This is a genomic window from Endozoicomonas gorgoniicola (assembly GCF_025562715.2).
Taxonomy (GTDB): domain Bacteria; phylum Pseudomonadota; class Gammaproteobacteria; order Pseudomonadales; family Endozoicomonadaceae; genus Endozoicomonas_A; species Endozoicomonas_A gorgoniicola.
Window position 1 is genome coordinate 1 of sequence record NZ_JAPFCC010000002.1, and the last position, 54,159, is coordinate 54,159.

General features: G+C 50.5%; 72 protein-coding genes. 26 read left to right on the forward strand and 46 right to left on the reverse strand.

The window, feature by feature from the left end; all coding sequences use genetic code 11:
- Positions 1-340: 340 nt before the first annotated feature.
- Entirely contained in the window at positions 341-580 is a 240-nt protein-coding gene (locus NX722_RS28295) for a hypothetical protein (RefSeq protein WP_262566159.1), read from the reverse strand.
- A 238-nt stretch (positions 581-818) separates the two neighbouring features.
- On the opposite strand from NX722_RS28295, the gene NX722_RS28300 reads away from it, so the two are divergent.
- From NX722_RS28300 to NX722_RS28320, 5 genes are all read left to right on the forward strand, one after another.
- On the forward strand, positions 819-1,124 hold the full coding sequence (locus NX722_RS28300; protein ID WP_262566158.1) for a helix-turn-helix domain-containing protein: 306 nt from the start codon (positions 819-821) through the stop codon (positions 1,122-1,124).
- A 64-nt stretch (positions 1,125-1,188) separates the two neighbouring features.
- Positions 1,189-1,530, forward strand: coding sequence for a DUF4258 domain-containing protein (locus NX722_RS28305; protein WP_262566157.1), 342 nt, complete (start codon positions 1,189-1,191; stop codon positions 1,528-1,530).
- Positions 1,531-1,547: 17 nt separating this feature from the next.
- A complete protein-coding gene (locus tag NX722_RS28310; RefSeq protein WP_262566156.1) occupies positions 1,548-1,991 on the forward strand; it encodes a helix-turn-helix domain-containing protein in 444 nt (147 codons plus the stop codon).
- 166 nt (positions 1,992-2,157) lie between these two features.
- Positions 2,158-2,715 (forward strand): Panacea domain-containing protein, encoded by a 558-nt coding sequence (locus NX722_RS28315; protein WP_262566155.1) that lies wholly within the window; start codon positions 2,158-2,160, stop codon positions 2,713-2,715.
- On the forward strand, positions 2,712-3,128 hold the full coding sequence (locus tag NX722_RS28320; RefSeq protein ID WP_262566154.1) for a hypothetical protein: 417 nt from the start codon (positions 2,712-2,714) through the stop codon (positions 3,126-3,128). Before NX722_RS28315 ends, NX722_RS28320 begins: the two co-directional genes overlap by 4 nt.
- Positions 3,129-3,142: 14 nt before the next feature.
- Here the strand turns inward: NX722_RS28320 and NX722_RS28325 are convergent, their stop codons facing one another.
- From NX722_RS28325 to NX722_RS28545, 45 genes are all read right to left on the reverse strand, one after another.
- Positions 3,143-11,095 carry an LPD38 domain-containing protein gene (locus NX722_RS28325; RefSeq protein ID WP_262566153.1) on the reverse strand — a complete coding sequence of 2,651 codons (7,953 nt, stop codon included), beginning with the start codon at positions 11,093-11,095 and terminating at the stop codon, positions 3,143-3,145.
- Entirely contained in the window at positions 11,095-12,132 is a 1,038-nt protein-coding gene (locus NX722_RS28330; protein WP_262566152.1) for a hypothetical protein, read from the reverse strand. The genes NX722_RS28325 and NX722_RS28330 overlap by 1 nt, the downstream gene beginning before the upstream one ends.
- A complete protein-coding gene (locus NX722_RS28335; RefSeq protein ID WP_262566151.1) occupies positions 12,122-12,943 on the reverse strand; it encodes a hypothetical protein in 822 nt (273 codons plus the stop codon). Before NX722_RS28335 ends, NX722_RS28330 begins: the two co-directional genes overlap by 11 nt.
- A 26-nt stretch (positions 12,944-12,969) precedes the next feature.
- A complete protein-coding gene (locus NX722_RS28340; protein WP_262566150.1) occupies positions 12,970-13,581 on the reverse strand; it encodes a hypothetical protein in 612 nt (203 codons plus the stop codon).
- On the reverse strand, positions 13,565-14,038 hold the full coding sequence (locus NX722_RS28345) for a hypothetical protein (protein ID WP_262566149.1): 474 nt from the start codon (positions 14,036-14,038) through the stop codon (positions 13,565-13,567). Before NX722_RS28345 ends, NX722_RS28340 begins: the two co-directional genes overlap by 17 nt.
- Before the next feature lie 43 nt (positions 14,039-14,081).
- On the reverse strand, positions 14,082-14,465 hold the full coding sequence (locus NX722_RS28350; RefSeq protein ID WP_262566148.1) for a DUF4376 domain-containing protein: 384 nt from the start codon (positions 14,463-14,465) through the stop codon (positions 14,082-14,084).
- Positions 14,449-14,835 carry a hypothetical protein gene (locus tag NX722_RS28355; RefSeq protein WP_262566147.1) on the reverse strand — a complete coding sequence of 129 codons (387 nt, stop codon included), beginning with the start codon at positions 14,833-14,835 and terminating at the stop codon, positions 14,449-14,451. The genes NX722_RS28350 and NX722_RS28355 overlap by 17 nt, the downstream gene beginning before the upstream one ends.
- A gap of 5 nt (positions 14,836-14,840) precedes the next feature.
- Positions 14,841-15,467 carry a hypothetical protein gene (locus tag NX722_RS28360; protein ID WP_262568781.1) on the reverse strand — a complete coding sequence of 209 codons (627 nt, stop codon included), beginning with the start codon at positions 15,465-15,467 and terminating at the stop codon, positions 14,841-14,843.
- Complete coding sequence (locus NX722_RS28365; protein WP_262568782.1) at positions 15,467-15,970, reverse strand: hypothetical protein; 504 nt, start codon at positions 15,968-15,970, stop codon at positions 15,467-15,469. The genes NX722_RS28360 and NX722_RS28365 overlap by 1 nt, the downstream gene beginning before the upstream one ends.
- A complete protein-coding gene (locus NX722_RS28370; protein WP_262568783.1) occupies positions 15,967-16,593 on the reverse strand; it encodes a hypothetical protein in 627 nt (208 codons plus the stop codon). The genes NX722_RS28365 and NX722_RS28370 overlap by 4 nt, the downstream gene beginning before the upstream one ends.
- Positions 16,560-17,357 (reverse strand): phage tail tip fiber protein, encoded by a 798-nt coding sequence (locus tag NX722_RS28375; RefSeq protein ID WP_262568784.1) that lies wholly within the window; start codon positions 17,355-17,357, stop codon positions 16,560-16,562. The genes NX722_RS28370 and NX722_RS28375 overlap by 34 nt, the downstream gene beginning before the upstream one ends.
- 3 nt (positions 17,358-17,360) lie before the next feature.
- Positions 17,361-18,980 (reverse strand): hypothetical protein, encoded by a 1,620-nt coding sequence (locus tag NX722_RS28380; protein WP_262568785.1) that lies wholly within the window; start codon positions 18,978-18,980, stop codon positions 17,361-17,363.
- A 36-nt stretch (positions 18,981-19,016) separates the two neighbouring features.
- Positions 19,017-19,517: a hypothetical protein gene (locus NX722_RS28385; RefSeq protein WP_262568786.1), complete on the reverse strand. Its 501-nt coding sequence runs from the start codon at positions 19,515-19,517 to the stop codon at positions 19,017-19,019.
- A 15-nt stretch (positions 19,518-19,532) separates the two neighbouring features.
- Positions 19,533-22,412 (reverse strand): hypothetical protein, encoded by a 2,880-nt coding sequence (locus NX722_RS28390; protein WP_262568787.1) that lies wholly within the window; start codon positions 22,410-22,412, stop codon positions 19,533-19,535.
- Positions 22,413-22,422: 10 nt separating this feature from the next.
- Entirely contained in the window at positions 22,423-22,785 is a 363-nt protein-coding gene (locus NX722_RS28395; RefSeq protein WP_262568788.1) for a hypothetical protein, read from the reverse strand.
- A gap of 12 nt (positions 22,786-22,797) precedes the next feature.
- Positions 22,798-23,367, reverse strand: coding sequence for a hypothetical protein (locus tag NX722_RS28400; protein ID WP_262568789.1), 570 nt, complete (start codon positions 23,365-23,367; stop codon positions 22,798-22,800).
- Positions 23,360-24,049 (reverse strand): DUF6682 family protein, encoded by a 690-nt coding sequence (locus tag NX722_RS28405; protein WP_262568790.1) that lies wholly within the window; start codon positions 24,047-24,049, stop codon positions 23,360-23,362. The genes NX722_RS28400 and NX722_RS28405 overlap by 8 nt, the downstream gene beginning before the upstream one ends.
- The gene (locus tag NX722_RS28410; RefSeq protein ID WP_262568791.1) at positions 24,049-24,441 is read right to left on the reverse strand and encodes a hypothetical protein; all 393 of its coding nucleotides are present in this window, start codon (positions 24,439-24,441) and stop codon (positions 24,049-24,051) included. Before NX722_RS28410 ends, NX722_RS28405 begins: the two co-directional genes overlap by 1 nt.
- Positions 24,442-24,539: 98 nt before the next feature.
- Positions 24,540-25,499, reverse strand: coding sequence for a N4-gp56 family major capsid protein (locus NX722_RS28415; protein WP_262568792.1), 960 nt, complete (start codon positions 25,497-25,499; stop codon positions 24,540-24,542).
- Entirely contained in the window at positions 25,499-26,497 is a 999-nt protein-coding gene (locus tag NX722_RS28420; protein WP_262568794.1) for a hypothetical protein, read from the reverse strand. The genes NX722_RS28415 and NX722_RS28420 overlap by 1 nt, the downstream gene beginning before the upstream one ends.
- A 41-nt stretch (positions 26,498-26,538) precedes the next feature.
- Positions 26,539-26,733 carry a hypothetical protein gene (locus tag NX722_RS28425; protein ID WP_262568795.1) on the reverse strand — a complete coding sequence of 65 codons (195 nt, stop codon included), beginning with the start codon at positions 26,731-26,733 and terminating at the stop codon, positions 26,539-26,541.
- Complete coding sequence (locus NX722_RS28430) at positions 26,733-28,772, reverse strand: hypothetical protein (RefSeq protein WP_262568796.1); 2,040 nt, start codon at positions 28,770-28,772, stop codon at positions 26,733-26,735. Before NX722_RS28430 ends, NX722_RS28425 begins: the two co-directional genes overlap by 1 nt.
- A complete protein-coding gene (locus NX722_RS28435) occupies positions 28,772-29,494 on the reverse strand; it encodes a phage terminase large subunit family protein (protein ID WP_262568763.1) in 723 nt (240 codons plus the stop codon). The genes NX722_RS28430 and NX722_RS28435 overlap by 1 nt, the downstream gene beginning before the upstream one ends.
- Before the next feature lie 10 nt (positions 29,495-29,504).
- Positions 29,505-30,236 carry a terminase large subunit domain-containing protein gene (locus tag NX722_RS28440; protein WP_262568764.1) on the reverse strand — a complete coding sequence of 244 codons (732 nt, stop codon included), beginning with the start codon at positions 30,234-30,236 and terminating at the stop codon, positions 29,505-29,507.
- A complete protein-coding gene (locus tag NX722_RS28445; RefSeq protein ID WP_262568765.1) occupies positions 30,202-30,669 on the reverse strand; it encodes a terminase small subunit in 468 nt (155 codons plus the stop codon). Before NX722_RS28445 ends, NX722_RS28440 begins: the two co-directional genes overlap by 35 nt.
- Positions 30,669-30,917 carry a hypothetical protein gene (locus NX722_RS28450; RefSeq protein ID WP_262568767.1) on the reverse strand — a complete coding sequence of 83 codons (249 nt, stop codon included), beginning with the start codon at positions 30,915-30,917 and terminating at the stop codon, positions 30,669-30,671. The genes NX722_RS28445 and NX722_RS28450 overlap by 1 nt, the downstream gene beginning before the upstream one ends.
- On the reverse strand, positions 30,917-31,333 hold the full coding sequence (locus tag NX722_RS28455; RefSeq protein ID WP_262568768.1) for a hypothetical protein: 417 nt from the start codon (positions 31,331-31,333) through the stop codon (positions 30,917-30,919). The genes NX722_RS28450 and NX722_RS28455 overlap by 1 nt, the downstream gene beginning before the upstream one ends.
- Positions 31,330-31,725, reverse strand: coding sequence for a DUF5675 family protein (locus NX722_RS28460; RefSeq protein WP_262568769.1), 396 nt, complete (start codon positions 31,723-31,725; stop codon positions 31,330-31,332). Before NX722_RS28460 ends, NX722_RS28455 begins: the two co-directional genes overlap by 4 nt.
- Positions 31,726-32,049: 324 nt before the next feature.
- Positions 32,050-32,187: a hypothetical protein gene (locus NX722_RS28465; protein WP_262568770.1), complete on the reverse strand. Its 138-nt coding sequence runs from the start codon at positions 32,185-32,187 to the stop codon at positions 32,050-32,052.
- Positions 32,184-32,663: a helix-turn-helix domain-containing protein gene (locus NX722_RS28470; protein WP_262568771.1), complete on the reverse strand. Its 480-nt coding sequence runs from the start codon at positions 32,661-32,663 to the stop codon at positions 32,184-32,186. Before NX722_RS28470 ends, NX722_RS28465 begins: the two co-directional genes overlap by 4 nt.
- Positions 32,633-32,971 (reverse strand): DUF4258 domain-containing protein, encoded by a 339-nt coding sequence (locus tag NX722_RS28475; RefSeq protein WP_262568772.1) that lies wholly within the window; start codon positions 32,969-32,971, stop codon positions 32,633-32,635. The genes NX722_RS28470 and NX722_RS28475 overlap by 31 nt, the downstream gene beginning before the upstream one ends.
- A 100-nt stretch (positions 32,972-33,071) precedes the next feature.
- Entirely contained in the window at positions 33,072-33,698 is a 627-nt protein-coding gene (locus NX722_RS28480) for a hypothetical protein (protein WP_262568773.1), read from the reverse strand.
- Positions 33,695-35,365, reverse strand: coding sequence for a hypothetical protein (locus tag NX722_RS28485; protein ID WP_262568774.1), 1,671 nt, complete (start codon positions 35,363-35,365; stop codon positions 33,695-33,697). Before NX722_RS28485 ends, NX722_RS28480 begins: the two co-directional genes overlap by 4 nt.
- A gap of 69 nt (positions 35,366-35,434) precedes the next feature.
- On the reverse strand, positions 35,435-36,085 hold the full coding sequence (locus NX722_RS28490) for a Gp49 family protein (RefSeq protein ID WP_265442403.1): 651 nt from the start codon (positions 36,083-36,085) through the stop codon (positions 35,435-35,437).
- Between the two features lie 31 nt (positions 36,086-36,116).
- Complete coding sequence (locus NX722_RS28495) at positions 36,117-36,341, reverse strand: hypothetical protein (protein ID WP_262568775.1); 225 nt, start codon at positions 36,339-36,341, stop codon at positions 36,117-36,119.
- A gap of 3 nt (positions 36,342-36,344) precedes the next feature.
- Positions 36,345-36,782, reverse strand: a complete 438-nt coding sequence (locus tag NX722_RS28500; RefSeq protein ID WP_262568776.1) for a putative PDDEXK endonuclease — start codon at positions 36,780-36,782, stop codon at positions 36,345-36,347.
- Positions 36,779-37,099 (reverse strand): hypothetical protein, encoded by a 321-nt coding sequence (locus NX722_RS28505; protein WP_262568777.1) that lies wholly within the window; start codon positions 37,097-37,099, stop codon positions 36,779-36,781. The genes NX722_RS28500 and NX722_RS28505 overlap by 4 nt, the downstream gene beginning before the upstream one ends.
- A complete protein-coding gene (locus tag NX722_RS28510; RefSeq protein ID WP_262568778.1) occupies positions 37,096-37,419 on the reverse strand; it encodes a Ref family protein in 324 nt (107 codons plus the stop codon). The genes NX722_RS28505 and NX722_RS28510 overlap by 4 nt, the downstream gene beginning before the upstream one ends.
- Positions 37,419-37,880, reverse strand: a complete 462-nt coding sequence (locus tag NX722_RS28515) for a DUF1367 family protein (protein WP_262568779.1) — start codon at positions 37,878-37,880, stop codon at positions 37,419-37,421. Before NX722_RS28515 ends, NX722_RS28510 begins: the two co-directional genes overlap by 1 nt.
- A 12-nt stretch (positions 37,881-37,892) precedes the next feature.
- Positions 37,893-38,096 (reverse strand): hypothetical protein, encoded by a 204-nt coding sequence (locus NX722_RS28520; RefSeq protein ID WP_262568780.1) that lies wholly within the window; start codon positions 38,094-38,096, stop codon positions 37,893-37,895.
- 129 nt (positions 38,097-38,225) lie between these two features.
- Positions 38,226-38,438, reverse strand: a complete 213-nt coding sequence (locus tag NX722_RS28525; protein WP_262566146.1) for a hypothetical protein — start codon at positions 38,436-38,438, stop codon at positions 38,226-38,228.
- Entirely contained in the window at positions 38,422-39,138 is a 717-nt protein-coding gene (locus tag NX722_RS28530) for a DUF6475 domain-containing protein (protein WP_262566145.1), read from the reverse strand. The genes NX722_RS28525 and NX722_RS28530 overlap by 17 nt, the downstream gene beginning before the upstream one ends.
- A complete protein-coding gene (locus tag NX722_RS28535; protein WP_262566144.1) occupies positions 39,128-40,069 on the reverse strand; it encodes a hypothetical protein in 942 nt (313 codons plus the stop codon). Before NX722_RS28535 ends, NX722_RS28530 begins: the two co-directional genes overlap by 11 nt.
- Entirely contained in the window at positions 40,066-40,674 is a 609-nt protein-coding gene (locus NX722_RS28540) for a helix-turn-helix domain-containing protein (protein ID WP_262566143.1), read from the reverse strand. Before NX722_RS28540 ends, NX722_RS28535 begins: the two co-directional genes overlap by 4 nt.
- A 31-nt stretch (positions 40,675-40,705) precedes the next feature.
- Positions 40,706-40,981, reverse strand: a complete 276-nt coding sequence (locus tag NX722_RS28545) for a hypothetical protein (RefSeq protein ID WP_262566142.1) — start codon at positions 40,979-40,981, stop codon at positions 40,706-40,708.
- 115 nt (positions 40,982-41,096) lie between these two features.
- Between NX722_RS28545 and NX722_RS28550 the strand changes: the two genes are divergently transcribed.
- The 21 genes from NX722_RS28550 (at position 41,097) to NX722_RS28650 (ending at position 53,932) form a co-directional block, all read left to right on the forward strand.
- Positions 41,097-41,789, forward strand: a complete 693-nt coding sequence (locus tag NX722_RS28550) for a helix-turn-helix transcriptional regulator (RefSeq protein WP_262566141.1) — start codon at positions 41,097-41,099, stop codon at positions 41,787-41,789.
- A 19-nt stretch (positions 41,790-41,808) separates the two neighbouring features.
- Positions 41,809-42,213 carry a hypothetical protein gene (locus tag NX722_RS28555; RefSeq protein ID WP_262566140.1) on the forward strand — a complete coding sequence of 135 codons (405 nt, stop codon included), beginning with the start codon at positions 41,809-41,811 and terminating at the stop codon, positions 42,211-42,213.
- Between the two features lie 257 nt (positions 42,214-42,470).
- Entirely contained in the window at positions 42,471-42,761 is a 291-nt protein-coding gene (locus NX722_RS28560) for a hypothetical protein (RefSeq protein ID WP_262566139.1), read from the forward strand.
- Entirely contained in the window at positions 42,758-42,967 is a 210-nt protein-coding gene (locus tag NX722_RS28565; protein ID WP_262566138.1) for a hypothetical protein, read from the forward strand. Before NX722_RS28560 ends, NX722_RS28565 begins: the two co-directional genes overlap by 4 nt.
- A 2-nt stretch (positions 42,968-42,969) precedes the next feature.
- Positions 42,970-43,887 (forward strand): recombinase RecT, encoded by a 918-nt coding sequence (locus NX722_RS28570; protein WP_262566137.1) that lies wholly within the window; start codon positions 42,970-42,972, stop codon positions 43,885-43,887.
- On the forward strand, positions 43,887-45,560 hold the full coding sequence (locus tag NX722_RS28575; RefSeq protein WP_262566136.1) for a YqaJ viral recombinase family protein: 1,674 nt from the start codon (positions 43,887-43,889) through the stop codon (positions 45,558-45,560). Before NX722_RS28570 ends, NX722_RS28575 begins: the two co-directional genes overlap by 1 nt.
- A 127-nt stretch (positions 45,561-45,687) precedes the next feature.
- Positions 45,688-46,191, forward strand: coding sequence for a single-stranded DNA-binding protein (ssb, locus tag NX722_RS28580; protein ID WP_322740961.1), 504 nt, complete (start codon positions 45,688-45,690; stop codon positions 46,189-46,191).
- Between the two features lie 65 nt (positions 46,192-46,256).
- Positions 46,257-46,382, forward strand: a complete 126-nt coding sequence (locus tag NX722_RS28585; RefSeq protein WP_265442401.1) for a hypothetical protein — start codon at positions 46,257-46,259, stop codon at positions 46,380-46,382.
- A gap of 5 nt (positions 46,383-46,387) precedes the next feature.
- A complete protein-coding gene (locus tag NX722_RS28590; protein ID WP_262566134.1) occupies positions 46,388-46,765 on the forward strand; it encodes a hypothetical protein in 378 nt (125 codons plus the stop codon).
- Between the two features lie 251 nt (positions 46,766-47,016).
- Positions 47,017-47,223, forward strand: a complete 207-nt coding sequence (locus NX722_RS28595) for a hypothetical protein (RefSeq protein ID WP_262566133.1) — start codon at positions 47,017-47,019, stop codon at positions 47,221-47,223.
- A gap of 85 nt (positions 47,224-47,308) precedes the next feature.
- Positions 47,309-47,584 (forward strand): hypothetical protein, encoded by a 276-nt coding sequence (locus NX722_RS28600; protein WP_262566132.1) that lies wholly within the window; start codon positions 47,309-47,311, stop codon positions 47,582-47,584.
- 77 nt (positions 47,585-47,661) lie between these two features.
- On the forward strand, positions 47,662-47,925 hold the full coding sequence (locus tag NX722_RS28605; protein WP_262566131.1) for a hypothetical protein: 264 nt from the start codon (positions 47,662-47,664) through the stop codon (positions 47,923-47,925).
- A 113-nt stretch (positions 47,926-48,038) separates the two neighbouring features.
- Complete coding sequence (locus NX722_RS28610; protein ID WP_262566130.1) at positions 48,039-48,281, forward strand: hypothetical protein; 243 nt, start codon at positions 48,039-48,041, stop codon at positions 48,279-48,281.
- 117 nt (positions 48,282-48,398) lie between these two features.
- On the forward strand, positions 48,399-48,698 hold the full coding sequence (locus NX722_RS28615) for a hypothetical protein (protein ID WP_262566129.1): 300 nt from the start codon (positions 48,399-48,401) through the stop codon (positions 48,696-48,698).
- Positions 48,699-48,877: 179 nt separating this feature from the next.
- Entirely contained in the window at positions 48,878-50,251 is a 1,374-nt protein-coding gene (locus NX722_RS28620) for a DNA cytosine methyltransferase (protein ID WP_262566128.1), read from the forward strand.
- Position 50,252: 1 nt separating this feature from the next.
- Entirely contained in the window at positions 50,253-50,570 is a 318-nt protein-coding gene (locus NX722_RS28625) for an adenine nucleotide alpha hydrolase family protein (protein ID WP_262566127.1), read from the forward strand.
- 106 nt (positions 50,571-50,676) lie between these two features.
- Positions 50,677-51,486 (forward strand): adenine nucleotide alpha hydrolase family protein, encoded by an 810-nt coding sequence (locus NX722_RS28630; RefSeq protein ID WP_262566126.1) that lies wholly within the window; start codon positions 50,677-50,679, stop codon positions 51,484-51,486.
- Positions 51,487-51,564: 78 nt separating this feature from the next.
- Positions 51,565-52,329 carry a phage antirepressor KilAC domain-containing protein gene (locus tag NX722_RS28635; protein ID WP_262566125.1) on the forward strand — a complete coding sequence of 255 codons (765 nt, stop codon included), beginning with the start codon at positions 51,565-51,567 and terminating at the stop codon, positions 52,327-52,329.
- A 57-nt stretch (positions 52,330-52,386) separates the two neighbouring features.
- On the forward strand, positions 52,387-52,689 hold the full coding sequence (locus NX722_RS28640) for a Rha family transcriptional regulator (protein ID WP_262566124.1): 303 nt from the start codon (positions 52,387-52,389) through the stop codon (positions 52,687-52,689).
- Positions 52,690-52,705: 16 nt separating this feature from the next.
- Entirely contained in the window at positions 52,706-52,912 is a 207-nt protein-coding gene (locus NX722_RS28645; RefSeq protein WP_262566123.1) for a hypothetical protein, read from the forward strand.
- A gap of 3 nt (positions 52,913-52,915) precedes the next feature.
- Positions 52,916-53,932, forward strand: coding sequence for a site-specific integrase (locus tag NX722_RS28650; protein ID WP_262566122.1), 1,017 nt, complete (start codon positions 52,916-52,918; stop codon positions 53,930-53,932).
- The last annotated feature ends 227 nt before the right edge of the window (positions 53,933-54,159 follow it).

Consider the following 54,159-nt stretch of genomic DNA (forward strand, 5'->3'; position numbering starts at 1 on the left):
TTCAATAAGTTACGATCATTTTTTGTAATTTGAGAATTTTCTAAGTGCTTGATTTTTAAGGGGTGAAGAGGCCGTTTGTAATTTGTAATTTTTGTACGACAGGCACTACTTTTATACTGTACATCGCACTATAGCACACAGCCTGAATTTCACACTTTTGACAAGCAAGCAGCTTCAGGTGCTTGCCGTGATTCACCCAAGCTGGCATCCTCTACATTCCACCTCCGGCCTGACAACCGAGCACGGTGGGAACGTCATCCCACAGGACAAACGGCACATTGGGTCGGGTGTCCTGAGAAATAGCTTTCGGGTAATACTCAGGGGGTCGCGTGTTGACTTGTCAGCGCCCGGCACCCCAATCCCACTCGCCGGTCTCTGCGCTGATAATCGGGTTCAGGCTTATTGCCAGTTCAGCAGCTTCCTGGCTGACTTTCTCCAGCGCCTCCTTCATCGTTCGCTCACGATCCGTCAGCTTCTGCTCAAGGTCGTTTTTTTCACACAGGCTGGCAACGCTATGGCTATACTCTGCCAGTTCGATAAGGCGCTCTAGCGGGTCATACTTCATTATTATTATTTCCATGTACTACTGTTCTTACATACAGTTTTTAAACTGTCTATTTATACAGTATTTATATTATTTGTTTCTAGTACTGGTAGCCCATAGTTGCAGCTGTACTGAATAAAAAGCTGATCTGGATCACCTTATTGTCCACAGTTGCACAAGACGCAAGGGTTTCAATGAAAGTAATGCGACCTGTGCAATTTTTTAGGCTCACCTTCGGCTCTGACAGGCCAACACGATACATTGGTGCAGTTGTATGAATACATTCGGCGAGAGATTGAGAGAGACAAGAAAGGCATTCCGGAAAAGCCAGGGGCAGATGGCAAGGCGGGTCAATAGGAACCCTGCCCAGTGGTCAAGATGGGAGAGGGGCAAGACCACGCCATCCATGAATGAACTGGTTGCTATTCACCAGGTTACCGGGGCTTCTGTTGACTGGCTGTTACTGGGGGTTGATATAGGGTCGCCCGCTCACCAGCGCTTGCTGTTTTTGCTTCTGAGGTTGCCAGACCGGGAGGTGGTGAAGCTGATTGAGTGGCTGGAGGTTCGGCTTTTATCGTAAATTCATTTCACATCCGCATAAAATAAACTATCATATTGTTAGCTATCAAAATGATAGGTAAGTAATGGACGCTAAAAAGCCTCTCACTATAAAAGAATTTCCGCTCAAGCCGAAATCAGCTTTGTCTATTGTGCGCGATCTGGCCGCTAACCATACCCAGCATGTGCGATTTGGTCAGCACGCCAAAGAGCGAATGCTTGAGCGGGGCGTTTCTAACAGGCAAGTTTTTGATGTACTCAGGTCTCGGCATAGCTACATCACAGAGAGCCCTTGCCAAACCCCAAGGGGATCATGGAAGTTTAATCTCATGGGGTTTTCTTCTGGCGACACTATTGAGCTTGTGATTGATGTACGCAGGCCGGAAGATCGACCTGGCATTTACCTGGTAACAGTCATCGTTAAATAAGCGATGGAGGACTGAAAATGAATTATCACTATACAGAATGCGGATTGTCCTACATCTATCTGGAAGATGGCTATGAAGTCGAGAATATTGATGGTGATACCTATGTAGGCATCGAAGACGTAGACGGCCTGCACCGGGTTATCGCTAAAAACGTTACAGAAAAGAAAAGTACGCTGGAAGGTCAGGAAATCCGATTCCTGCGTGTCGAAATGGGTATGTCTCAAAAGCATCTGGCAGAAATTCTGGGCGTTGATACCCAGACTGTTGCCCGATGGGAAAAGGACCAGACAGTTATCCCCAGAACATCCGACGCAGTTTTACGCACACTGTATCTGGAGTCTGTTGATACAAGCAGCAACGTCAGCTTCTTTTTGAGACTGCTGGCAGAAAATGAAGAGACTGCCGCTATTGAGCAGCTAATTCTGAAAGCGGAAAATCATCACTGGTCTGTTGCTATATAAAAATTAGAGGATAAATGCCCGGAACAACCCGGGCTTTTCACCCTCCATAGCTAAACTCTGAACCTCTCCGGCAGATAGCGGTCTATAATTGCATTGACAAATATAGTTGACCTCCTACAATCATTTGCCCCAAAATCAGAAACACAAAGGATCAGGTGACGTATTCATGTTCAATGATCGGTTAGCAGCACAGATGGCCGCATACTTCCTGCTCAGGAACAGGGGAAGAATGTCAGTGCTGAAGTTAATGAAGCTGCTTTACCTGGCTGATCGTGAGTCAATGGAACGGTATGGATATCCGATATCCTACGACCTGATGGTTTCTCTGGATCACGGACCGGTTCTGTCTCGTACGCTAAACCATATCAACGACTCTGCCCCTTCCAGCGTCGATGGCTGGAAAGACTGGATTGGCGACCGGGCGGGTTATGAAGTCGATCTCAGGAAAGATAAAATAACGCTTACCGATCTCGACGAGTTAAGCAAGGCTGATGTCTCAGTCCTTCAGGCGGTATGGGATAAGTTCGGTCACATGCACAAGTATGATCTCAGCGACTATACCCACGATGAATGCCCTGAGTGGCAAGACCCAAAAGGCAGTAGTTTGCCCCTTCGCTATAAAGACGTATTTCAGGCTCTGGGGAAATCCCCGGAAGAAGCCGAAGAGCTTCAGGCTGAAATTTATTCCAAGCAATCAGTGGATGATATATTTGCCTCTTTATGAAGCTGTTTTTTCCCGTACAACGCGCAACGCTCCTGATACCTACCCCAGTCGATGGACGAAAAGACTTAAAGCACCTGTTCATCCTTTTGACTGACCCGGTGACTCACGAGAAGCTGGTTCTGATTGTCAGTCTGTCTTCCGTGAAAAAAGGTATTCCTTATGACAACAGTTGCGTACTCTACCCCGGCGATCATTCTTTTATCTCCAAAAAGAGCTTTGTTGATTACAGCCGGATTCAGATCGTCCCTGCTGACAAGATAGTCAACGGCGTTAAGAAAGGCGTTTTTCAGCCATTTGAAACACTGCACACTGACTTGTTTGCCAGAGTCTGCCACGGCCTGCAAATCTCTGAACGAACAAAGCCAAGATTTCTTAACTTCTATCTGGACTGGCTGCAAGCAAAAGGCAGCTGAGAGTAGGCAAAAGCCTACTCCACCAACTCCCCATACTCCCCATTAAACCGATCCACCTCCCGGTTCATCCGTTCCCGTAACCGTTCCAGCAAGGCTTCCTTCTCCGCTTCCGGCCTGTCGCTGTTTTCTACAAAGTCCATACGATCCTGAAGCTTTCTCAGTCGCTTACGGGTACGACGGGCCATGCTGGACAGTCTCAGGTAATGGTCATACTCCGCCCGATACTCCTGCCGTTCGCTGGCGGGCAGTGACTTATGCTCATCCCGGTACTGGTTCACCTCGTCCAGTCGGTCATAGAAAGTCTGAACATCCCGGTATTCCGACACCGTACCATTGAGCTTGCGCCAGAACGGGATCTCCCGATCTTCCAGTTCGGACAGCTTTTTATCGCCGAATGCCGCATTAAACGTACGACCGACAAAAGCACCCGCGCCACCCGTGGCAAACTCAAACAGATGCTCAATACTGTCCGGGCTGATATCCGCCCAGCCGCTACGGAAGCCTGTGCCACCAGTGGCCTCATTGAGCCAGGTAGCAAGGTCACGGAACAGGGTCTTGGTAGACTTCATGGGTAAAGCACTGTCCGGCCTTGGGGTTGCCCCCGGGAAGCCTTCTTTATAAATCGGCGCACCGTAGAAGTTTTCATTGACGGCTAGTTGTACGACGGGGGATAGCACCGTAGGCGACACGCTCTTAATAACTGCCTTCTCAGTACTTTCAGAATCCTGCAAACCAATCGGGTTAAAGGCTCCCAGCAACGCCTTAACGGCTTCAGTCGCCGCTTCAGGAACAGACTTCTGCCCCCTGATCAGGTCATCCGTCAATATACCCGCCACATGAAAGACGTTATAACCATAAGGCAGCGGCACAGAGATATAAGAACCGTCGTCTTTCCACCACTTCATAATGACAAGGTTACGCTCCTTCACATAATCCGGCACCTTGTCCCACCAGTTCTCACCATCGTCGTCTTCACCGGACACCATTCGGTTCCATTCAGCCAGCAGCAGGGACGCACCCGCCAGACCTGCCGCTACAGTTTGCGCCCGTTTGGACTTCATCACCCGGACAAACTGTGCCGTACCCTGAACACCCGCATTGAAGAACATATACAGGGCGTTCATATAAACACCCAGCTCTCCCTTACGGTTAAAGTTAACAGTCAGGTTCTTGGCAAGACTGGCGGCTTTTTTACGACTGACGCCAGCCTTACGGGCATTGACGTAAGCCGACAGTCGTACAGCGTTTTCCACGGCAGCGTTGCTGTCTTCAACCAGGTCACGCAGGTTTCCCCACATTTCCAGAGCCTGGCCTTTATTGCCCCCTTCAGCCACCGTAATCAATTCCTTGATCCGCCTGGCCTGCACATCAAAGTCGTTCAGGCCAAAGAAACCGATCTTGCCGCCATCCTCCCGGAAGTCATTAAACCACCTCTGGTACTCAGTGGATTCGCCGTCTTTTTCCCGAAGGTTGCGCCAGATGCCCCGCATGGCGCTGGGTATATCCTTAACGACCTCTGTCGCCAGTTGCTGCCCCTTAATACGACCGTCGCTTAAATCCTGCTCAGCAATGACATTCAGAACTGCTGTCTGAATATCCCGGCTGAAGTTGGAGATAACAAACTCCGGGTTAATGCTGGTGTTCAGGGATGCCAGGAAACGATTCGCCCGGCCCAACATCTGGGTAACAGCACCCAGCTTTTCCGGCCCAAGGTTCTGCATGGCCGCCAGCAGCTGTTTATCAGCCAGCTTGATGTAGTGTTCCTTGCCGTTCACCTTCACCGCAAAGTAACTGTCACGGTCCAGCCTCATCAGCGGGTTCTTACGATCAACTACTTTTTCCGTGCGTGGATCAAACAGGCGCTTGGTATCCAGATGATCTTCACTGAACACTTCCCAGTAATCCTTGTTCGGGTGTGCCTGCACCATCTTCAGGAAAACTTTTGCCACTTCGTTCTTTTCTTTACGAACCAGCGTTTCCTCATAGGCTGCCAGTGAATGCAGCAGGGGGCTTTCCGCCATTGAGCGCCGCCCCATGGCACGCATGGATTCCCTGCCGCGAATATCAAACCCGCGTCCGGTATTCTGCCGGTGGACTGCGCTCTCTACCTGCTCGCCCTTGCCCTTCAGGGGAATATAGTTCTGGTAGCGGTTCCAGCTCTTCAGTACCTCTTTGGGCTCCAGTCCGGCACTGTTCAGAATGGACAGTCGTTGTTTATTGATCCGGTACACCCTGTCCGCCAGTGACTGAAGCTCCGGGGTTTTACCCTCTGCATCAAAGTGGGCAAGAATATCTGCCGCCTGGGCATTGGTCATACCCGAACCGCCATCGGGCATCTTGTCATTGATGCGGGCGATATGGGCGTTACGCTCCGGTGCGTGTCTGGCATAAAGGTACAGGTCGAGTTCTTCACGCTCTACGGACGATTCCGCAATGGCTCGTGCCAGGGGGCGAACATGCCGGTTCTCAAACCGTCGCAGGGATTCTTCAATCCTGCCGTGGGACAGTTCCTCAGCCAGATAGGTGTCCATCTCTTCCGACAGAGGCGAGGCACCATTCACGGAAAGAGCGTCCTGAGTGCGTTTCAGCGGCCTGAACTTATCCTGAATCTTGCGGATAAACAGGTCCTGCCAGGTTTCAGGGGTGACGATGAAATCCGACCGGCTACCCTGCTGGCCTGAGCCATTAGCAGAATCTGCATCAGCCGATTCCAGAGAGTAAAGACTTTCTCCACGGTCGTTCCCCGATTTACGCAAAGCCCTCTTCCCCGCCTGCACCAGCTCCACAAGATCGGCATCCGTCCATTTAATGCTTGGCAGAACATTGCGCAGCACTCGCCTCAACTTGCTGTACAGCCGCTTCATTAATGGCAGTTGCGGGTTACTTTCTGCCATCCGGGCAACATACTCTTCTGCTACCCGCATCTTGCGCTTGCCGGTAGACAAGCCTTCCAGCTGGCTAGCGTACTCCGTTTCAATCGTCTGTCGTACATCCGCCGGCATATCCCGGTAAATACCAGCCATGCTCAGGTTCAGCTTAGTGCCTAACGCCAGTCGTACACCTTTATGACCGACCAGCTCATGTAGCAGGGTCTTAACCGCATCCCTGGCACCGTCCAGCTTGTCAGCAATAATAAAGGCATTACCCGACACCGGGTCGTAAATCCCTTTTACACGACCACTAACGCTATCCCTGCGAATCTCACTTTGCAGATGGTCAGGCAGATCGCTTTCCGTGGCCACCGCCTCAACACCTACACCCAGCTCCTTCTTCATCCGGTGGGCGACCAGACGGGCATTGTTCAACTTGATGCCCTTGCCACTGCCCAGACGGTACAGCTTGACGCCCTTGTCAGTAGCTTCGGTTTTCAGGCTGGCAAACAGCTGGTCGAACGCCCTGGTAACAGACTCTTTTTCTTTGGCGGTCAGGTAAGGGTAGCTATCAGGCGTCCCTCCGAACTCCTGCTCTGAAACAATATTGGCAAGATAATCATTATGAAAACCACTGGCTTCAAGCTTCTGGATGACGTAGTTTTCAAAACTTCTGGCGGTCATCTCAATAACTGTTGACCAGTAATCTTTACTGCGTGTCGCATCTTGCTCTCTTGATCGGGCAGGCAGTCCGGTATTTTCAATAGCATTGACAACCGCATCAAATGCGTCCTCTACTTCATTGCGAACACTGTCATCCCTTTGATACTTGTTATTTTTAAATACGCCTTTTTTCGGGTTGTTAGTGATAAACTCACCCGGTTGGCCGCGCTTGCGGGAAAAATAGTTATCAAGGGCATGCCACCATTCATGAGCCAGAGAGCCCGGGCCGTTGTTCTTGGTTAGATTGATCGCTATTTTGTCAGGCTCATAATGAGCAGCTGCTGGTCTTTTGCCACCTCTGCCCCTGGCTCCGAAAGCCAGCCCCAAATCGCCATTCAGGGATAGAGCCTGTGTGGGAATGCCCAGCACATCTGCCAAATCCCGCAAAGCATCATAAGCCCGGTTCAAATCACTCTGTCGGCGTCCCTGTTCAACCCAATTACCGAACTCCACCCCACGGAAACTAAAAGCTTCAGAAAAGGTTTCCGGTAAAACATCCTGCCCATCACGATAATCAAGCCCCTGCCGATCCTGATTGATTGAACGACGATGCGCCGGCACATCCTTCTTGCGCTTCAACTCCTGTTCCAGCCAGTCCTGATTCTCCTTCAGGAACTTCGTTGCCTCACCGGCACTGTCAAAGCCGGTTTTCAATGTCACAAACTTACCCGACGCAATCTTTTTACCGACCCAGAAGGTTTTGCTGCCACGGGTACGGAACACGTCAAAGCGGGTTTGTCGTCCTTTCCTGCCGGGGCTTGCTTCCAGTTGCCCGCGAATAAAGCCCAGTACCTGCTCCTGAATTTCCGTCAGACTCTCAGAAGACAGGTCAAAATGGTTGCGCTTGCCTTTATTGTCCTGCAAGTAATAGATCGGCTTACCGGGGTTACGTTGCTGGCCATTGAAGATAGAGAAAGAGCCTGACCGAATCCTGAACCCTGCCGCTGCTTTCAGTTGTCCGGGCTCCAGCTTTGCCAGAACCGGAATGATATTGATCACACCTTCCGGGGCGTTGCCGTCCTGCTTCATCGCTTCCAGTACACGGTCAGAAGACACCTGACTGTCAACCAGCATACTGGCGATCTGTCTTGCCGCTTCCACGTTCTCAGCCCAGCTTTTCAGCTTGTAGGTACGACGGGGCTTGGCGGGAATATCTGCCCGAAGGGCGGCAATAATCGCCAGCGACTGAATATCGGCACCGGCTTCATGGAGTTTTTCATAATTCGGTTCAGGAAAGGTTTTGCTCAGGGGTTGAGCTTCCACGTCAACATCGTTTGACAGGCTTTCCCGATAGCTTGACCAGACATCCTTTCGGGCTCCGCCGATCTTTTCACCGAAGTCTTCTATTTGCTGACTGGCTGCTTTTTCAGTGCTGTCCGCTTCAGAAGCCTTGTCTTCTGCGGGTTTCTTTATTTGATCGTTATTTGATGGAGAAAGCAGGTCGGCCTGACCTCTGGCAGTTGCCTGGTCAGACACAGAATCAGAACCCGTCAGGGCGAAATCATTACGCTCCCTGTCGGCTTCGGCTTTCTGCTGTTCCTGCTTTTGGGCTTCACGCTCTGCCGCTTCAGCCGCCTGCTGTTGTTCGGCCTGCTGCTGAAGGGATGCTTCGGTCTGGGTTTCAAGGGAGAAATCAGAAGGGGTTACTTCTGGTTCTGTTTGGCTTGCTGATGCTTCTTCCTGGAGTTCATTAACGCTCTGGCGTACGCTTTCGCCTGCTTCGGTGTCAGGGTTGGCTTCTGTTCTTGCTGAGAGTTGTCCTGCTGTTCTTTCAAGGTTAGATTCCTCAATGGTGTTCTGCTGTTCGTGAAGTGCAGCCTCTTCAAGCAGAATTTGTTCTTGTGCTTCAGCGATTAATTTCCAGTCTGCATCGTTAAAGTCCTTGCTGTCCACTCCTATAGTAGCATCAGCTTCTTCAAAGTTTACGGGCTCCCACTGCTCAAACCACCCTTCCGGCAAGGCATTAGCCTGTCTTTCCTGCTCAATCCGGGCTTCCTGCTCGTTTAAAAAAGCAGGCGCCTCAAACACCGGGTCGTTCTCCGCTTCGTTAAGAAGGCGGGTGATTTCCCGCTGATACACAGGTGACAGAGGCTCACCATTCAGAGCAGCCTTAACAGCAGGCTCAGTGATCCGGTTGGTGACAGTCTTGGGCGTGTAGCGGTCGTCGGTCAGGGAGCGCCCCTGAAAGTCTGCAAACATTGGACGACCGGACAATTCATTATCAATGGCTTCACTCAGTTCATTAACGGTCATTTCCCGACCATCAATATTAAAGCCATCTTCATACAGCGCCGTTGCCATATCGTCCAGCGTCATACCGCCGTTCTTTCTCAGGTACTGGCTGGGCAATCCTTTCAGCTCTTTGCTTTTCAGTTTGAACTTCAGACTTTCAACAATGGTGTCTTCTACACTGCCCTGTACCAGACCCTTATGACGACGGATCGCCATCAATACGGTTTCATCGTCGTCCAGATTCTTACGACGACTGGCGACTGTATCCTGATGGGCTATATCAGCGACTTCGGTCAGGTACTCCCGATACTGGGGCGACTCAAGACGACTGTCCGGCAGACCGGCGACTTTCTGAAGCGGGTAGTCCTGCTGCAATGCCTGCTCTCTTTCCGGCAGGCTCTCAGCCTGTACGTCGGCAATTTCCTTATCAAACGCCTGTTGCTGTGCCAATGCCTGCTGTTCAGCAGCGAGTTGTTCAGCTTCAGCCCTTTGCTGAATATCGGTTTCAATGCCCCGGCTGAGTTCATCAGCCTTGGAGTATTCAACCGTGTTGTCAGGCTGGTAGTTTTCGGTGAATGGGGCCAAACCCAGACCATTCGCTGATTCGCTCTGGTAATTAACCCCATTCTCATAGGTGTAGGATTTAGCTTGCGGTGCTGTTTCTGACAGGTCGGGTTGTGAGGTTGCATTCGTCGCATAAGGTGGAAAGTATTCAACAACGCCCCTTGGCTTCTGTCTACGATCTTGCTCCAGTTGCCCGAACCAATTCTTGCTATCAAGATGCTGTACGCTTTCGGTTGTCTGGTTATAGCCTTGCTGTTGTCCCCAGTCATCAAAAGACAGACTCCCTGAAGGTGTCTCTGCCTTCTCTTCAATGACATTGAATTCTGTGTCAAGTTCTGCCGGGAATGATTGCTGCTTCAGAATGCTGCCTGCCGCCTCACTGGCAGCCTGTGCCTGCTGCAATGCATCGCCACCCTGTTCCCTAACTTCCTGTCGTGCCTGTTCTGCGGCTTCAGAAGGCGTTCTGGAAGACGACCGGAACTGATTAATCTTGGAACCGCCATAAGCTACACCGCCACCGACACCCGCGCCAACTACAGCGCCAGTCAGTCCATCTTCAATGGCTCCCTCAAAAATATCTCTTTCCATTCCTGCTGCATTTAAAGCATGGTTCACAGAAGCTGTCTGACCAACACCTTCGGAAAATTCCTGAAGACCTTCTGTTGCCGAACCTGCCAGTGTATTTCTAAACGCACTAAGACCGGTCCCTCCTCTGATGGTCTTCTCCATAATGGGACCCGCTACACCCATTGAAACAGCACCGACGGCTGCGGATTTGTTAAAAGCATCCCTTGCTATCTCGTTCGCCAACTCATCTCTGGCAAGACGGAATACTTCTGCTTCTGTCAAAGGCTCAGAAGTATCAGACAGCTGTCGAACCAGCGACTGGAATCTTGGGAGTGTGTGCAGTTCTTCAGGGCTGGCATTTAAAATATTCTGCCTGGCCTGCTCTGCACCGCCTCCCCCTATCATTGCGCCACCCGTTAAACCAAACCCGGTAGCACTGCTGGCCTTGTCGATACGACTTTCAAGTTTTTTTAATTTCCTGAGCTTTTCAGCGTCGCCAAGGGCTTTTGCTTTTCTTACCTTATTAGCCACGTCAAAAGCTTTCTTGCCTTTGGTAAAGGCAGAAATACCCTTGGCCGCAACGCCTCCCGGCACCATTGACGGGGCAAAGCTACCAAGGCCAGAAGCAAGGTTAAGGCCAAACCCTGACAATGAACTGCTGTCTTTCAGGCCATACCCTGTGACACTATCCTCATCAGCCTCAAAGCCAAACCCCTGCATGGCTTCACGACCGGAATCCGACATTTCCTCATACTGCTGGTCAGCCCTTTCACGTAAATAATCAGTGACAGCGTTTTCACCGTCACCACCCAGCAGCATTTCTACCCCGGACACCAGATCAGCGGTTCCGGAATAGGCTCCCTGTTGTGCCGCATCAACCAAGTCGGCTCCATAACCTTGCTGGTTACTTTTTTTCTCAGGCTCCCCCCACTCATCCGGAATATTAAATGCTGGTTTCTGCTCTTCTGTCTGACCCCAGTCGTCAGGAATTGTGAACTTGCTGTCGCTCATTATCTGGCCGTCCATGCGTTAATAGCGTCTTTACGGGTAGCTCCGGGGTTTGCCCTGAGGAATGAGGCAATATGTTGAGCTGTCATGCCTTCAGGTAGCTCATTTGGTGCGGGCTGTCTTACAGGTCTTGAAGGCTGACCAAGGATTGGCATCGGCACCAGACCGCCCCGCTCTTTGTCAATCAGGTAAACGTCCTCCCCTTCACGCTCGCCAAATTCGTTATAGCGGGCAACGTTCCGGTACTGATTGCTGCCTTTGTCCGATATCCCATTCAGCGCTGATTCAGCCCGAATCATATACTCCGCCATATCCGGGTCATTCATCACGTCACCAAAAATAGCATCACGATCCACGGTCATATAGGGGTCATCCGGACGACTGCTACGGTCACGGCTCAAGGCACTGACACTGACTTCATTACCCTCTTGGTCGTAGGTGGTGATTTCCGGCAACAGTCGTCCACCGGGTTGTTCATCCAGATCAGTCATAACTTTGGTATGACCTTCAGCAGCACCTTTCTGTAGCTCCTGCCGACGTGCGGGATTAGTGTTCCATGCGCCGATATATGCCCGCTTCAGGGCATTCATGGCGTTAACGTTTCCCTCTTTGTATGCCAGTGAATAGGCGGTGGAAATTCTCTTTATGTTGGCCTGATGATTTTTCCGCTTTCGGTCGTTTATCTGTCCTTGCAGGTTTTGTGTCTGCAATGCCCTGATGCCCTTGCTTGCATCAAAGTTCTGCTGCCAGCGACTATCCCCAATAGCATCACGCTTGTCACGGTAATCCAGCGTGTTCTGATAACGCTGATCCATAACGCCATCACGCTTGTTACGGTAGTCCAGACCTTCCTGATGACGTTCATCCGCTACTTTATCACGGCCACGCTGATACTCCCGGTCTTCCAGCCGCATATCAAACAACTGTTTCTGCATCTTGCGGTTATAGGCTTTCTCTTCCTGCCGGTCTTTATGTCCCTGAACCTGCATAAACATACCCAGACCACGGGCTGCGCCATCGGCAAAGGCATTAGGATTCATTCTGTGATCTCCCTTCCATCTTCTTCAGTCGTTTATCCAGATTGCGAATGGCACCCAGCCCAAGGCTCTGCATATCACCAATATCAATAGTCTTGCCGTCGGAAATGCTGGCGGGGGCGTCATCGGCCATGGGGCCAATATGCCCCTGTTCACGACGACCGCCGGACATGCCTTCCTTATAGTCGTACTCGTGGTTATCAATACGACGCACGTCGGCCATATCCTGCTCATCGCTGCGGGGCTTGATGTTCTTTTTCTTCTTCCGTTCGGAAAACATCGCCAAGCCTCCAATCGTGGCAATGGTTCCGGCGGTCTGGTAGTTCTGGGAAGTTTTCTGTCCTGCGGCATTATGGCTAGCCTGATTACGGCCTGACTCCATACCCGCTGCCTGATTCAGTCCACTCAGCCCCTGCGCCTGAACACCCCGGCCAATAGAAAGCATGTTGCTTTTAATATTGCCCTGAAGGGTTTCAGCGTTCTGTCGTGCAGTACTGGCTGCGCCCATGGTGGCGGTGTTGCGCCCCATCGCCCGTTTAAAGTCCAGTGCCTTTTGCTGGTCAGGGGTCAGGTTCATACCAAAGCCTGCAAGCCCTCTTGCGGTGCTGCCCTCGCCTGCGTCAAAGGCTTTACCGGCTGCCTGATAAGCGTCGCTGGCAGACTTTCCGACAAACTTGTCATCCATGGCCAGACCCACCAGTTCACGTTCCAGAGGCTGAAACACTTCCCGATAGTTCTTGTCGATCTTTTTAGCCTGTTCGGCCTGACGGTTTTGCAGGGTATGATCCGTTGCGGCTTCAACTTCCATACACATAATCAGCCTTCCTTGCTAAAGAGCAGTTAAAAGTTTTTGATAAAGGCGGGGTTGTCGTACAGGGGTTTCTTCTGTCCCTGCATGTTGACAGAAGGGGTCTGCGGTTTGGTCAGCCAGTAGCCCGCCCCAATCCCTGCCACGGTTCCGGCAGCTGAAGACCGGGCAGCGCTCTTACTGGCGTCGGCGTTAGCCTCGGCAATATTCTCGGCGTACTCATTTGCTGCCACATTACCAAAGGTCTGTGAGGCGGTTTGCGACTGCCCCCTGCCCAGTTGCGCCATACCCAGCTTGCCCACCACTTCCTGACTCTTGCTGAGCATATCGCCCTGGGAGACAGCGCCGCCGACAGCCATATCTTTACCAATGCCCTGCTCGACCAGCCCCTGCTTCAACAAAGGCGCTGACCCGGCACTGGCATTCACGGTGCCGGACTGCTGTCGTGCGGCTGCCGCTGCCACATTGCCGGTATGCTGACGGAATGCCGCAGTACCCAGCTCCTTGCTGTCGTCTACCATCTTGCGGGCAAGAGGGTCATACATCTGCTCGTAGTCCTGAAGCTGGCGCTCCGACAAGTCCACCATTGTCCGTTCCATGGGACCCGCTTCCGGTACGTCCGGTGAGTCACTGCTCATACACATGACGCTGCTCCTTCCAGTAGTCAAAGAATGATTCGTTGTCCCGGTACACCGCCTGACGCAGGGCAAGAGCGGCCTGTTGCCGCCAGTCAAAGCCACCCACCAGAAAGGCCAAATGAATGATCAGGTCAGTAATAACGGAACGTATGATGTAGCTCACCTGCAAGTCCCGACAGTTGCCCTTGGCTTCCAGCGCATTAGCATCGAGCCAGGTATAAAGACGGTCTTCCAGTACCGGGTGCAGGCTCTGGATATGGGTCTGGTAAAAGGGGTTTTTCGGAATTTCGACCAGCGCATACCGCATCATGCGGTTAATGGCGTCGTTGTCCACCGGCTTATCCCGGTCGATCAGGTCATCCCATATCTGGCTGATCGCCACAAACTGGTAGGCCAGATCAATAGCGTGAGGCTCATCCTGTAGCCAGTGCCTGAGCAGTGCGTGTTGATGTTCTGGGGTCATAATTATTCTTGAGTGGCTGTTTATTTGTACAGCACTGGATATATTACCAGCTTCCGGCAATATCCCGAAGGGTGACTGTCTGGCCTGAGTCGATCTGTTGCTTAAATTCGTTGGCTCTGGCATGAAGCCGGGAGAATCGCAGGGCGCGGGCTTTGCGGGTTTCAATCATCAGGGTTTGCAGCTCTTCCCGATTACAGGGCAGCAGGCCGTTATCTGCCAGCTTCCAGCTCACTGTGCCGTCGTCCTGTTTCAGGTCATCAAAGAACTCGATGGTTTCCCGCAGCCGGTGAAGGGATTCATCATTACACTGAATCAAAACCCCGGAAACCAAAACCGGCTCATTATCGAGCCGGTCACGGGTCTGGTTGATCAGGCTTTTATCAGCCTGCCTCTGGGAAAGAGGGTCGTGCTTACCTAACGACGGCATTTATCTCCTCCTCCATGTAAGGGAAATTTTCAAAGCGGAACAGGTAAGTGCCAGGCTCTACTGAATACCATTCGATAAACCCGTCATCAACAACTACCTCGCCCTCGGGATGGAAGACTTTTGTGCCTTTTGGGATGTTATCTACCCTGAGTACTTTGGCTATCGTTAGTTCAGTGGAAGAAACCGTTAAACCCATAACTGGGCGGAGGACTGGACTACCCTCAACAATATATTGACCGTCTTTAACATCGCCATAGTAAGCACGGAAACCTGTCCGGCCTGTCAACTGTAGATCAATATCTTCTTTCCGTGGCGCTGTAATTATCATTTCCAAGCGCCCCGAGTCAACCTCGTAAATAGCACCTTTCATACCACTCACCTCATCCTGTAGGCTAATGAAATTTTGTTTTTCGGGATAATCCCTAAATCATAAATATAATCCCCTGAACCATATTTCCGGTTTGCATCACCCCAAAACCTGACCAACACGCTTTTACCCATCAATTCTTTACCCACATAACGCATAGCCAATGGCACTACCAAATCGTCCGTATAGGTATATTTCTCCCTAAGTTCAGGGACAGATTCAACAAAATAAAAATCCTGATAAAAACGCCAAGCACCCGAAACCCACAAATAGACTGAACCTTTTGGGTAAGACACAAAAGGATAACCAGTAAAACGTGTTTCTTTACCATCTGTTTCTACTTTCCGTATCGCCTGACGTTGGAAAAAAGCAGAAAATTTTATATCTACCAAATCAGCAGGATAGGTGGGGACGTGGAATTGTATTTGTTTATATGACCCCCATACTGCATTCGGTGCTAAATGCTGACTGATAGAACCTTGTATAAAGACATATGTTGAAACAGCCCCGTCTGCAATATTGATCTGGGATAAGGCATCGACATTCCCAGCCGAAAACTCGCCGGAGAACTCACCTTCCGCTGCGTCCATGTCTCCCCGAAAAATAGCGCTACCGTCAAAAAAAGCCTCAGACATTAAGTAGCACTCCCTGTCTTGTCGATGAACTGAACGCCCAAAGAAACTTTCCCAAAACCCCCGTTAGGCCAAGGGGGGACATAATACATGTGACTACGATCCATAAAATCAGCGTAGCGAGCTATAACCTGTACTCTATGGTCACCCGCCGATAAAAAACGAGTCAACACAAGGGGGGAAAAGCAACCATTACCCATTGACCAATTAACGAAATCAGGCAATCGCACCCCATCCACCACTAAGTAAATGCAGCCTCCTACAGTAGAAGCAATAAACTCAACGTATGAATCCCGCCGTATGTTAAACCGATAATCAAGAAGCACAGAACCGTAAGTTTTTGAAACCGGAATGGCCTCTATGTATTGACTGTAACTAACCGCACCATGCTCGATATTAAATGTTTCAGCACGGAATTTATCACCAATAACTTTGAACTGCGCCTCGCCGGTTGCCGCAGCCAGCTTCCCCCGAAACATCACATTACTAAATTCGACGTAGCTCATTTGAATACTACATCCACCACAAACTCTCTGTTTGTGCAAGTAGGGTAAATATTAGGACCACTGTTAGAAACAAACATTTGGACACTTAGCGAGTTTAAGCCGACCGAACACGGTGCAACTATGTTGAACTGAAGTAGCGGGTTTGGGACATGTTTGTATTTTTGAGTAAACATAGCCACTCTGGAATCAAAAGAGTCTACAACAACCCCATTCATAACCGTCCTGAAGTGCATAATCTTTTTTATTTCAGATGCGTTCCAGCTACCGTGGTCAATATTCAAACGGAAAGTTGCGCGAGCTATCGCCGTAATCCTCGAAGTCGCAATACCCGACGGGATATTGAAAGCTATGGATGACAAAACCTGATAGCCATCTGTATGAACATTGATGGGGTTCGGGTGATACACATAAAAACTGCGAGCAACACTATTACCCGCAATCGTAACGTTCTTAACCGCATTGATAGCATCAGCCGTCAGGGTTCCCCTAAACGTACCAGTCAAAGAACTAACGTCACCACTGAACGTAGCATCATTAAACTCAGCCTGATAATCCTTCGTTACCTTAACCCCATCCGCCCGGGTATAACTCAGACGGATGGTTCCTGCTTTTTTATGATCCACCCCTGCTTTCCGGCAACGTAGTTATCACTCTTGATCTCATTGCCGATCATGGCGTTAGTAATAAAACCGTCAGTAATGTAGGTCTTCAGAAAGCTGGCGATGTCACCCTTAATCTTGGCAACATCAAGGTTTTCGATAGCCGCACTGATGATGGATGCCTCGGCATGATACGAGCTGTTGAAAAAGTACTTGCCATCTTTAACGACATAAGGAAGCCGATTGCCGTCTGCGTCAGTCAGGGTTTTCAGGATATAGTCGGACGAAAAGCGAGCCTGCCCTTTTGTTCCGCCGGTCTGGTGCCAGGGGCCATAGACAACCTGATAGCCATTATCCCGGACAAAGCGCACCCAGTAATAAAACGGGTTCATATCACTGCCGAGCGCGTCTTTTCCCATCAAGCCCTGACCGCTCCAGATCAGACGGGCTGCGCCAACATCATTCTTATCAGAGCGCCACACTTCAGCGCGGTAGCTGTACGACAGGTTAGGGTTATCCCACTCAATAAACACCAGCCCCATGCCTTCGCTGGTTCTTATATTCTTCGGTCGGGGTGGCGGCGTCAGGTCTGGCAGTATGGGGTTCAGCTCATCGCCTTCCCCTCCGGATATCTCGGAACCCGAATTTTTATCAAGACCCAGCGCTTTGTTAATGGTTGTGACACCACTTCCCACTTCTTTCAGCTGCCGCCAGACACTATCGAAAAACCGTCGTGTAGCGAAGTCATCCTTCAGGCTCTTAGGTGGCGGCGGTAAATCAAAGGCCATGGATTAAACCTCGCTCATGCTGGTTGCCAGAATCACTGCGTAGACTTTGCCGGTACCTTCCAGTTCCACCTGCCACTGGCTGCCACGCCCGGCAGGCAGACGAAACGCCCGACGGTTAACAGGTGCGTCAAACACCTTGACCCCATCCCGCCATAAGCGCATTCGCAGGGAGCCGTCGTGTTTTACCCGGCAGGTGTTCAGCTTTATGGGGTCGGTCATGGACACACGACTGCGCCAGCGTAGAGGGAGCTCGTCACCCATAGCCCAGAGCTTTACCCGGTCACCCGATACGGCAAACACTGTATCCGCCAGTCCGTCAGAGGCCATGCCATCAATAGCAAGGTCATAGAACAGAATGCCCTGGTCACGCTTTTTCGGATCAAACAGGAATACGCCCCGACTGCCATCCTTTCGAGTAAAGGCACCCAGATAAGCCCCTTCATACAAAGCGCCGATCACCGAAGCGGGGTTCAGCGCCTGCCAGCTATCCCGATCCATCAGGTCACTGGTGGCCACGTCGGCTCCTGCACCTGTGACAACGGTCAACCCATCCGGCGAAGCGTAAGCCACACCGAAAGAGCCGGACACAATCGACCGGCGTGACACACAGCCCTGACCAATAGTGAGTTCATCGGGGTTCATCAGGCTCGGATTTTCTCCGGTAATAATCACCGGGTTCTCACTGGTCAGCGCCACAATGACATTCTCAAAATGCCCGACACCGATCACCTTATGCTTGATGGGTGTACGATTGAACGCACCCCAGGCATGAACCTGATAAGGAAAGCTGTAAAAGACCGCTTCCCCGTCAGTGCCAAAGCACAGGCCATTAGGCAAGGCACCCATGGTGAACAGCCCGGCAGGCGGCATATCCGCATCCAGTACAAACTCCCTGATCACATCACCGGGAATGGCTGTGTCGTCTTTATTGTCGGTAAAGGTCTCGGTAGTCACCGGCAACTCAGCCACCAGTTGAAAGCTGCCGGAACCGGAATAGTTACTGCGCCGGTACAACCGCTTGCCAATAAAGTGATAAGCCCCCTGTGGTGGCTGGTTGATGCCCTTCACTGTGCAGGTCTGCCCGGTTTCCATTTCCACAGGAATAGAAGGGGCTGAGGGTTTGCCTTCCATCACATAGCTACCCATCTGACACAGAAAGGTCACCAGATAATCACGCCGGAACCGCCGCGCCCCGTCTGCCGGATCGCCGGACACTTCCACATAAGGCGAGCTGGAAGGCTGAGGCACACCCAGCCGGTAACTGGCGACAGGCTTACGACTGCTGCCCAGCGCCAGACTGTTATCAGTTATCTTTGGCTCACCATCCCCGGCGATCAGCACAATATCCGAATGGTTCTCAGGCAGTGGCGCTGGCACACAATCCACTACCTGACCCCATTCAAAGAGATGTCCCGATTTTATGTCTCCCGGCACTGCTCCGTAGCGGTACAGACTTTTCACCTCGGCAAGATTCAGAGCCCGGTAATCCTGCAAGCCTTTCGCTGATTGCAGGATGCCCCGGTCTACACGACAGTTCTCAGCCACCGTCGCCGCATTCACCGGCAGACGGACAGGGCTGATCGCCGGGAAGGTTCCAGAGAATCCCGTGATTTCGTAGCGCATAATGATTGATTCAGAAAAGAGGAAGGAAAGAGAGGGTTAAACCCCAAACTCAACAGAAATATTAATCACTTCATTCACCGTTTCCGCTGAGTTCAAACGGTCTTCCAGCGATTGCCGTTGACCAATCACTCGACCGGAATACGCCTGAAATGCTTCGGCCTTGGCGATAACCCGCTGTACAAGTTCAGCTTTCTCGATACCACGACCAGCAGCCAAACCGTCCAATAAGGTAGTAGTGGCGCTACTGTCAGCTTGATATGCCTTAGCCTCTAATACCTGCTCATCCCAGCTAATTACTTCGACCTGAGGATAACTGGCTATCAGCTTTTTCAGCTCCTTGTCACAGCCGTCGTTAATCTCTTGCAGCTTGGCGGCTTTCGCCCGTTCCAGTGTTGGTTTTTCCGGCTGCCAGACTTCCGGCGTGTTGCCTTCGTCGCACCATTTTTTATACCCGACATAATCACGGTTGCCGTCGTCTTTCGGAATGAAAGCATTATCTTCAAGCCGGATGATGCTGTCGTCTTTGAGTTGATACATGATACCTGTCCTTGGTTAAAGGTCTGCTGATAAATTAATGTACCCACCCGCAGCTTCTTTAAACTCAATTAAATGGCTACTTGCATCGTTTGTTGATGGGGTTAATATGCACCTAACTGAAAGTTGTGTTGTGCTAAAGGTAAGGCTCCTTATTGGTTCGTATCTGATATGTGGCTTATGGATACCATGCGACAAACTGTACGTAACTGTAGGAGATACTCGCATAAGTACAGGTAGCTCAACGTAACCGTAGTAAGTGTTATTAGCGTCAGTGACCCTATCCATCGCCAAAGAACAAATACCACTTGAACTAATAAGTGCCTGGAAATACCGCTGACACCTCGCCAGTTGATCCCTGGGGTGGACATACTCAAAATCCGTAGCCGCATCCCCACGCTCGAACTGAATAGCATCAGCCGACGCGGGAACAACCACAGAAATATTGGCGTCAGCGTCGGAGATCGTGACTGTCCCGCCATTCTCCACCGCCGCACCATTCACATAGCCGGAACCACTGCCCTGCCAGCTCAGTGTGTAGTCGCCGGTAGCGTGATAGCCGCCCTCGATGATCTGCTCGATGCCATTGGCGTGCTTCTTCCAGCGGTCATAACCATATTCACCATTGGCTAATGCTGACCAGTTGCCATCAAAACCGCGCTGATTGATTTTCTTCCGCCCGTTATCCAACAGGTTTTTACGTCCACCCGAACCAGCCAGTGAATTAGGCAAATACCCCTCATGGAAAACCCGATTACCCCCCTGAGCGTAAAACTCACCCGTCGTGGTAATCCCACCGTTCAAGTCCAAATCAACGGACAGTGCTTCAGTGTATCCAGACGGCAGACCTTTCTCGGTGAAATTCAGCAACTTCCATTTATCATGGGGAACTTCGTCTTCATACAGGTACAGGTGGACAGTAGCGGTTTTTTCCAGCAACAGTTGCAACTTGTGCGAGCCGTAAACTTCATCGCTACTATCCTTGATGATCCGCAACCGGCGCAGCAGGCCAGTAAACGACAAATAGCCGCCGACGGACAGGATATTGATACAGGGTACGTTGCCATACGACACCGCTGCATAAAACTCAACGTGTCCATGGTTGCCGCCTTCGCCTTCCGCCAGCTTGAACCGAGCTGAAGCACGACCGCCGCCGTCGACAATGGCAAGTGTTACCCACTCAGCAGAACCGCCGACTGTCACCCTTGCGGTTGAATAATCACGACGGGCGAACTGGGTAGAATCCAATCCATCCAGTTTGTTACTGTCTGCGGCCTTGGCAGTCTTACCAAGATAAGCAGAGTCATGGTTATGGCTGGAAGGTGGGAAAGAAGCAGGCTTGTTGCCAACATCACCCCACTGAGGTTTGTTGCCTGGGCTGTAAACCCGACCAGCGTCGTCAAGAATAGGGCCATTGGTTGAGAATGAGCCATCAGTGTTGAAATTGAACTCTCTACGGGCAGCCCAGCCGCCTTGCAGTGCAGTATAAACCTTGACCTGATTATCTGAGCCAAGGTGCAGGACTTCGGAAGTCTTTGATACATTATTAGCTAACTGAACCTGCGCTTCACCCGCGCCGACAATTGTAGCGTTGTCACAACCGAAGGACATTGCGCCAGTAGAATCCAGCGCCTTAACAACATCCTTGCCTTTGTACGACAACAACACGTCATTGGTCGTGTTGAAGTTCAGCGTACCAACATCACCACCTGACTTGTCCAGCTTATTGTCTTGCAGGTTTTTACCTGCTTTGGCGGAGAGGGAAACCTCTTCATCCGAACTCGTCAGGCTGCTGGTGATTGCTCTGTCGGTGTTATCAATCTTGAACCATTCGTCGGAAACGGGGTCCCAGCAAATATTATCGCCGGTGTTATACGCAACACCGTTGATAGTTCCGCCTTTAATGATCCGGTAATAATCTGGGGTATCAGCCGCTGGCGTAGCAGGAGGATTGCCGCTGGACGCATCAAACTTACCCTTAAACTTCAAACCGGAAGTGACGGCCTGGGCGTGAGTCTCGGCAACTTTTGCATAATGTTTAGCAGAGTACTCGCCGGACTCAACTACCTGCCCCTGATCTTTACTCGCCCACTCTTGAGCCTTGTCCGCTGATTTACCAGCCTCGGTTGCTTTACTGCTTGCCGTGGTCGCAGAACTATGGGCAGATGTTGCATAACTGCCCGCCGTATTCTTATGACTATTGGCAGAGTCCCTGTAACTCTTGGCATTGTTCTGGTAAGTATTGGCAGCGTTCTTGTAGTCGTTGGCTTTTTCAGCGTGATGCTTGGCAGAGTACTTGCCAGACTCTACGGCAGAGTTTTCAGGATGCTCCGCCCACTTTTCCGCTTTGGCTTCCGCCGCTTCTGCGTTGCTCTCTGCGGTTTCCGCCCCGGCCCGAGCAGTAAGCGCCTTATTACTATGATAATTAGCGTTATCCCGATAGCCTGAGGCAGTAGTTTCTGCGTTCTTGGCTAGAGTTGCTGAGTTAGAGGCTTGTGTTGCTGAGTTAGCCGCTGCCGTTTTACTGGATGCTGCTGATGTTTTTGCAGATTGGGCTGAATTATTAGCCGCCACTGCCGCATCTTTGGCAAGGATAGTGTTATTCTTGGCAACTTCCGCAGAAGCCTGAGCAGATTCTGCCGCAGTACGGGCAACGTTAGCCTGCTGCTGATAAGTGTTCGCCTGATCACGATAGGTTGCCGTGTCCTGCTGCCATTGTGCTACATTACTGTGCCACGTCTGAACAGCCGCATGTTTACCAACCACATCACTGTGTTTGGTTTTAATGTCGCCGTGTCGGGTCGTAATATCCTGACGGGCGTTCTCCGCCAGTGCCAGCCCGTCAATTTTAACATCCAGTGGGCGATAGACTTTACCCACTTCCGCTACTATAGCCATTCCTTAGCTCCTACGAGTGGGTGGTTCCCATGAGTAACTTGAGTTTTGCCTGCACCACCGTCACCACAGTTTTACCGTCCGGTGACTTGATCTGGATGTCATAGTCATACGACATAGGCTCAAGGTCATTGGTATCTGCCGGATCAATAATCAGGGTGTACTCGCCATTGCTGGCTGACGACGGCAGGACAATGTTCTTCTGGATTGATGCCTCATCGTCCGGCATGTAGCGACTGACCTTCACCGTGAACGTTAATGTGTAGCCGTTGACGGGGACGGCATTGTCATTATTGGCAGGGTCTTTGAAAGTAATAGGGACTGCGAGTGTGTCCCCCCGGATCATTTCGATGGGGGCATTAGCTGGGCTGGACATGGTTAATTCCTTTTACGCTAACGGGTCGGCGGCTCGTTGCAGCCGGTGGCGGTTGCCCTTGTGCATGACTTCACCACGCAGGGCTGAAAGTTTCTGATAGAAAAGCTGCCGGTTCTTTTCGGCATTCAGGGGGTCGCTCCACTTCTGGCCGGGAATATCCAGCAACTGCCAGCGAGCGCCATAAGGGGCAACGTGGGAGATAGCGGTCAGGCATTCATCGGGAATCTCTGTTGCCGTCATGGAAGGACGGACAATCAACACCAGTTCGGTCAACACCACTTTGGAACCCGTGTAATCCACCGGAATTACCAGGTTATTACCCTTCAGGTGCCAGAGGTTCATCAGGTCCTTACTGTCTCGCTGCCTCAGGGACTCAACCGTTACCAGCTCACTGCCTGCCGGAACCTCAATCTCGTAGTCGGTGATTCCTCCAATCAGGGCTAATGTATTGTCTACCCGCCAGACCGGCACTTCATCGCAGATCAGGCGCACGCTTTCACGAATGGCATTCAGCACCACAGGGTCAGGGCATCCACTCGCCCAGGGCTGAACCGATGGGAAAAACTGTTTCAGCTCAGCCATTGGCATCACCTTTCACTGGTTGACTGAACACCAGATCAATATTCCAGCTCACGCCCAGATCGTTGGCAGCCAGCTTGATATAGTTCTGCGCCTGAATCAGGTTGCTCTCGGTTTCAATATCCTGCATATAGGCATGGAACAGCATGTAGTTCTCAATGCTGGGCAGATGTACAAGGGGTAAGTCCAGTTCGGCTGGATTACTGCTGTGGTCCACTTCATTCATGCTCACCAGTGCCGGAATACGAGACACCTGTAGCCTGACTTCATGGTTAGCTGGCGGCTTGGGGTAGACCCAGAACGAACGGGGCGTACGTTCATCGGTAAAATACAGCTCCACTTCCGAACCGCTATCGTTGTACCAGTTGGGGATCATCGCCGTCAGGTCTTCCCGGGTCGTAGGGTTTACGACTCTGCCTGTTGCGGTATTCTCCAGTACACCCAGCAGCCGATAGGCTTCAGCCGGAACCGTCTGCTCACTTTCAGCCTTGCAGTTGAACGACACAGTAACCGCATAGGTGTCAGGACGTTGCTGAACATGCCAGAGCCTCGCCCGGTTGTAGCCGTCCAGCAGCTTGTCGTCAGACCATAATGCTGTCCAGACATCCGTTGCCGGATTGAAGTTCGGCGGTTGGTTGTCCTGCAAGGTGCCGCGAACACTGTCGAGAATCGCCCGGACCCGCATCAGATCACCACATTAAAGGGGTAAGACTGACGCTGGCTGGCGTTACCGTCTTCGTCGTAATGGGTTTCGGTAGCGTCTTTCAGAATGGCGTACACACCATAAGGTACTTCCACTTCCACGCCACGCTTGATGACATAGTTCTTGCCATTAAAGCCCACTGGCACAGGCTGCTGATTGTTTTCATCTTCCTGAAGAATGATTGTTACTTTTTCAGGTCGCTCACTGCCCGATGAGGTCTTCGGCGTTTCCTGCTGTTCATCGGAGTCATCAGCATCACTGAAGTTACCCAGGTGCTCATCAATCTTTTTCAGCAAGGTGTCTTCGCCGATGTTATTGGGGTAAGTAATGCCCAGCTCATCAGCTTTCTGTTTTGTGGCTTCGCTTGCGCTCACGATCACTATCCTTTGGATAAATTAATGCCTGTAAATAAAAAAGGCTCCCCACCATCTGGTAAGGAGCCTTGCGTTTTACTGCTTGTTACTGAAAGGGATTACTGCCCCAGCGTTACCTCTACCCGCGCCATCCACAGCTCATTCAGGCGTACAGCGGTGAAGTAAGTCTTCCAGCCCACGGTTCCGCGCTGACCCAGAGGATCACCACCCCGGGGGGTGTTAGGGTTCAGCACCTTGGGCTCGATGGACTCTTCACCCTTCAGCGGCACGCAGCCATAGGCTTCCTTAGCCAGGTAGATGATGGGGTAAACATCCTTACCGCCCTTGCCTGAACTGGCAAAAGGTGTCAGCTCAGGAGTCAGGATGTAACGGCAGTCTTCCACCTTGCCGATCTCGTAAGGCATAGCCTTCATGGAACCGTACTTCTCCACCGGCACAAAGCCGTCCATGTCACGAATATCACTTTCGCAGTCGGTATGACCCAGGGCGATAAACGCAGGAGCCACCGGCTCGGTGGAGATTTTCACGGAAGCGCCCACCATAGAGGTGATATGCTTGCCCTTGTTGGCCTTCAGCCCTTTGGTGACTTTGCGCTGCAAGCCACGATCCAGACTGGCGTCAATGTCGGCACGGGTTGCCACGCTACCGGCACGGAACACGTTGGTTCCTGCTGCCAGAACACCCCAGATGATGGCCTCCAGAGTACTGCCTGCCTGCTCACCGTTGAGCTGGGAAGCATCCCGCAGAACCGGGTCTTCCGCTTCGTCCTGAACCACGTCAGTAATGGTGACAAAATCACCGTACTGCTTCAGGGTGGCAGGCACGTCTTCGTAGGCCATCTTGTGACCGGCAGGGGTAACGCCTTCCTGCAATGGCGTAGTCGCCAGGGGAAAAGGAATAGCGCGGCGGAACTTCACGCTCTGCGCTTTGTTCTTAGGCACTGGCTTATGCAGACCGTACTTGCTCAGTACAGTAATGGAGTCCGCATGAGACAGCATTTCAGTGGCGGCGTAGGCAGCGGTACGCTGGCTGATATCGCCGTAAGTGGTCGTAGTCATTACGAGAATCCTCGATCCTTCTTATCTGCAAAATGATTGAATGCAGACCCAAAGTCGCTTAACCCATCATCCCGGTTGGTTGACTGTGTTTTTGCCGGGATAGTGGCTGCGTCTTTCAGTCGCTGGTTGCGTTTGTTCTGGATTACCTTGGCCTTCTTGCTGGCTGCTTCCGCAGTGCGGGATGCCTTAAACTGGTCCAGCATCCAGATAACATCTTCGGTGCTGCCTGTTTCATTGATCCGGCGTACAGCGTTGGGCTGGTTGTCCATCCAGCTGGCAAACTCAGGGGCATTCACTACCTCACTGACATCAGGATGAGCGGCGTTGATTGCGGCTATGTGATCGTCGGTGACTCGCTGTTGTTGCGCCTGTTCTGTGGTGTGTGACTGCTGCTTCAGAGCGTTCAGCTCTTCCTGCAACTGGTTAATGGTGGACTGTTGCTGAACCAGTGCGGAATGAGCTTCCGGCGAATAGTCCTTCACCTCTTCCAAATCCAGTCCATTAACATCCGTGACAGAAGTGTCAGCGGCATTGTGCTGCGGCTGACGTTTTCCGTCGGGTTTCTGCGTATTCGCTGCTTCCAGCTGCCGACGCAGACCGGCAATCTCTTCCTGAGCGGAGGACAGCTGTCGCTTGGAGTCCTCAGCCTGACGCTGGTAGGCATGAACCCGACCGTTGACCGACTTGTATTTCTGCTCCCAGTCGTCTGTTACTGCTTCGGTGTCGTCTGCTGCTTCTTGTCCGGCTTCAGCTTCTGACTCTGCCTCTTCCCTGTCGGCTTCCTGCTCCGATACCTGGTCATCAGTGTGATCTCCCGCTCCAGCCTGCTGTTCCTGTTCGTCTACTTCAGCGGTGTCCTGATCGCCGGTAGCTTCTTCTGAAGCGCTAGCCTCTTCTGAAACGTTGGCTTCTTCAGGTTGACGGCCTTCAGCAAACGCATCAAAGGCAGAACTGAATTCCTGATTGTCCTGATCGGTAACAGTCTGTTCCTCACTCATTCCCTTTTCCTCGGTTAGCGGCTGTTAAAGCGGCCAATTGCTCAGTACTGAACAGTGCCGGTCAGGTTGCGCCTGACGTCCGGCTCTGCCAGTTTCATCAACTCATCCAGTGCAGCAATGATTCCACGCTGCTTGTCGCTCTGGTTGTCCGCAATCAAACGGGCAACAGCCTGGTTCCTTTTTTCCTGCGCCCAGTGTTCGACGGCTTTCCAGTCAGCGGAGTGCTTGTTAATCATCAGATGCCACTGCCTGTTTCTGACTTCAAATTCATTTCGTTCTGCTTTAGGGTGCCATTCAGTGCGGCAATATCCCGTTGCGCCTGAACCCTTGTCTGCTCAATGCCCAGCTTTTGCTCCAGCTCTGCCAGCTTCATATCGTTACTGGCGGCGATGCGGTACATTTCCAGCTCTTTAGCCTGCTCCAGCTTCTGCACTTCCAGCTGCTGCCTGAACTGCTGATCCTGCTGCTTCATCTGCATATCCATCTGGGCAGCCATCAGGGCAGGGTCTTGCCCGGCGTTCTGTTCGTTCTCCTGAACCTTCTCTTCGTCGATCAGGATATCGGACGCCGTGACCTGCATAGACTTCACTACTTCAGGTACCAGCTTGCTGTAGTCGGTACGCTTTCTGAACTCAGGATCATTGCCCGCCAGTTGCAGGTAGCTCATCAATGCCTGGGACTGCACTTCCTTCAACAACAGCACACTGGAACCTCTAGCCTTTACCTGAAAGTCGCCTTTGATGTCCGGTCTGGAGTGATACTGCATGTGAAAGTCGTAGAACCGCTTGATAGTGGGAATAATCACGCAGTCGTCAAAGTTCTTAACCGGGTCCTGAAAGACTGTCATTGCTGCATTAGCCAGTAATGCCATGCCGCCGTGGGTCTTGGTCATGCTCTGGTCTTGCTCGCCCTGGGCGATTAGCGGAATATTCCCTTCTTCGTCCGCTGCCTGACTGGCCAGTTCCAGTACTGCGGCTATCTGCGACTGATTACAGTCAATATTGAACACTTCAAACGGTCTGAAGTTGCCGTCTATGGCAATATTCTTTTTCTTCTTCCAGACCTTGCGGGGAGCCAGTCGCCAGTCACCGTCTACCGGATCAATGGCATCCTCATCAATAACAATCTGGGGACCCGCCGACAGACCGGCGTTATCAAACAGCATTCGCCATGCGGCATTAACCCCGGTTTGCGGGTGACGTATCTGGTACGGCACGCCAAAGCCAAAAATACAGCTGTCATCCCTTTCCCAGTTGAAGACAGAGTAAGGGCTGTCTTCCGTGTCCTGCGGATGCAGCACAGCTTTTAATACCTTGCCGCCTGCAAACCAGACAATGCCCTGAATCTCAGTCAGTGAGTCCCGCTCATCACCCTCGTCAAAGGCACAACCGCACACTTCCAGATCGGCTTTTTTAATGGGACCGTGATACTCCCAGACTTCATACAGGCTGGAACTCTTCACAGAATCCACGCCGGTAATTTCCCGCAGTTCTGCCGTATGATCCTGAACCGAATGGGTGCTTCTGGCTTCCTGCTCCAGCAACTCTTTAACAGACGACTGGATCACGCCATTCAGCTTGGCAAACTCCCTCAGTCGTCTTTTTGTCCAGCGATGGCGTTCAAACTCGAACTCAACATCTTCCTTGCAGGTGGCGGACATGTCTGGGTAATAGTCCCAGGGGCTGACCCGCTCGATACCGGCTCTTGGTTCTGTCACCACCTGAAGAGCATGAATACCGTCTTCATTGGTCACCCATGCCTTGCGGGTACGGTTCACCACGACCGGACCTTTCAGAATTCCGGTACCCAGATCAACAGCATCACTGACCACCCTACGCCCTTTGGCATAGTATTCAGCCTCAGTCAGGTCGTCCTCAATCTGCCGGTTCATGCCTTTGGCAGCTTCCTTGGCTTCATCCATGGCCTGTTGCAAGGCTTCCTGCTGAACTGCCTGTAGGTCGCTAATGGTCTGCGGAACAGGCGTTGGCTCAATGCCGTAATTTCGGTCATCAGTCGGAAACAGCATCCGGGCTAACTGGGCTTTTGCTACACGACACTTTGGTCTTGTCTCATTGCGGAACAGCTTGGAACCGCCAGCCTGATCCAGTTTTGTTTTCAAGTCAGGCTCATAATCGCCGTGCTTCTGTCGGGAGTCTTTCAGCCAGCGTTGTTCAATGCTGCTGCGTTTGGAGGCGTTATCCTCACAGAGTTTTTGCAGCTCCTGCCCCAGATGATCCAGCTGCTCAATCTGCTTTTCCGTTAATGTCTGTTCCATCAGTAGCCCGCTGTGCTGTCGGCAATGCCTGTTCTGATTCGGTGTTGCTGAACCGGTTTGGTAATAGCCTGCTTGATACCCATGCAGAGATAACGCAGGGCATCCATCAAGTGATCGTCTTCCTTGACAATCAAACCTTTCTCGTTGCGATGGTAAAGCAGGTATTCCGCAATGGTGTATTGCAGGGTGCTGAAGAACTTCAGCCTGCCCGTTGAAAGACGCTGGTAGACTTCCAGTATTCCGGCTTCTACCGCTTTGTTGGCTTTATAAAGCTGCAATCCCTGCTGAATGTACAAGTCCCAGAGTCGCCTGCCGTCGGTCTGGCTTCTGCCTCTGGCTGCCGTGTCAATAATGCCCGGTATCCATTCGCCCCTGGCTTTTACCGCTGAAGCGTGAACCGATGGCTCGGCCTGCCCCCGGTAATGCTCGGAGTAACAATAAATGATGTCGTTATCCCGATCCCATGCGCCCCAGATACCCGCTGTTTTCTTCCAGCCCACGTCAAAGCCGTAGGCTCTGGCGAAATGTTCAGGTACTGGGAAGGGCTTACAGACCACTTCCTTTTCAGGTACCGGATAAATCGCCCCTTCACCCAGCCCGGGAATACCTTTTCTTCGGGCATCCCGTTCATGGGGAAGGTAAGACGCTTCCAGATCAGCCTTAGCCTGTTCGTTCAGGTGTGGCACATCGTCCCAGCCTGCCTGAACCACATAGCGACTCATAGGACACCCTTCATGGAACAATAGACTCCTGCTCTTTCTTGCTCTGCATGAAGGATTTCACCAACTGGGTCAGACCACTCAACGGGGTAAACGTCATAATCACAATACCGTCTGTAGTCATGGTTCGGGTCAGTGCTTCGGAGTACACATCGTGGGGAACTTCTTCATCCAGCCAGGCACCGTCCAGTTCAAAGCCCTGAAAGATTCGACGACCCTGATCGTAAGAACGCAGCTTCAACGACGAATAACCCCCGGCTTCACTTTTAACCTGCACTTCCTCATAAGCACCGGGCGTTCCCGCCTTGGTGACTGGCTTCTGATCCAGCCGGTCACGGGGTATCAAGCCGGTTCCCCATTCGTCAGTATCCCAGAGTCCGCCAAGCAGCTTTTTCTGAATGATGTCTCTGGTGGTTTGTGATGTGTCACCAGCGGCCAGAAACTGCACTGGCTTGTCAAACCGTCTGCCTTCCCACCAGTCCGGATAGTCGCAAGTCAGGTGCTGGGTGACTTCATAGCCGCCACCGGATTCTGACTTACCTACCCGGTTACCCGCCATGAACAAACGCTCTTTATGAATGGCTCCGGCTTTAAAGAACTCCATATGTTTTTTATAGAGCTCTCTGCGCAGTGGTCCCGACTCAGGAAAATACCGGTTGATCTGATTGTACTTCTCACGCCTCGCCTGCTCTTCCAGCAGCTCAAGCAGCTCACGCTTTTCCGGTAAGCTCAGCGATGCGCTCATCTATTTCCTGCTCACTCAGGTCATCGAATGTGTGGGTATTAGTGTTCTTGTTTTCAGTCTTGATGGCCGCCAGATCACCGTCCATCTTGTTCAGTTCCGCAATGGCAGAGATAGCCGCCTTGGCATCCACCATTGTTTTAACCATTGTGGCATCGTCGCCTTTGCCTTTTTGCGCCTCGACAGTATTCGAACAGGCTTCAATGATTTTTTTCAGCTGATCCCGTTTCCATTCAGCGGTAATGCCCAGGTCTTTTTTGATTTTTTTCTGACCTCTGGCGACAGAATCAGCGACCTTAACATTTCTCAACAGCCTGCTTGCTGTAGCTTCAGCCGTTTTTGCACTGTAACCGGCTGATATTGCCGCCTGAGTCGCATTGCCGCCATTGGCTAAGTACTCATCAACGAAACGCTGTTGTCTGTCGTTCAAACTCATCACAGACGCTCTATTAACCGATCCAATTTAGTCTCAATACTTTTAAGCTGACTCTTGAACTCTTCCCTGGCTTCCTTGTCTTGCTGGCGATCCCGTTCCTGTACTTCTTTCAGATGGGCGATATCTTTTGCATTGCCGTCGATGCGCCGTTCGATGCCTCCACCCCAGAGGAAAAGGGAGGCAATAATCATTACGGTGCTGATAAGGTGGGTAATGTTCAATTTGCGGTCAAGATGCCAGTGCTCCATCACTTGCTACTCCTTGCCCTGACTACACCCTCAACTGCTCCACCGCCGAAGTAGAACCCTAAAATCAGAGAAAAGGGAAAGCCAAGCGTTTCGTTATTCCAGTCGGCTAGGGTTTTGGCAGCTTCGAGAACATTGTTGCTACTGCAAACTGCTTCAATTCCACAAGGCTCCATGAAAGCAGAGATAACCAGCATCACTGCGCAGGTCATCCAGATCAGTACATAAGGAATACCGACAATAAGGGCCAGTAATCTTTGAGCCAGCTTGAAAGGTTCATACGCTTTCAGCAGCTTTAGAAAATGTTGGGACTTTTCTTCATTGGTGAAAAATGCTGCATCAATACCTTTGTAAATACCGTCTGCCGTTGTACTGATCGCCTTATCGCTGCCAAACAGTCTGCCAATAAAGCTCATCATGGGTACTCCGGCTGTTTGACTGTGATGCGAATCTGGAACTCATCCGGCAGGAAAGCCCGGAGTTCGTTGATGGCATTTTCTGAATTGATCACCATGTATTCCTGGCTGGACAATACTTTACCCACCGCAATACAGCCCTGGACATTCCTTGCCCAGTTGCCCTGATGGATCAGTATGTAAGAACGCTCTGGTACGTCCTGCAATTCCCAAACGTCTTTGAACCGGTTGCCGTTGAATGGCTTGCAGTCATAAACGCCTTCAGGAATACAGCTTTCAAAGGGTTTATTGCCTAGCCACGGACGCTCAATGGTGGCGAATGTATGAAAGCCGGGTACATGCAGCTGCCCTATCGTGCAGTGGGGCAGATAGGCACGTTCCAATGTGATAAGCATGATGATCCGGAATAAAAAAACTCCCGAGCAAGCAAACGCCTGACGGGAGTCGTATTGTAAGAACTCCCGCGTGCAACAGCAGAGGCGGGAGCCGTGTTATTGGTGCTGCGCCGGACGGACCTGAACGCAGTCTTGAAGCCCGATGCCGAAGCAGAGCGGGAACTCTGTACTGGAATCCACTTGATCGGCTCAAGTAGCCAGGGCTTACAGGTCGAGCCTTGCCGAACTCCAGAAACGAAAACGCCCCGACTGCAAAACAATCAGGGCGCAAATACTTCAACTCTGACTATAAAGTTATCACTGGATCACTGAAGTTGCAAACCGTTAACTGAACTCAGGGCGATAGTTTTTCTTGCGTGAGTCACTGAGCTCTTTTTTTGACAGCATAAGCAAACATTTCAGGTCTTTCTCGGTCATTTTCAAAGCCTGCTTCTTGCTGTTTTTTTTCTTGTCTGGTTTCATGCTGCCTGAATCTCCACATCCCAGCCTTCACCGGTTTCCACAAGGTTCAGCACCAGTTCATGATACTGCCTGTCCAGTTCTGCCAGTTTATTAAGAATACCTGCAACAGCACCTTCACCGATGGATTCCATATATAAATCCCTGATAGCCTTGTCCGCCAGCACGGGGATTGCTTGAGTTCCTTTTTCCCACATAGCAATAATCTGGTCGGACTTATCCAACAAATTACCCAAAGCCTTCTGGGACAAGTCCAGCTCTATCCTCAGGAAGCGAAACTCTTTAGCTTGCAGCGGAGCTTCCATGTTGACCAGCCCTTTAGCGATAGCCATGTGCAGGCCGTCCATGTCATGGATCGAAATACCTTCACCGGAAGGCGAGCTGTTCTTTTGATAGCCGTTCTTCAGGTAAATATTATCCAGCCCACAAGCGGTATAATGGTACATAATCAACCCTCCCATGTGGTGATCACCAAGCAAGTCGTGTTTTCTCTTTGCACAACCTTTGCTACTACAGTAATTTTCACTCCGGCTGTTACACGAGATAACCTGCACCTCCAGCCTTTCTCCTGATCGGTACACCAGGTTACATCGCCAATCTGTTCACCATTCTTGAGTACATTCAAAATTTGCCGGGTAGTGACTTCCCTTTCCTGCATACGCAACAGGGCATGATCAAGAAAGTCCAGATTATGAGATTCATCTTTTGCAATTCTGGCAATCTCTTGCCTTACTTCACCTGCTTTTATGAAAGGCAAGGTGACAACCTTACTGGTGCGGTTTGTCATAATCAGGTTCTCAATGCTACACCTATAATTATTATAGGTAAACGGGGTACTTGCTAGATTATAACGATATATAAATACCTACTTTTTGTAACTATTAATTTTAAAAAGCCTCAGTTTTCACCAGCTCATTCGATTCAAGCACTGACTCAGCCCGAATCATTGCCCTGGTAATCAACTCAACAACCGCTTTTTTAACCTCTAACTGCTGATTATTCACCGTCGCCTGCTGCTCACTCCCCTGAGCCTGAAACACCTTCTCCACCACATCCGGCCTTAAAGCCCTCAATGCCATATACTGCAACCGGGTTTCATTGTTCAGCACACTGGCACGAATCATCCGCTGTCGGATCAACTCATGCCGCAGCACAGGCCAACCCTCTACCAGTGCAGCCCGAAGGTTGTCGGTCATGCTCAACATCAGCCGGTGGTTGCCCGTCACAATCTGGTTGCCGTCGTGGGTGTAGCGCATCTTCAGCAGATGATAGTCAACGTGGCGCAACTGGTGCCTGAGTACGCCCGCCGTCATGCCTGCCTGTGTTGCCCAGTCCACACGCCTGAGCCGGTCATTGTCGAAGCTGGGAACTTCCGAGACCGGTAAGTCCAGCTCCGGATACTTATCCGCCAAAGCAGAGGCCAGTCTTTGCCAGCCCGCGCTTTTATAGCTGTCAAACAGACCGGGGTTGAATGCGTTAATCAGCGCCCCGCCGACACTTGGGTACATGCTCATTCGGTTGCCCTCCATTGCCCGTCAATCACATTAATCAGCGTGCGCTTGCCATTGGCATACGTGACACAGTGAGTATGCAGCCAGCTACCGGGGCCTTTGTTGTAACCCATGTCCATCTTTGCCGATACGCCTACCTGGTAAACCCCCTCCTCAATACCGGGTGAATGACTGTGACCAATGGTGACTTTTACCCCGATGCGGGTAAATGCCTTTCTGGAACCCCTTACACCGTTCGGTCCCTGATCGCCGTGATAGCTGACCTCTACACCCCCAATCACACAGCTTTCATCCCGACGCAAAAACCGAACGTCTGAATGCTCCAGATGTTGCCGGGCTACCAGTTCAAAAGGATCAACGCTTTCATAAACCAGACCGGCTGCCATGCGCTCATCATGAATGGTGAGAATCTGTGCCATTGTGGCGTGATAAAGCCGGGCATTGCGGGGGTCGTGTTTCGGGTCAGCTTCTTTCAGCCAGCGTTCCATAGCTTCATCGTGATTACTGCGTTTGATAATGACAGGCCAGCGAATACGGTCGATGTAATGACAGGTCAGTTTGATCTCACTTTCAACACAGTCCGTATGGCTGTGATGCTTCCAGTAGTTATAAAGCGGATCGTTCTTGTGATGATGATTGCGGCTATGAAAATCCAGCACATCATTAACAACAACCCTTTCAGGATTAAGCACAGCACAAATACTGTCGTCCGACTCAAAGGTGGCAATGGATACCCGTCGGTCTTCCATAAACGCATGACTGTCACCCAGTTCAATAGCCAGTGGTCGTCCGGCGGCCTGAACGCCTGAAACCGTATACTCCTTGTTTAAGTCAATGAACGAACCGTCACTACAGGCGTTAATTTGTCGCATGTGGTAAACATGATCGCCACACACCTCCACTACGGCTGCGCCCAGGCAATGATGAAACTCCGCTTTCTTGCCTGCCTTGGCTGGCACATAGTTCTTGATTGTGCAGACGCCTGATGTTGTCAAAATCTTTGGCAACCGGCTTTGGGGGGTCGGGATCGTGGTCAGCTGCCGTTTGCTATGCCCGAATATCGCCGACTTGTCCTGACTGATGCTCTCAAAGCCAGACAGAGGGTTCACCGCCGTCGGCTGAATGGAAATATCCCCGAACACCACAAGGTTGTCATTAATCTGAATACGCTGGTCACAGATAAACGGCAGTACTTCCGCTGACCACCACTCCTGCCCCCGGTCTTTCGTGGTGTGAATATTGGTGACGTTCTTGTAGCGGTAAGGGATCACCAGCAGTTCGGCATTATTGGCCTTGCAGTAGTGTTGCAGGGCAATCCAGAAATCCTTGTGAACCGGCGTAGCGTTCTGTGCGGCGGTAATCACATAACGGCCTGATCGGGTCTGGTTCAGGTGATGCTGAATCTTTCCGGTACGTTGTGAAACATGCTCTACGTCCCATGCAGGCTCAACAATTTCAGGCTCTGCGGCAGGGTTATCGTTATTCACGCAAACAGACATCTGCCGGATGTTCTTCCGGTCTTTCAGCATCACCTCGCCACTGTCCCGCACCTTTTTGATCATGCGCAGAAAGTTGCGGTGATTCATATTAATCAGGTCTGCCGCTTCCTGGGTTGTCAGGGAATGATCGTTATAAGCCTCTACTGCCTGCTGTTGCCGTTCCGTAACCATGATGCCTCCTGCAAACAGGCGACCGAAGTCGCCTTGATTTAAACGCCCCTTACAGGCGGCGCAGTTTTTTTATTTCAGGCTGTGTACGACCTGTCTGAACAGAAAGTCCTTGGCTTGCTGCTCAACAGGTAGCTTGCTGAAAGGAACCACGCAGGGGTGCTCTTTCTTAGCGGGGTCTTTGACTTCTCCATACACCCAGCCATCAGCCTGCTTTTCTGCAAGCCAGCTTTCATGGGATGCAGAAGCTGAGGCGTCCGGATTTTCCAGATGAAATCTTACGCCTGTGACTGCACTTTGCTTTTGCCATTCAGGTGCATCATCCCACGAGGTCTGAGAGTCATCACCCAGAGCCTTGCAGTACGCAGCATTGACTTCATGAGCTACTTTGGCGATGTACTCAACGAAATATTGCTCATCTGCAATTTGCTCATGCAGATGCTCCTTTAGCAGATAGCCCTCCAGAGACCACACTTTCTCAAAGGCGTTGCCGTAAGCAATTTCCTTCCCGATATCTTCATCAAAGTTTTCCGGGCTGGCGCAGGCACTTTCACCAGTCACCGTGAAACCATTTTTCAAAGTCAGGCAGCATATTGTCAGCTGGGTACCGGGAAATACGTGGTAATCCGCCTTAATAATGGTGCTTTCAATATGCTCAGGAGTAATGCGAGGCGCATTGAGATTTTTTTTCTGAATCATCTCTTCTATTTTTTGGTCAGACATTATTTTCGCTCTTCAATTTGGGTAGTTTGCTTCACTGCTCTTGGGCTTTAAGGCCAAACATTTCAGCAAAGCCCTTTATGCCCAGACGGGCTTTACTGATTTCATCATCTGCCAGCCCAAGCCGTTTTTGTGCAGTCTGGATGACACCGTTACATTTGTTGATTTCTTCCTGCTGCTCTTTCTCGATCTCTTTCAGCTCAGAAACCACACTTTCGTAAACTTCTTTGACTGATCTGTTTTTTCGTTTCGTGAACACGAATCAACTCTCCTTCAGTTTCAGCTCAAAATGCCCGGCAAGAATCACAGCTGCCAGCCCTATATCCACCGTTGCCCACTGGTATCCCTCTGTACCCTTTGACTCCGGTAAAATGTCCCACTGCCCCACGGGCAGTACGATGTTCCAGTCCTGACGATCCGCCCGGTAAGCCAGTACGGGCTGCTTACCGGCTGACTCTGCCTGCTCAACCGCCTGATTCAGCCAGCCCTGCACCTTTGCATCTGAAACACTGGCGTAACGCTTGATCTCCAATGCCCAGGGCCAGCTATCCTGCACTGCCTTGTCCTCAGGAATCAGGTCGTACCCACCACTGCGGGACTGCTCCAGGTTGCGAATCAACCTGATACCCGTCAGAACCTCCAACTCCCGGCAAAACTCACGCTCTCCGGCTGCGCCCTTGTTGCGGCTATTGATGCTCATAGCCACCTCTTTTTTTCTTTTACTGGCTTCATGCCAAGACCTTTCATAATCCGCTCGGTCAGCTTCTTTGCCTTACGATCCGGCTCTGCACTGGCACTGCCGCAGGTGCGAAACTCAATGTTTCGCTCTGCCAGCTTCTCGGCAATATCACACACCACCTCGTCGAGAAAGTCCTCATCCAGCATTGGCAAATCAGTGAACCGCAGATGGACCAGATGCTGACTCAGCTTCTCGTCCTCGCCTTCTCCCATGCTGATGAAATAATCACCGGGGTTAGTCGTACTCTGACTAACCGTCATTGTGAAACTGTTGCTCATACTCTTCCTCCCACAAACGACGCCCGATAGATACCAAGGTCTGAACAAGTCTGCTCCAGCAATTCAAGTTCATGCCCGAACCGACGCTCAAACAGTGCCGGGCTCACGTGAATGGCGTCTTTACCGGTGCGATGATGTTCAGGGCATAAGGGGATCACCTTCAGGTCATCCCGCATTTCACCCATGCCGTAACCACTGGTTATGTGGTGAACCTCTGCCGGGGTCTCTCCGTAGCCCATACGACGGCAAGCAATACAGCCCAGCGCCGCCACATCGGACAAGTGTTTTTTTTCTGCCCGGGTCTTCTGCTTCCTGCTCATCAGCACATTCCCAAAATCCGGTTAACCTGTTGGTCCAGGTCGCTGTGTGTGTAGTTGGTCAGCACACGCTGTAATGTCACGTCGATGCTTTTGCTGTACAACTCCTCAAACTGCTCAGGGCTCATGCGCCCGAATGAGATACTGTGGGCTTCCCGTCGTACGTCACCATTCAGATTGGCAATCACGTCATAAAACCCCGCTGCACAGATCACGTCCTTGCGGTAACGCTCAAAGCTCTTTTGCACCGGGAACCCTTTGTACTCCTGAATACCCGGATCAAACGCATCGAAACCAATGTTCAGCAAAGCGAAATACTTCCTGTGAAACCTGATGTTCCGCTTCTGCTTCCACTCAGCCCGTATGCCCGCGCCAACCTTGATCTTTTCGCAGTGCTGCGCATCCTGATGGGTAGCCGGGACAAAAGAACCGTCCAGTCGTTTAATCAATGTCAGTTCAGGCATACCAACTCCCCTTTAAGCCGCTTCCGTCTGGTGCTTGCTGCGATACCTGGCCTTGAACGCCAGAAAGTTCTTCTGACTGGTCAGGTGGGTTTTCATCAGGCTGGACGTGGCAAACGGATCAAGCCCGGCACCTGCACACGCCAGCTGGAAGCCCTTGCTGTTCTCAGTCAGGTAGCGGTACTCCGGAGAACTGACACGCACTGCCGGGTCGTTCATCTTCACCACGTCCTTCACTGCCTGTTCAATCACCGCCAGCCACAGTTTTTTTGTAACCTTGCAGGTTTTTCTTCACGGCATACCGCTCGCCGGTTTCCAGACCTTCAATCTGCTGAACGCTTTGGTTGCTCATGGCTCGATTCCCTTTTCGTCTGATGGCTTGATGGACAGCTCAGTGGTGAAAGCGGTTGCCGCTTCCGTGTTGTGGTAAGGCTCCGTACTGCCAAGAAGCCACAGCAGGTACACGACAAATCCGGCAAACATCGCACCGCCTGCCAGATCGTCCAGCAGAGTGTTGCCGTGTTCATCCTGTTCGGTGAAAGTTTTAAGCGTCCTGTTCATGGTCGGATTCCTTCCCCCGGGACTGGTTTTCAATAGCCAGTGACTTGCCGGTCTTTGACTCCATGCTGGCAATAAACTTTGCAACACTGGTGCGCTTGTCATTGATCTGCTGGGCAGGATTAACGCCACCCTGATAAACCCGCATAGCGGCATCGACATCACCGATCAGTGCAGGCAACTCTCTGCGACTATGCCCCTTGACTCCGTTTTGGTGAGTTGCCATGCCAACCAGCAGCTTTGGATAATCCTGCAAAGGTCTGACTGCATAGCCCTGATAGCGTCGTTCAAACTCCTTCTGCTGGAAGGGGTATTCGTTTTCATCAGCGCGGGTGCAGAAGTGAATCCAGCCGCCCATGTCGTCAATCACCCGATGGATGATCGGGTCATCAAAACACACGTCACGGTACGGCCCCTGAATCCGTAGCGCCTTGTCAGCCTTCACCCATGCCTGACCTGCCTGGCTGCCGGTATCGCCCTCGATGATGCGAATCAGGTCAGCCACTTTCGGCATGAACTGCCCCTTGTCCGGGCTCTGCATGTGCAGGCTGCAAGCTCGTTTGAGGTCAGGCAGCTCGAAACGTTGCAGGCCGAGCATGTAAACCTTGATGCCTGACGGTGACAGCTCGTTCCCGTAGTACTCAGCGATGCCGGTCATCAGGCTGGTGAACTCTTCCACCTGCTGGGGGTTTTTAACGTCCATGAGTACCCTCCCCGAACATTTCCGCCATCACCGCCTTAGCCGATGCCTGGGTCACACGACCGGCCTTGCTCATTTGCGCTACAGCGGGTTGGTCAGCATTGCGGATAAACCGGTCGATCTGGTCAGCATCCCGAAAGATCACATGAATCCCGTCGTACACCTGCCCCCGGTCGTTCTGCCCGATGTTGTGAGGTGTACGGCTACAGCCGTCGATGGCCTGCTTGAGTTGAATCACCGTGTAGCCAGACTTCAGTGCCTGACGAATGTACCGCTTGCGCTTGTCGTCCAGCTTGGCCTGCGGGTGGTTGAACACGGTTTGCCAGTGTTCGAACACGGTTGAGATTTCACCGGAACGGTTTGGCTTTGCCGGTTGATCAGGGAGTGAATCGGTCGGCATCGGTTCAGCGACCGCTGGACAAGCGTCGTAAGACGCAACTCCTTCCTTTCCTTTCCCTTCCCTTCCTTTCCCTTCCCCTTGAGAATTACCTTCACGCGTAACTATCGCGTCAGCCACGCGTGAAATATCAGTCTCTTTTTCTGGTTCAGACTGAGTGTTTACAAGGGTTTCAGACTTAATCAGTCTTGAATCACCACTCTCAACTGATGGAATGCTTGAGGCTTGCTCCTTGTTATTGATCATTTGATGACTGGTAAAGCTCGGAATACACCCGTATTCAACGCCTGAATTTTCGTAATGGACGAGAAAGCCACGCGTCTTTAACGCGTCAAGTACGCGTGTAAAGTCGATATCATCATAAGGAAGTATCTCGATCTTCAGGCGACGAGGACGCCAGGCGAACCGACCCTCCCGATCACAAACAGTGAAGAGACCTACAAAAGCAATCCTTAAAGGCAAGCCGGTTTCATGCTCAGCCTCAAAAAGTTCGTCATGCTTGAACAGGTCAGGCTTCACAGTGCGAATCCTGCTCATGCCCAGCCCCCCAGCACATCCCTGATCGTTTCAGTGGGAACCCCAAGGCCAAGCAACAGCTCAGCGATTTCAAGGTCATCCAGTTCAATCAGCTTTGCCAGCTTGACGATCCGCACCGCAGTAACGCCTTTGCCCGTTACACGACTAATGCCAAACGACGCTGACGTGCTGCCGGTAAAGCTGGTGCCTCTGGCCTGCTCGATTTCCTGCTCAGAGTCAGGTGCCAGCCAGTGGGGAGGCTTTTCGTCCGATACCGGAAGACCGGATACCTGAATCTCAGTCCACAGGTCGCGGGTAACGGCTTTCTCTTCGGCGTTCTCTTCCGTCACCAGCTCAGGCTTCTGCAAAAGGGACATGCCCAGCAGCAGGTTAGCGGGAGTGGTATCGAAGATTTGCGCCAGCTTGCGGACGTTGGAATCTTTCGGAAGGGTCAGCCCGGCTTCCCATTCCTGCAAGGTGGATTCACCGCAACCAATACGGTCAGCGGCATCGGTAATGCTCAGCCCCTCGCCTTCCCGCAGTGTCCTGATACACTGTCCCAGTGACTGGTAAGGACGTTGGGGGTTGTTTTTTTTGTCAGCCTTGACGATACTGTTATTGTTCATTGTGTTTTCCTATTTCACATTGGACGTTTGCTCAGGCCCCGGAAACGGGGTCTTTTACTTTCTGTACTTCTCCTATCAACTGCTCTACACCTTCACCGCTGAAATACTTCAACAGCGAACCTACCTTTAATTTGTTATTGCTAAACACCACCATTCTTGCGAGTCGCATTTTTGATGGGTGGTTCCTGCGCAAAGGGTTTGGCGACAGGTACACATTGCGAACTACATCCTTGCTGCACCCGACTCTTCTACAAAAGTCATCCCTTTCCTGCTCTGTTAGCTCCTTCCAGAACTTCTTAAAGTTCATTATCGTCTCCCTGTTTATTTCCTAAAGCAATAATAAAGATATTTGGTGTATATTAGCAAGCTCTATCAATCTTTTTTCGTCTACCTCTGCAAAATGCCTGCTATAAAATAAGCGGATGGACATCAGACAGATAAGGCGTACTAACGCCCTCCAGTTAATCAAAGAGAAAGGCATTACCAAGGCTAAGTTCGCTCGAACCCTTGGTAAGTCGCCCCAGCAGATTAATGAACTGCTTAAAGAGAAAAATCCGAAAAACATCGGACATAAAATTGCCAGGCAGATAGAGGAGTCTTTTGGCCTTCCTGAGCAATGGCTGGATCAAAAGCAGAACCAAGATGAAAGCTTTACTGCATTCAGTACTGTTCTTGACTCTTACAGGCAAGCTGAACGTTTGGCGGCAACCTATACACAAGCGCAACGTGACTGGCTAAAAGGCAGAAAGCATGTAACCCGTCAAATTGAAGATGAGCTTGAATCCCGGTTATTAGAGAACGGCCTTCAGTTATTAGATTCTGGAAACTCGGAATTTCGTGTAGCCACCCCCTCTAAATCACTGGTTACAATCAGCCTGTTCATTCCTATGCCGGGCTTTACTGGCTGGCTCTGTCCACCAATAACCCCAATGCAGCCAGACTTTCTGGCTATTGCCCTGATAGGCGACTATTGTCTTGATTTTGCCTTTATACCCAGAGAGGAATATCAGGTGCTACGCAGCAAAGAAAAGCCGCGTATTGACATCAACACTAAGGATGGAACTGCAAGTGGTAAAAGCCTTGAACCGTGGGTGAATCGCTTTGACCTAATTTAACAACACAGGAGAAATAAAAATGATAAAAACCTCCCTACTTCTCATGCTGTCTACACTAGCAATGACCTCTATTGCCTCCGACGAACAGGAGTCTGAGATATATAACGAGATAGCAAGCAGTAAAAATGGACGTTATGTGTTTTCGCAAATATCTGAAATGCGAAGAGATCAATACATGCTAGATACCAAAACTGGCCGAATATGGGTCATAACGGTAAATAAAGATGAGGATCTCTTCCTTATGCCGATACCTTTTAGTGATGGGAGAGGTCTTAGTACTCAGCTGCCAGTCCCGTTAGAATATCTGCTCGAATTAGAAACCACGCATCGCGACATTAGAGATCAAGCATTATATGAACAGGTAATGTCTGAACTTGATATACCTGACCAAGCTAAAACTAACAGAGCAACTCCGCCGAAATAACTCTTACGAAAAGAGTCTCCATTCAAGCCCGTCATATTTAGCCGATTATGCAGTTCGGCCTACAAGCACCTAAACAAATACCTTCAATAATCATGCTTTCAACCGGGAGTTGATACTTTTGTACTTCCATTGATTTAGCTACATTTTACCAATACACATAAATACACCTTTTATAAACCTTTTGTGTTGACACAATAAACAAATAGGACTAACTTATAGATCAGAGCAAACAAAAAGACAAAATAGGAACAAAAACAATGAACGGAACCCCCTACTGCCACGTTTCGGCACAAATAGACCAGCACGCCCACGATGAGGGCTTGCGTGAAATCAGAGAGCTTCAGATTGAAAGCCTGAGTGAAGAGGTTTACGACAACGGCAAGAAAACTCTGGATACCTCCCGCGTACATATCGCCCCACGTTTCCACCACCTGCAAGTCAATGACGACGTTCTGAACACCTTGCGCCTTCTGTGGGACGACCCAGACCTGACCCTGAATAAGGCCATTGACCTGATCGTCAGGGAAAAGCTGGAGCCGCAACAATGAACGCATCAGACATCATCCTGAAAAGTCGTCTGGACAGTGCCAGACACAACGTTAAAACCCTGATGGATAAAGTCAGCAATGCTTGTGAAAAAGTCGATCAGGCGACCATAGAGTTCTATCACTATCAGGAAAAGCTGGAAGAAGCCCGGGCAGCAGAAAAAGCACTGGCGGATGAGTACAACAAAAACTGGCTGGAGGGGATGTGATTATGGGTAATTATCAAAACAACACCGCACGCCAGCCCCTGCAAATTGAAGGCACTATAGAGGCCATGCAATCAAAATTCACGCAGATTGCCGCCGCTGAAAATCTGGTGAAGTGGGCAGAAGAAAGCCAGTTCGCCATTGAGGTGCTTTATAAAAACCCATTTTTGCAGAAGTGCGACCCGGTCAGCATTCAGAACGCCATTATCAATGTTGCGTCTGTTGGCCTGACGCTGAACCCTGCTTACGGGCTGGCTTATCTGGTGCCTGAATACAACAAAGCGGCATCCCGTACTGAGTGCCAGTTGAGAATCAGCTTCAAAGGCTTGATGAAAGTGGCTGTCGATAGTGGCGCAATAGCTTTCGTGAAGGCTGAAATAGTCTGCGAGTCTGACCATTTTGAATACCTGGGACCTTGCGAAAAGCCCGTACACCGAATGAACCCCTTTGCTGATCGTGGTCAGACGACGGGTGTTTATTGCATAGCAAAAACCGCAGCTGGTGACTACCTGACCGACGTAATGAGCAAGGCTGAGATTGATTACATCAAGAGCAAAGCCAAGACAAAGGCGGTCTGGGAAAGCTGGTATGGCGAAATGGCTAAAAAGGCCATCATCAAAAGAGCTTCCAAGCAATGGCCTTCTGCGGGTCAGTCCGAACGGTTTGCTGAAGCGGTCAACGTCGTTAATCAGCAAGAAGGTAATGAGCTTGAAGGTCAGTTTAAGGTCGTTCAGCAGGAAGTAACAGAGCCTTTAAGTGTTCAGTATTACCCCGGTGAAAACTTCCTCAGCAACTTCCCGAAATGGCAGCAAGCTATCCAGAGCGGAAAAACCAGCCCGGAAGCCCTGATTGCCAAGATCGAAACCAGGGGCGTGCTGACTGACCAGCAAAAACAACAGATCAATGCAGTAGGGAGAGCGTAATGAAATACATTAACGTACAACAGGGTTCACAGGAATGGCTCGACCTGAGAGCCAACCACTTTACCGCCAGCGAAGCTCCAGCCATGATGGGCGCTTCCAAATACACCAGTCGGGATGAACTGCTAAAGCAGAAAGCCACCGGGCAGACCAAAGAAGTCACCCTGCAAATGCAGGCACTGTTCGACCGGGGTCACGCCGCCGAAGAAGCAGCCCGTCCACTGGTGGAAGCCATGATTGGTGAAGAGTTGTATCCGGCCACTGCCGTTGGTGATCATAACCTGCTGGCATCTTACGACGGCATTACCGTTGATGACTTTATTGTGTTTGAGCACAAGCTCTGGAATGAAAAGCTGGCGGTTCAGGTTCGTAACAATGACCTGGAGCCTCACTACTACTGGCAGCTTGAACAGCAGTTACTAATCAGCGGTGCAGAGAAGGCGATTTTTGTCACCTCCAATGGTACACAGGAACAATTCGAATCCATGGAATACCTGCCTGTTCCTGAGCGACAGCAGGCGCTTATTAAAGGCTGGGAACAATTCGCCATTGACCTTGGCAACTTCCATCAGGAACAGCAGCCTGAAGTTATTCAACCTGTCGGTAAGGAACTGATGGAACTGCCCGCCCTGAGTATTCAACTGGTCGGTGAGGTGAAAAACTCTAACCTGCCCGCTTTCAAATCTCAGGCTCTGTCGTTTATCCAGTCCATCAATACCGACCTGCAAACCGATCAGGACTTTGCCGACGCGGAACAGACCGTCAAGTTCTGCACCAAGGCTGAAAAGGAACTGGATATCGTTAAGAAGCAGGCGCTGGCACAGACCGCCGACATTGACGAACTGTTCCGCACCGTGGATCACCTGAAGGAAGAAATGCGCAGCAAGCGACTGGAGCTGAACAAGCTGGTCAAGGCTCGCAAGGATGCTATCAAGCTGGAAGTCATTGCCGACGCACAAAGCAAGCTGAATGAACACATCACCCAGCTCAACCTCAGGCTTCCTGTTTCCATTCCTGCCGTTGTCGCTGATTTTCAGGGCGCCATCAAAGGCAGAAGCGCAATCAAGAAAATCCGTGAAGCCGTCAATGACACTTTAGCCCAGGCTAAGATCGAGGCCACCGGCTACCGGGAAAAGATCGAAACCAACCTGACCTTCTTTGAAGACACTGCCAGAGACTACGATTTCCTGTTTGCGGATATTCAGGACGTACTGGTCATGGAATACGACCATATGAAGCTGGTTGTTGAATCCAGAATCAATGAGCACAAGGCCGCCGAAGAAAAACGCCTTGAAGCAGAACGGGAACGGATTCGCCTGGAAGAAGAACGGAAGGCAAAAGAAGCGCTTCAGAAAAAAGCCGATGCTGAGTTTGCCCGGCGCATGGAAGAAGAGCTTGCGGTTCCGGAAGTTGCAGAAGATCACTCGCTGATTTGCGGCAGTGAATTTCCAAGCGATGAGCCACTTGCGGCTTTACCGGAAGCAAAAACGACAAAGGCCGTTGACTTCAATGACTCTGAATTAAAGGCGGCAGTAGCCAGCCGTGATGACCGGGAAGCCCTTGAATACTTCTTTGGTGATGAAGAGCTTCACGAACTGCAATACAGCGATGATGAAGCTGAATACGAACTGGAAGTCATCGTTCGCCGGGTTCGGATTAAACAAAAAGCAGCTTGAAGGTTTGCTGTGCAGGCTGGTCACCTGATCCCCAAACGACCACGGATTAACACGCGCCCCCTGGGTGTTCCTGAGCATGAACTGAAAAGGCTCGGTTTAAACAACGATAAGGAAAGGAGATTTCATCATGGCAAGAGGCGTAAACAAAGTCATCCTGATCGGCAACCTGGGCGGCGACCCTGATGTACGGTTTACGCCGAACGGTTCCGCCGTGGCAAACCTGAACGTCGCCACTTCTGAAAGCTGGACAGACAAGAACAGCGGTCAGAAGCAGGAGCGTGTTGAATGGCACCGTGCTGTGGTATTCGGCAAGCTGGCAGAGATTGCCCAGCAGTACCTGAAGAAGGGAAGCAAGGTTTACCTGGAAGGCAAACTGCAAACCAGAAAATGGCAGGACAAGAACACCGGGCAGGATCGCTACACCACAGAAGTCATCGTTGACGGTTTCTCTGGTCAGCTGCATATGCTGGACAGTCGGCAGGATGACCAGAACCAAAGCAATCAACAAGGTGGCTATCAGCAACCCCAACAGGTAGGCTACCAACAGCAACCGGCAGGGCAGCAGCCAGCCCACACACAACAGCAGGGGCAGCCCTACCAGCAGCAACCACAAAACTATCGGGGTGGGTAATGACCTGCGCATTCAGTGCCAAAAAAGCAAAGACCCCGAAGTATCAGCCAAAAGGCAGCATGTGTATGAATTGCCGGCGCCTGAAGCAGGATTGTTCAGACCTGAGCTTTTCAACCATGCCGGTGATTGAGAAGCACCGGGATGGACTGGTGGTTAAGTGTGTGCGGTTTGAATCAGGAGACAAGGAATAAAAGCCATGTACGAAAAAAAAGACTATCAAATCTGGCGCAGTACTGCCGGTTATGAGTTTAGAGCCCTTTGTGTTGATCAGGATGGTGAGCCAGTGCTTGATGTTCACGAAGATACCCCTGATGACGAGATATGGAATATATTATTTTGGATTAGACATGCTTATGAGAATGGGGTTAGAGCTGGCAAGGAAGACAATACATGGATAGATGCTGATAAAGAATTGCCAGAAGATGACGTTCCAGTGCTGGTTTATTTCGGTGATGACATTGATGTTGAAATTGATTATTGCAAGACCGGAGAGCATTACGGAACGACTTGGTTTGCTAATGATCCAGATCGGGCAATTACAAAGTGGAAGCCATTTAATAAACCAGGCAATTAAACCGGAAGAGAAAGTGACACCAATAAGAATGGCGATGATTCAGGTTTCAAGGCTGCGTGAAAAATCCAGCAAGCCAGAGATTTATAAGTTGTCTGCTATATGGTGGAGACTTCAATCAATGGAATCGAAAGATCCCGAAACTTGCTTGAAGTTCTCCCGACAACAGTACGCACTTTATTTAGATATGAAAGCCAGACCGGAGCATTACCAGGAAAGGCTAAGAAACCGAACAGACTACCAGTGGAGTCAGTATGAAAGACTTTTTTAAAACCCCACTTGCCTCAATGGTTGCTTTCTTCCTGATCGGTTGTCTGATGATGTCTGGAATGAAAGCTGTCGAGTGGCTGATACCAGCCCCAGAGAAAACTGTAAATTTACTGGTTTGTGTTGCTGATGCTGATGGAGCTATCGGCCACTGCAAACCTTTCACTGACTACGTGGCTGATTCAGGCAGCTAACCCCTTTATCAACGGTGTGCCGAAGGCGCATCCGTTGGATAAAATTGTTATGTGGCAATAGGCACGAACTAGAAGGATAAAGAAAATGGCAGAACTGGTTTTAACAGAAAAAGAAAAGGCCGACCCGACGTATTTAGATTGGAGCGATGAAGCACTGGGCAAACTGGTAAAGAGAACCGCCATCAAAATGCAAGATGAGTTTGGTCAAGATGCCGCACATATTACATGCGGCGCTCACCTGCTTATCAGTTTGGCTGAAAAAAGTAACTCGGCAGAAACTACTTTGACCTTTAAGGGTGTTTCTCATGCCGGAGAACCCAAAGGGGACTGGAAGATTGTAATAACTCGCACAGACACATAACCCCGTTTTCAGGGGCGCAGCGTAGCGGAGTCCCTTGGAAAACTTTGTTATCTGGCGGTAAACGAGGAACTCGCAACATGGAAATTAGGACACTACCAGCTATACAAAATATCAATGGAGAGCTGGAACCAATAAGAGTTGGTAAGTGGTACACAGCAAGTTACGGATACGAAGTAGTGACAGGTTACTGTGTTGATGTTTTACCCACTGGCTGCATATTGAAATTCAGATGGGGAGATATATTCAGGAGTCGTTACTACATCGACTATTCACTTATAAAAGGTGAATGTAACGACCCAAGGGTTATCGCAAAAGCACTTAGGCTGATTGGAGCCAGATAACGCCTGGTTCAGTGGCAGCCGTAGGCTGTCCATTGGAAGCATTTGTTATGTGGCTGGTTCCAACTTGGAACATACCACGAACAATTTCTATTTTGGAAAGAGTTGGATTAAGCATGAAAAAATATATGTTTGAGGTCTGGCTAACAATAGGTCTATTCGGTGTCGCTATCACTGATTATGACGATCCAGACGGTGCGCTCGAAGGGAACCTGAACGCCATTGGTATAGAGAACTGGATAGAGAACTGGATAAAACCTCAAACTGAAAACGGATTAGAGGTTGGTAACTGGCATTTGAAAGGCACGATTGATGCCACAGACTTCAGTTATACCATTGATTACGCTATGCCTGATTAAGCCACATAACGCAGAGTTGAGTGGCGTGCCGTAGGCACGTCCATTCGAACGACTTGTTATCTGCCGATTGGCACGATCTCAACGACACTGGTGTCGTTAACATACAGGACTTGAAACATGGATATATCAGAACTGCTTGCACCAGCGTTAAGGCAATACAGGCACAACTCAGAAGATGGTTTTGTGTGTGGCTATGACCAGAAAGAAATAAGAAAAATCGTGAGCAAATTGAAAAGCGATTTGGATGAAGCTGATCGTAGAGCCGGTGCAGCCGAAAGAGAGAAAGTTCGATTAAAGGAATCGGCACAGGCTAGACGTGACTGGCTACGCAGGGCAAAAGAAGAAGCTGGATACCATGATTCAGTTTCATTCGATACTGTCTGGGACGAAACACTGAAATTAGCCAAAGGCAGATAACCCTTAGTAGGTCAACTGGCTCTGGATAATGCCAATTCACGGGATTATCCATACCAGTCCGCCTAATACTCAAAAAACAATTGGTTTCGAGAATTATACGGACGCATCCGGTTTTTCTCATTAACAACAGTACTAAATAAAAAAATCGGCTAATTAAGCTGACGGGGAGCTTTTGCGCCATGGAAAAGGAAAACAAAAAATATCGAATCAATCCTCAAATGGGGCTTAATTTCTCGGGGGAGCTGATCGTTGATAATTTCGCTGGTGGCGGTGGGGCAAGTACCGGTATTGAAATGGCTCTGGGCAGACCGGTTGATATAGCCATCAACCACGACCCGGAAGCTATCGCAATGCACACAATTAATCACCCGCACACAAAACATTACTGTGAATCCGTGTGGAAGGTTGACCCAGTAAAAGCCTGCAATGGTCGTCCCGTGGGTTTAGCCTGGTTCTCACCTGACTGCACTCACCACAGCAAAGCCCGTGGCGGCAAACCAAAAAGCAAGAAGATTCGGGGGTTAGCCTGGGTAGCGGTTCGCTGGGCCAAACGAGTTAAACCCAGAGTCATTATCCTGGAAAACGTGGAAGAGTTTCAGGACTGGGGACCACTGCTTGAAAACAACCAACCCTGCCCGATCCGCAAGGGCGAAACGTTCAAAGAGTTCGTGCAGAAGCTAAACAGTCTCGGCTACAAAGTTGAGTGGAAAGAACTGAGAGCCTGTGACTACGGCGCTCCGACTATCAGAAAAAGACTGTTCCTGATTGCTCGCTGCGATGGTCAGCCTATTGTCTGGCCTGTTGCGACTCATGGCCCGGGTACTCACCAGCCATACAGGTCAGCGGCTGAATGTATCGACTGGAGTATTCCCAGTCAAAGTATCTTTGAAAGAGCCAGGCCACTGGCAGATAACACTCTGCGCAGAATCGCCAAGGGTATACAGAAGTTTGTCGTTAATGATCCAAAGCCGTTCATTGTTCCTATTGCGCATTATAACGGTCGTGACCTGGTACATGATATTGAACAACCGATCAGAACAATCACAGCTTCACCAAAGGGCGGAGCCTTCTCTCTGGTGACGGCCTTCATCGCCAAACACTACACAGGCGTGACCGGCTCATCAATAAAAGAGTCTCTGCACACCATAACCACTGCTGATCATAACGCACTGGTGACAGCCCAACTGGAAAAGAGAAACAACCACTCTGAGAAAGTTCACGCTTTTCTGGTGAAGTACTACGGATCAGGCGATAACGCTGTCTCACTGCGAGAGCCTATCCACACCATTACAACCAGAGAACGTTTCGGTCTGGTGACTGTGAAAGGTGAGCTGTACCAGATTGTTGATATCGCTATGCGGATGCTTTCTCCCCGGGAACTCTATAACGCTAATGGTTTTACGGTGGATTACATCATTGATCGTGATGCCAGTGGCAAAAGGCTCTCAAAAAAGAGTCAGGTAGCTCGATGCGGAAATGCCGTACCGCCACAGTTTTCAGAGGCTCTGGTAAAAGCCAATGTTCTTGCTATTGAAACATCCGAGGTGGCCTGAAATGGAAACACACAATCAACAGGCTTCAATTTTCGACGGATTTTCAAAGCGCCTGCAAATGACCGAATCCATCGAAATGACCATTCAAAGCATGAACGCTTATGGCCCGGATCATGACCACTGGGTTACAACCTGGTCCGGCGGAAAAGACTCAACGGCGCTAGTAACGCTTCTGGTCTATCTGATGGAAACCGGAAAAATCCCAACTCCAAAACGATTTACCGTCCTGCTTGCCGATACACGCATGGAACTACCCCCTCTGGCCATTGCCGCCAATCAAATCAGTGAAGAGCTGGAAGAAAGAAATATAGAGTTTTAGCGAGTAATGGCAGACCTTGATAACCGCTTCATGGTTTATATGCTGGGTCGCGGAGTTCCTCCACCGAATAACGGAACCCTACGCTGGTGTACTCCCAGAATAAAAAATGAAGCCAATGGAAGAAGCCCTTAACCATCTGGCAAATGAGAGTGGGAAAATCCTGACCATTACAGGTGTTCGTCAGGGAGAGTCAGCCATCAGGGACAGCCGCATCATCATGAGCTGCGGCAAGGATGGGGCTGAATGTGGTCAGGGCTGGTTTCAGGAAGCGCTACCTAATGCAAAAGGGCTTAGAAACCGAATTAGCACACTGGCTCCCCTGCTGCACTGGCGAGTCTGTCACATCTGGGAATGGCTGAAGCACTGGGCTCCTTCCTATGAGTTCGGTGACTGGTCAACCGCTGCAATCGCTGATGCCTACGGAGGTGATGAAGCTGAAGAAGTAAATGCCAGAACAGGCTGCATTGGTTGCCCTTTAGCGCAGGAAGACAAGGCGCTGGCAACCGTCATTCAGCAACCGCACTGGGCATACCTCAAACCTTTAACCGGACTAAAGCCATTATACGAACAACTCAGGCTGCCCGGTAACCGGCTTCGCCAGCCTGCCGGTAAAACCAACAAAGACGGCTCCCTTGCAGCAGGCCAGCAAAGAATGGGGCCATTAACCATGGATGCCCGCTTATGGGCTCTTGATGAAGTCTGTCGCATTCAGGATCAGGTTAATGATCAGGCTATGCGAACCGGCAGACCGGTTATTGATCTGCTGAACGATGAAGAGAAGCGGAGGATTCTCCAACTCATTAACGCGGACACCTGGCCCCAGGACTGGAGCGGCACCGAACCACTGGCCAGTGAACCGCATCACAAGATGTTTGATGACGGTGCAACTTTGGAAGACTTGTTTGTGGGGCATTGATGCTATGGAAAACGATCTGGAAGACCTGACCGCAACCGCCCAACTCTACAGCCAAAATAACTAAAAGGGAGAGAAACCATGTCTAATCTAACCACCTTTAACAACCCACTGTTCGGAAGCCTGCGCACCGTAACCGGGGAAGATGGTGAAATTTGGTTTGTTGCAAAAGATGTCACTGACTCGCTCGGATTCAGGGATGCCTACAACGGAACCAAGCACTTAGACAGTGACGAAAAGGGTACTACTACTATGAGTACCCTTGGTGGAGATCAAAAAGTAAGCATTATCAATGAATCTGGACTCTATTCTTGCGTATTGAAGTCACGCAAGCCGGAGGCTGCAAAATTCAAGAAATGGATTACTTCAGAAGTCCTGCCCTCCATTCGCAAAACCGGAAGCTACGGCATCAGTGAAATCGACTGGAGCGATACCCGTCAACTGGCAGGCATTATCCATCAGTCCGTTACAAGGGTCGTAAAACTACAGGAGGTCATCGAACACCAGACCGCCCAGATTGAGCAACAATCCAGCAAGATAGAAAAGGATCAGCCCAAGGTTCACTTCTACGAGCAATACGCCAACCGTGAAGGGCTTTTCACCCTGCAAAACGCCGGTCGCCTGCTGACAGGCAAGCCCAACAAGTTCATTCAGGGCTTGAAAGGTGAATACCTCTTCTATCAGGGAACCGCCCTGGTGGCCAAGGTTCGCTATACCGAGCAGAACATTTTTGAAGTAAAGGCCACCATTGTTGACGACAAGGCAAGAATGCAGACCTACGTGACACCAAAGGGTATTCAGTACTTTGCTAAAAAGCTGGGTGTTGAGCTGGAAGAAGCCTGTTAAGAAATTGGATGTTCTGGCTTGTCAGGGTGTACAGCCAGTTGATTATTGAGGTGAGTGATGAACGATCTGGTATTTATCAAAGGCAATAAGCTCAGGACAAATTCACTGCTGCTTGCAAAGCATTTCGGCATTGAACATGCCAGCGTAGTGCAGAGTATTGAAAAAGGGGCTGAAGATGGCCGGATTCAGGGAAACGACATTGAGTTGACCTGTCTTTTTGATCAGGGCAAAAGGCAAACTGCCATCGAGCTTTCAGAGCGAGCCTTGATTCTAGTCGCCGCACAGCTTGCAATACATAGACCCCAGCGTATTTATCTGTCCGTTATTGATCAAATCATGAAAGCCCGGACACGCCTTTAAGAGAGTAGGTGATGCTATGGAAAGTAATAAAAACAACCAGCAGCTTATTAAAGAAGCACAGCTTAAAGACTGGACTGGTTTCAAGCAGCAAAAGCCACTGATCGACTTCCTTATCGAAAATAATATCCCTTTCGCCAGAGGTAAGGGCGGCGAAATAATTACCACTATCAACCAGATAGACACTACCCTGAGTGGCAAAAAGAAAGAAGAATGGGATTGGTAATAAATGGGCAGAAAAAGAAGTAGCAGTCTCCCACCCGATGTATTCAAGCAAGGTAAGAGGTACGTTCACTGGCCTTATCTTGGCTGCATAAACGGCAAGCCTTCAAGAGGTGAGCAGACTGTACTCTGTAGTGATAAAGAGCCTTTGCACAGGGTCTGGTTCGAATACAAAAAATTCATTGAAGGTAATGAAAGAACTATCGAATGGATGCTTAAGGCTTATCTTGATTCACCTGAATTCAAAGAACTTGCCGTCAAGACTCAGGAAATGAGGCTGATCTACTTCCATAAAATTTGCACCAAAAAAGGCAAAAAAGGGAACGCCTTTGGAAAGTGTCCTTTGGAAAGAGTCTCGCCACCCCTGATTAAGAAATACCTGCTGACCGTTGACGGAAATGCCACCAGAAACAAACACAAGGGGTTTATGGCCGCTGCATGGAAGTGGGCTGTCGGAGAATTTGAAAACATTCCACCCAACCCATTTGACCAATTAAAAATCAGCTTCAAGGAAGATTCACGTCAGGATGTTTATGTCACTGATGACACATACGAAAAAGTATTTGCTCATATACGGCCTGCCTACCAGGCTGCTATGGAACTGGCGTACCTTTGCCGCGCCAGAGAAGCTGAAGTGTTAGAGCTGAAAGATGACGACCTGCTTGAAGAAGGCATATTACTCCGCAGAGATAAAGGTTCAATAACCGAGCTGACCAAATGGTCTCCCCGGTTGAGGGAAGCTATAGAGTTAGCCAAAAGCGCCTGCCGGGCAACAGGATCAACACGCTTAATCCATGATCCAGACGGAGCCTCGATAGCTCCACAGACGTTTTCAAACCGGTTCAGAAAGACTATGACCCGACTGGTCAATAAAGGCGTAATCACGCCAGAAGAAAAATTCACGTTCCACGATCTAAAGGCAAAAGGCGTTAGCGACCATACCGAAAATTACTCCGGACACAAGACGCTTAGCTCCAAGAAAGTGTACCTTCGTACAGCCGTAAAAATAGACAGTACCCGTTAACCGGGTTCTACGACGCAAGTCTGACAAATGGCATTTTTTGTAATTTTTTTTGTAATTTTTTTGCCTCAAAAACAAAAAAAAGACCCAAATCAAACGACGTGGGTCTTTTTGTACGGATTGCCTAAATCAGCGCAAGCCCTTGATATTACTGGAACATGGCACTGATGGATTCTGCATTGCTGATTCTGCGCACAGACTCAGCCAGCAGCGGGGACATATCCAGCTGG

What these genes read in the sequence shown, in the direction of transcription:
- NX722_RS28295 (WP_262566159.1), bottom strand. Translation starts at nt 580, where the DNA reads ATGGAAATAATAATAATGAAGTATGACCCGCTAGAGCGCCTTATCGAA.
- NX722_RS28300 (WP_262566158.1), top strand. Translation starts at nt 819, where the DNA reads ATGAATACATTCGGCGAGAGATTGAGAGAGACAAGAAAGGCATTCCGG.
- NX722_RS28305 (WP_262566157.1), top strand. Translation starts at nt 1,189, where the DNA reads ATGGACGCTAAAAAGCCTCTCACTATAAAAGAATTTCCGCTCAAGCCG.
- NX722_RS28310 (WP_262566156.1), top strand. Translation starts at nt 1,548, where the DNA reads ATGAATTATCACTATACAGAATGCGGATTGTCCTACATCTATCTGGAA.
- NX722_RS28315 (WP_262566155.1), top strand. Translation starts at nt 2,158, where the DNA reads ATGTTCAATGATCGGTTAGCAGCACAGATGGCCGCATACTTCCTGCTC.
- NX722_RS28320 (WP_262566154.1), top strand. Translation starts at nt 2,712, where the DNA reads ATGAAGCTGTTTTTTCCCGTACAACGCGCAACGCTCCTGATACCTACC.
- NX722_RS28325 (WP_262566153.1), bottom strand. Translation starts at nt 11,095, where the DNA reads ATGAGCGACAGCAAGTTCACAATTCCTGACGACTGGGGTCAGACAGAA.
- NX722_RS28330 (WP_262566152.1), bottom strand. Translation starts at nt 12,132, where the DNA reads ATGAATCCTAATGCCTTTGCCGATGGCGCAGCCCGTGGTCTGGGTATG.
- NX722_RS28335 (WP_262566151.1), bottom strand. Translation starts at nt 12,943, where the DNA reads ATGTGTATGGAAGTTGAAGCCGCAACGGATCATACCCTGCAAAACCGT.
- NX722_RS28340 (WP_262566150.1), bottom strand. Translation starts at nt 13,581, where the DNA reads ATGTGTATGAGCAGTGACTCACCGGACGTACCGGAAGCGGGTCCCATG.
- NX722_RS28345 (WP_262566149.1), bottom strand. Translation starts at nt 14,038, where the DNA reads ATGACCCCAGAACATCAACACGCACTGCTCAGGCACTGGCTACAGGAT.
- NX722_RS28350 (WP_262566148.1), bottom strand. Translation starts at nt 14,465, where the DNA reads ATGCCGTCGTTAGGTAAGCACGACCCTCTTTCCCAGAGGCAGGCTGAT.
- NX722_RS28355 (WP_262566147.1), bottom strand. Translation starts at nt 14,835, where the DNA reads ATGAAAGGTGCTATTTACGAGGTTGACTCGGGGCGCTTGGAAATGATA.
- NX722_RS28360 (WP_262568781.1), bottom strand. Translation starts at nt 15,467, where the DNA reads ATGTCTGAGGCTTTTTTTGACGGTAGCGCTATTTTTCGGGGAGACATG.
- NX722_RS28365 (WP_262568782.1), bottom strand. Translation starts at nt 15,970, where the DNA reads ATGAGCTACGTCGAATTTAGTAATGTGATGTTTCGGGGGAAGCTGGCT.
- NX722_RS28375 (WP_262568784.1), bottom strand. Translation starts at nt 17,357, where the DNA reads ATGGCCTTTGATTTACCGCCGCCACCTAAGAGCCTGAAGGATGACTTC.
- NX722_RS28380 (WP_262568785.1), bottom strand. Translation starts at nt 18,980, where the DNA reads ATGCGCTACGAAATCACGGGATTCTCTGGAACCTTCCCGGCGATCAGC.
- NX722_RS28385 (WP_262568786.1), bottom strand. Translation starts at nt 19,517, where the DNA reads ATGTATCAACTCAAAGACGACAGCATCATCCGGCTTGAAGATAATGCT.
- NX722_RS28390 (WP_262568787.1), bottom strand. Translation starts at nt 22,412, where the DNA reads ATGGCTATAGTAGCGGAAGTGGGTAAAGTCTATCGCCCACTGGATGTT.
- NX722_RS28395 (WP_262568788.1), bottom strand. Translation starts at nt 22,785, where the DNA reads ATGTCCAGCCCAGCTAATGCCCCCATCGAAATGATCCGGGGGGACACA.
- NX722_RS28400 (WP_262568789.1), bottom strand. Translation starts at nt 23,367, where the DNA reads ATGGCTGAGCTGAAACAGTTTTTCCCATCGGTTCAGCCCTGGGCGAGT.
- NX722_RS28405 (WP_262568790.1), bottom strand. Translation starts at nt 24,049, where the DNA reads ATGCGGGTCCGGGCGATTCTCGACAGTGTTCGCGGCACCTTGCAGGAC.
- NX722_RS28415 (WP_262568792.1), bottom strand. Translation starts at nt 25,499, where the DNA reads ATGACTACGACCACTTACGGCGATATCAGCCAGCGTACCGCTGCCTAC.
- NX722_RS28420 (WP_262568794.1), bottom strand. Translation starts at nt 26,497, where the DNA reads ATGAGTGAGGAACAGACTGTTACCGATCAGGACAATCAGGAATTCAGT.
- NX722_RS28425 (WP_262568795.1), bottom strand. Translation starts at nt 26,733, where the DNA reads ATGATTAACAAGCACTCCGCTGACTGGAAAGCCGTCGAACACTGGGCG.
- NX722_RS28430 (WP_262568796.1), bottom strand. Translation starts at nt 28,772, where the DNA reads ATGGAACAGACATTAACGGAAAAGCAGATTGAGCAGCTGGATCATCTG.
- NX722_RS28435 (WP_262568763.1), bottom strand. Translation starts at nt 29,494, where the DNA reads ATGAGTCGCTATGTGGTTCAGGCAGGCTGGGACGATGTGCCACACCTG.
- NX722_RS28440 (WP_262568764.1), bottom strand. Translation starts at nt 30,236, where the DNA reads ATGAGCGCATCGCTGAGCTTACCGGAAAAGCGTGAGCTGCTTGAGCTG.
- NX722_RS28445 (WP_262568765.1), bottom strand. Translation starts at nt 30,669, where the DNA reads ATGAGTTTGAACGACAGACAACAGCGTTTCGTTGATGAGTACTTAGCC.
- NX722_RS28450 (WP_262568767.1), bottom strand. Translation starts at nt 30,917, where the DNA reads ATGGAGCACTGGCATCTTGACCGCAAATTGAACATTACCCACCTTATC.
- NX722_RS28455 (WP_262568768.1), bottom strand. Translation starts at nt 31,333, where the DNA reads ATGATGAGCTTTATTGGCAGACTGTTTGGCAGCGATAAGGCGATCAGT.
- NX722_RS28460 (WP_262568769.1), bottom strand. Translation starts at nt 31,725, where the DNA reads ATGCTTATCACATTGGAACGTGCCTATCTGCCCCACTGCACGATAGGG.
- NX722_RS28465 (WP_262568770.1), bottom strand. Translation starts at nt 32,187, where the DNA reads ATGAAACCAGACAAGAAAAAAAACAGCAAGAAGCAGGCTTTGAAAATG.
- NX722_RS28475 (WP_262568772.1), bottom strand. Translation starts at nt 32,971, where the DNA reads ATGACAAACCGCACCAGTAAGGTTGTCACCTTGCCTTTCATAAAAGCA.
- NX722_RS28480 (WP_262568773.1), bottom strand. Translation starts at nt 33,698, where the DNA reads ATGAGCATGTACCCAAGTGTCGGCGGGGCGCTGATTAACGCATTCAAC.
- NX722_RS28485 (WP_262568774.1), bottom strand. Translation starts at nt 35,365, where the DNA reads ATGGTTACGGAACGGCAACAGCAGGCAGTAGAGGCTTATAACGATCAT.
- NX722_RS28490 (WP_265442403.1), bottom strand. Translation starts at nt 36,085, where the DNA reads ATGTCTGACCAAAAAATAGAAGAGATGATTCAGAAAAAAAATCTCAAT.
- NX722_RS28500 (WP_262568776.1), bottom strand. Translation starts at nt 36,782, where the DNA reads ATGAGCATCAATAGCCGCAACAAGGGCGCAGCCGGAGAGCGTGAGTTT.
- NX722_RS28505 (WP_262568777.1), bottom strand. Translation starts at nt 37,099, where the DNA reads ATGAGCAACAGTTTCACAATGACGGTTAGTCAGAGTACGACTAACCCC.
- NX722_RS28510 (WP_262568778.1), bottom strand. Translation starts at nt 37,419, where the DNA reads ATGAGCAGGAAGCAGAAGACCCGGGCAGAAAAAAAACACTTGTCCGAT.
- NX722_RS28515 (WP_262568779.1), bottom strand. Translation starts at nt 37,880, where the DNA reads ATGCCTGAACTGACATTGATTAAACGACTGGACGGTTCTTTTGTCCCG.
- NX722_RS28520 (WP_262568780.1), bottom strand. Translation starts at nt 38,096, where the DNA reads ATGAACGACCCGGCAGTGCGTGTCAGTTCTCCGGAGTACCGCTACCTG.
- NX722_RS28525 (WP_262566146.1), bottom strand. Translation starts at nt 38,438, where the DNA reads ATGAACAGGACGCTTAAAACTTTCACCGAACAGGATGAACACGGCAAC.
- NX722_RS28530 (WP_262566145.1), bottom strand. Translation starts at nt 39,138, where the DNA reads ATGGACGTTAAAAACCCCCAGCAGGTGGAAGAGTTCACCAGCCTGATG.
- NX722_RS28535 (WP_262566144.1), bottom strand. Translation starts at nt 40,069, where the DNA reads ATGAGCAGGATTCGCACTGTGAAGCCTGACCTGTTCAAGCATGACGAA.
- NX722_RS28540 (WP_262566143.1), bottom strand. Translation starts at nt 40,674, where the DNA reads ATGAACAATAACAGTATCGTCAAGGCTGACAAAAAAAACAACCCCCAA.
- NX722_RS28545 (WP_262566142.1), bottom strand. Translation starts at nt 40,981, where the DNA reads ATGAACTTTAAGAAGTTCTGGAAGGAGCTAACAGAGCAGGAAAGGGAT.
- NX722_RS28550 (WP_262566141.1), top strand. Translation starts at nt 41,097, where the DNA reads ATGGACATCAGACAGATAAGGCGTACTAACGCCCTCCAGTTAATCAAA.
- NX722_RS28555 (WP_262566140.1), top strand. Translation starts at nt 41,809, where the DNA reads ATGATAAAAACCTCCCTACTTCTCATGCTGTCTACACTAGCAATGACC.
- NX722_RS28560 (WP_262566139.1), top strand. Translation starts at nt 42,471, where the DNA reads ATGAACGGAACCCCCTACTGCCACGTTTCGGCACAAATAGACCAGCAC.
- NX722_RS28565 (WP_262566138.1), top strand. Translation starts at nt 42,758, where the DNA reads ATGAACGCATCAGACATCATCCTGAAAAGTCGTCTGGACAGTGCCAGA.
- NX722_RS28570 (WP_262566137.1), top strand. Translation starts at nt 42,970, where the DNA reads ATGGGTAATTATCAAAACAACACCGCACGCCAGCCCCTGCAAATTGAA.
- NX722_RS28575 (WP_262566136.1), top strand. Translation starts at nt 43,887, where the DNA reads ATGAAATACATTAACGTACAACAGGGTTCACAGGAATGGCTCGACCTG.
- ssb (WP_322740961.1), top strand. Translation starts at nt 45,688, where the DNA reads ATGGCAAGAGGCGTAAACAAAGTCATCCTGATCGGCAACCTGGGCGGC.
- NX722_RS28585 (WP_265442401.1), top strand. Translation starts at nt 46,257, where the DNA reads ATGAATTGCCGGCGCCTGAAGCAGGATTGTTCAGACCTGAGCTTTTCA.
- NX722_RS28590 (WP_262566134.1), top strand. Translation starts at nt 46,388, where the DNA reads ATGTACGAAAAAAAAGACTATCAAATCTGGCGCAGTACTGCCGGTTAT.
- NX722_RS28595 (WP_262566133.1), top strand. Translation starts at nt 47,017, where the DNA reads ATGAAAGACTTTTTTAAAACCCCACTTGCCTCAATGGTTGCTTTCTTC.
- NX722_RS28600 (WP_262566132.1), top strand. Translation starts at nt 47,309, where the DNA reads ATGGCAGAACTGGTTTTAACAGAAAAAGAAAAGGCCGACCCGACGTAT.
- NX722_RS28605 (WP_262566131.1), top strand. Translation starts at nt 47,662, where the DNA reads ATGGAAATTAGGACACTACCAGCTATACAAAATATCAATGGAGAGCTG.
- NX722_RS28610 (WP_262566130.1), top strand. Translation starts at nt 48,039, where the DNA reads ATGAAAAAATATATGTTTGAGGTCTGGCTAACAATAGGTCTATTCGGT.
- NX722_RS28615 (WP_262566129.1), top strand. Translation starts at nt 48,399, where the DNA reads ATGGATATATCAGAACTGCTTGCACCAGCGTTAAGGCAATACAGGCAC.
- NX722_RS28620 (WP_262566128.1), top strand. Translation starts at nt 48,878, where the DNA reads ATGGAAAAGGAAAACAAAAAATATCGAATCAATCCTCAAATGGGGCTT.
- NX722_RS28625 (WP_262566127.1), top strand. Translation starts at nt 50,253, where the DNA reads ATGGAAACACACAATCAACAGGCTTCAATTTTCGACGGATTTTCAAAG.
- NX722_RS28630 (WP_262566126.1), top strand. Translation starts at nt 50,677, where the DNA reads ATGAAGCCAATGGAAGAAGCCCTTAACCATCTGGCAAATGAGAGTGGG.
- NX722_RS28635 (WP_262566125.1), top strand. Translation starts at nt 51,565, where the DNA reads ATGTCTAATCTAACCACCTTTAACAACCCACTGTTCGGAAGCCTGCGC.
- NX722_RS28640 (WP_262566124.1), top strand. Translation starts at nt 52,387, where the DNA reads ATGAACGATCTGGTATTTATCAAAGGCAATAAGCTCAGGACAAATTCA.
- NX722_RS28645 (WP_262566123.1), top strand. Translation starts at nt 52,706, where the DNA reads ATGGAAAGTAATAAAAACAACCAGCAGCTTATTAAAGAAGCACAGCTT.
- NX722_RS28650 (WP_262566122.1), top strand. Translation starts at nt 52,916, where the DNA reads ATGGGCAGAAAAAGAAGTAGCAGTCTCCCACCCGATGTATTCAAGCAA.